The organism is Rudanella paleaurantiibacter (genome assembly GCF_009184635.1).
GTDB lineage: Bacteria > Bacteroidota > Bacteroidia > Cytophagales > Spirosomataceae > Rudanella > Rudanella paleaurantiibacter.
Window position 1 is genome coordinate 57,672 of record NZ_WELI01000009.1, and the last position, 57,671, is coordinate 115,342.

Consider the following 57,671-nt stretch of genomic DNA (forward strand, 5'->3'; position numbering starts at 1 on the left):
GCCTGCAACAGTTGTTCGCGGCTCAGTTGTTCGCCAATGCGGGTGAGCGAGGGCCCCACTTCGCCCCCTTGCCCGTTGATGGCGTGGCAGCGCACACACTGACCGGTCGAGTTGGTCATGAAATACCGACGACCAAGCAACGCATTGCCACCAAACAGGGCATCCTGATAATCGGCCGTGGTCGTACCCACCGTACGGAACGGGGCCAATTTGGCAATCAGCGGGGCCGACCGGCTTGAGTCGACCGCTTCGCCCAGTTCAAGAGCCAGACTTGGGGGTAGCGATTTCGACACCAGTTTGTCGATAAGCCCGGCCAGAATCGACTCTGTTTTGGCCGAGGGCATGGTACCTAACACCTGAAGCAACTGTTGCTGCTCTTTCACGGTGCCTTTCTCGAAAATAGTGCGGGATACCTCAGCCAATGTAGCCGCCGACAAATCCTGCCCACGCATGAGGCCGAGGGCCACCGTACGCACGTCAGCGTCGGCATCAGTCATACCCTGTTTGATAGCCGACTCCATACCCGCGTACCGAAGGTTGCCCAGAGCCGTGAGGGCGCCCGACCGTACTTCGGCCGATGGACTCTGGCTCAGCAATGTAGCCAACTGTGCCGTGGCATTGGTCAGTCCGAGGCCACTGATCATCTGGGCAGTAGCCACCACAATGCTCGGCTCAGCATCCTGCAACAGCGTGTTCAGGCTTGCCTGCAAAGCCGCCCGCACCGGAGCCGCATCGCGGTTGAGCGCCCCCCGGTACCGGCCATCCACCCGATCCATCACCGATGGATTCGACCAGCTTCCCAGCGTGGCCAGGGCTTCGGTACGTAGGGGCTTGGCCACATCCTTGCGGTTCGCAAACGAGACCAATTGGTCAATCTGCGCGTTACCGCCCACCCGCAGGCAAGCGTTAATAGCCCGCCGGAGCAAAGGCTCCGAGGTAAAGCGAGTATTACCCAGCGTAGCCGCCAGAGCAGGCAAAGCACCCGGAATCGACTCATCGTCGTTGATAGCGCGGGCCGCTTCGGTGACAATGTACTCGTCGCGGTCGTTTAGGAAAAGGGCCACTTTGTCACTTTTCAACCGGCGCAGCACCAGCACCGCAGCAAGCCGTAGCGATTTATCAGGGCTGTTCGCTAAAGCGACCATAGGCTCTACCTGCCCAATCCGCGACAGAGCCATTACGGCTGCGTGGCGCAGATACACGTCTTCGTCGTTGTTGGCTTTGAGCATATCGAGCAACGGCCCGATAGCACTCTGATCGCGAATGCGGCCAAGGGCCTGTGCGCTGTAAAACTGCACCCGTGGGGTGTTACTCTTCAACAACCCGATCAGTTGCGCGGTAGCCTCACTCATGTCGGCATCGCCAATCACTTTGGCCGCCTGTGCCACAATTTCAGGGTCAGAATCACGCAGCAGGGCCAGCAAAGGCTTGCCATCGGCTTTGTTTTTACGAGCCAGTTGACCAATTCCCCAAACCCCGTGAACCCGCGCCAGTTGATTGGCCGTTTGGGCCGTGGCTTTCTGCAACTGAGCCGCCCCGGTTGCGCCCCGGTTTACCAGTTCAAACTGGGCTTTTTGCCGAATTCGCATGTCGGGGTACATCAGCAAATCGTACAGCGCTTCGGGTGTTTGGGTTGCGTAAGCCATCTGCATGAGCCGCTTCGTTTCGGCGCGTTGTGCTTTCAGGTCGTTCCGCTCCTCGGTTACGTCGAGTTTCCAGACCCGGCCGTAGTTTTTGGTATCCCAGCCGTTGATCCAGTCGGCCACGTACAGGGCACCGTCGGGTCCGAACCGAATACCGGTAGGCAGCAGGCCGGTCAGCACTTTCTCTTCACCAGCGAGTTCAAACGAAGCGCCTTTCGGCTTCAGGCCAAAGGCCCAGATCGGCGACCGGGCCGGGTTGCCCACAAATTCAACCAGGAAGAACTTATTTTTCCAGGCCGACCCCAGAGCTGTACCGGGGTTGTACACCATACCCGTAGGCCCGTTATGGAAGTTCATGATGGGCGGGATAATGTAAGCCGCCTGCCCGTCCCAACGAGGCTTGAACAGCTTCTCGTCCATCCAGACTTTATAGCTGTTGTTTTTGGGATCGGTGTACTTACCGTATTGCCAATTGGAACGCCAGCCAGCATCTGACCCGTCGACCACGTGCACCAGCCGCTCGCTTTCACCGGGGTGATCGCCATCGTTGTCGGAGCTGATAAGGTTGCCGTATTCATCGAACACAAACTCGTGTGTGTTGCGCAAACCACCCGCAAACACTTCAAAATCGGTACCATCCGGGTTCGAGCGGGCAATGATCCCCTCATTAGAACGCTTATGGTTGACACCTTCGGCCGTGGTGATGTTGGCCCCGATATCACCCATGTTCCAATAGATTTTCCCGTCCGGGCCCTCAATCGGGTTCGACATATTATGTCCGCTGAAACCGATGTGCACGCCGTAGCCGGTGCTGATGGAGGTTTTCTGGTCGAGAACGCCATCGCCGTTAGTATCGCGAAGCCGCCACATATCGGGGGCCATAGCAACAAACACGTCTTCGGCCCGTACGAGCAAACCGCCCGCAATGTCAGACACCTCATCGAAAAAGTCGTTCAGAATCCGCATCGACTTATCGGCAATGCCGTCGTTGTCGGTGTCTTCCAATCGCCAGATTTCCTCTTTCTCTACTTTTAGGTCCCGCCAATCGTGGCTACCATCGCCATTGAGGTCTTTTAGCCACTCGTTCTCTTTGCTTTTCTCGGGTGCGAATGTGCTCCGCAGAAACTGCCGCCGGTCTTCCACGGTCTGTAAGCCAATAGAGGGTGTCATCCAGTTGCGGTGCCCCCGAATATCAAATTCGGAGTTTTTCTGCCGGTTAGTTCGGGTCAGATACACCCGTCCCTGATCATCAATCGACATAGCCACCGGGTCGGGCGCGAGGGAGTCCGACGCCCACAGCGAAACCTGAAGCCCATCGGCCACAGTCAGGGCCGTTTTTTCGCGGATGTCTTTGGCTTTCTGACGGCCTTCGGCGGGGTCTTCCCGCACAATCAGGGCGGTATCGTTGGCGGCCCTGCCAGGCATCATTTTAACGCAGGACACCACCACCAGAGCCAGCGTAGCCAGCCCGAGTATAGGAGTTTGGAGAGAACGTTTGGTAGCCATTGGGCAAAAAAATTGGACATTGAATACCGGGCGTCGGGGGCAAAAGCATACCGGGTATGCTATTACCTTTCCAACACCCACTATCCAATGTCCGATAGGGGTAAGTTCTACTATAAACGTACCGTTGCGGGCAGGTATTTAGCAATCAAATCTTCATAATAGGGCTTCAGCTCGCTTACAACCGGCGGCTTGGGGCTCTTCGAGTACAGATCGTACGGATTAAAGGCCCGCACCCACTTGAACATCTCATGGTCGTGGTCGTCGAGCAGGTGATTGTACGCATTCTCGCGGTGCTGCGCGTAAAACGAGTGGTACCGAATCATGTACAGGGCTGGCTCGGGCAGGTAGTCCTTCGTCATGTGGTACAGATACTCATCGTGACCCCACGACATGTGCACGTTCCGAAGGCCACAGTTGGGCTCGTACACACCATACTTGGTGTTGTACTGCTCATTTTGGCTATCGGGATTTTCGGCAAAAAACTCAGAGTACACAATCTTATCAGAATGTGCGCATCCAACCGGGAACGTATCGCCCACCACAGCCCACTGCGGCTCGCCAAACAGACACAGCACCTTGCCCATGTCGTGCAGGAAACCCGTCAGTACAAACCAATCGGGGTGCCCATCGGCGCGGATAGCCTCCGAGGTTTGCAGCAGGTGCTGAAGCTGATCGAGGTCGGTATCGGGATCGGAGTCGTCAACGAGTGTGTTCAGGAACTCAGCAACGCCCCAAACGGTCATTTCTTTTTTGTTAAATGCCAAAAACTCTTCCCGCTTCTCACGCACGAAATCGAACGTCTGATAGCGGTGATTGAGTCGGTAAAATTCCCGAACGGTATCACGGGCAGGAGCCTCGTAGTTCCGGTATTCTTCTTTGGTCTTGTGCTCTGGATTCACTGAGGCCGGTGTTTCGGGGTACCGGGCCAACAGGTCGTCTTCCCACTCTTCGAGGGAAGCCAGCGGATTCCGTTCCTGCTCAGTTAATACGGGTTGCTGATTCATGGGGGCAACGTTTTTAAAATTTTGGCCCAATGTAGGAAATTATTGGATTCTTACCTTGCCCCTGTTTCCACGTCGGCGGCTTTATGCGGAGCAAATTTGCCTATTACCCACTCCCAACCGGTTTCGTCGTTACCGGTCGTAACGATTTTATTCGCTACTTCGCCTGTTCAATTGCCGGGGCCAGCGGGTGCCGGCTTCCTTACGTTTCACAACATGGCGCGAATTGCCCTTTTTCCCGGCTCCTTTGATCCATTCACCAAAGGCCACGAAGACATTGTTCTGCGCGGCCTTAACCTGTTCGACCAGATTATTATCGGTATCGGCCGGAATGCCAATAAACAACGGTATTTCCCACTCGACGATATGGTCCGCTTTATCGAGCAAACGTTTCGCGATTATCCCTCGGTGTCAGTTTTGCCCTACGACGGGCTGACGGCCAACGTAGCCCGCGAGGCCGGGGCCAAATTTCTGCTCCGGGGATTACGCAACACCACCGACTTTGAGTACGAAAACAGCATTTCGCAGGTGAACCGGTATGTGTACGAAGACGTCGAAACGGTATTTCTGATTACATCACCCCACCTCGCCCCCATCAGTTCGAGCATAATTCGAGACCTGCACCGCTACGGCAAAAATGTAGACGCCTTTGTGCCGTACAAACTCGATCAGTAATAGAGAGGGAATTGAATGAAAAATGGACAATGAAAAATGAACAATGGACAATGGACAATGCATAATGAGTAATAATATTTAACGTGAATTATGCATAATGGCTGACGCAAGGGCCTTCGACAGGCTCAGGCTGACTATAAACTTGAGAGCCCCCAGTCAGCCTGAGCCTGTCGAAGGCCCTTGCGTCAGCAATCATTTGTTAAACAGCTGGTTGTAATACAAATTACCCCACAATTCACGTTATTTACAACTGACAATTAAGCAGTTACACATTCTCCCTTTAGGACTCTGTTGTACAAAAAGGTGGCTCTATAGATAGGTCACTCCTGCTGACGCAAAGGCCTTCAGCAATATTTTTCATAAGAATGCCCGGCTTTTCCATTTTACCCTATCCATTATCACAAACACAGAAGCCGGGCGGAGTCAACTCCGCCCGGCTTCTGTGTTTGTAAGCACACCCGACTTTACCGGGTGTTTACCGTAGCCTGATACACCTGATCGATCACGTAACGAATTGAGCTGAACGAATTGGTCAGGGCTACCAAAGCCTGCTTCCGGTCGAGCCAGGCCAGTTTTTCGATGTCTTCGTCTTCCTGCGGGGCCATTCGGCTGTCGTCTACCAGCCGCATCCGGTACCATTTGGTCCGCTTCAGAATCCGGCTACCGTTGTAGGTGTAAGTGTGGTAGGTAGTGCAGATTTTATCTTCGATAGCCACCACAACCCCGGTTTCCTCTTCCACCTCGCGGGCCGCCCCTTCGCGCGACGATTCGCCATCGTCCAGCTTACCTTTGGGCAGGTCCCATACGCCCCGGCGGAACATCAGCAGCATCTGATCGTTCTTAAAAACCACCCCTCCAGCGGCCTTTACCACCTTGAAAAGGCTCGCAAACCGTTCTTCGCAGGCTTCTTTATCCTTGCAAATGAGCGTGATCGATTGCAGATCGCTCACATCGGCGGTTTGCATCAGACTTACCACCTTTTCCACCATCGTCGGGGCTACATTGAGCACCAGCAGATGGCCTTTCAGCGCGTCGTCTTTCAGGATTTCGAGCCGGGCATCTACGATCTGATCATAGTGAGTCAGGTCGTCTAAGCGGTTGGCTTTCTTTGTGTTGATGAACCGAATCGGGCGGTCGTCGATAAATACAATCATCTCATGCAGACGTGTTCCGTGTAAAACCTTTTCTGACGGCACAGGGCGGCTTTGCACCTGTTGCCCCTTCGGTTTGATGAACAAAATTAGAAAAAAGCGCTTTTGTTTGCGTTGAGCGGACAATTGCTATTTTTGCAACAAGCCAATTAACTCCCTTTGTGGAAATACTTATAATCCTCTTATTGACGATACTTAACGGCGTTTTTTCTATGTCAGAAATTGCCCTGGTATCGTCCCGGAAAGCTAAACTCGAAACCAGTGCCAAAAACGGGGATCGACGCGCTCAGGCAGCCCTTGATCTGGCCAACTCGCCCAACCGTTTTTTATCTACCGTTCAGATCGGTATCACCCTCATTGGCATCTTACTCGGTATTTTCAGTGGTGACCAACTCACTACCGACGTTCAGAACTTTGTTGCCCAGTTTCCGTACGTAGGCGATTACTCGCGGCCCATCGCGGTTGCGTTGGTCCTGTTGGGGCTTACGTACCTCTCACTCGTTCTGGGCGAACTAGTGCCCAAACGAATCGGCCTCTCAAACCCCGAGGGCATTGCCAAAACCATGGTCGGGCCAATGAACGTGCTGTCGCGCGTTACCTCGCCATTTATCGGGTTGCTGAGCGTTTCGAGCGACGGCCTGATCAAACTGATGGGCATTAAACCAAACGAAAGTGCCGTTACAGAAGAAGAAATCAAAAGTCTGATTCAGGAAGGCACCACGGGCGGGGTCATCGAAGAAATCGAGCAGGAAATTGTGCAAAACGTATTCCAGCTCGGCGACCGACGCATTACGTCGCTGATGACCAACCGGCAGGAAATCGTATACCTCGACCTTGAGGCCGACCCGGAGGAAAACATCGAAAAAGTCATTAGCTACAAACACTCTACCTACCCCCTCTGCAACGGTTCTGTCGATGAGGTGGTTGGACTGGTTGCATCGAAAGACCTGCTCGGTAAAGACCTCAACACTGAAATAAACAACCTCGAAGCCATCAGCCGCGAGGTGCTCTTTATTCCCGAAAACAACCGGGCCTACCAGGTGCTCGAACGCTTTCGCGAACGGCGGCAGTATGTCGGCATTATTGTGGATGAGTACGGCGGGGTACTGGGCATGGTGACCCTCAACGACATTATCGACGCGCTGGTGGGTGATATTTCGGAAACGAGCGAGTTTAATTACGAGATCAGCGAGCGAGCCGACGGCAGTTTCCTGATCGATGCCCAACTGCCGTTCGACGATTTCCTGAATCACTTCGACATAAACGTGTCGGAACAGAAACGGCGCGACCTGACTGGCTTCGACACCCTCGGCGGCTTTGCCCTGCATATTCTGAAAGACATTCCGAAAACCGGCGAAACCTTCAGCTGGCAGGATTACCGCTTCGAAATTATCGATATGGATAAGAGCCGGATCGATAAGATCCTGGTCACCCGCGTCGACGACGAATAAACCGGCTGCCGGGCCACACGAACCGCTCAGGAGCGGTTTACCGGCGGTTACCAACTCTCCGATTCCCTATGATTAATTCCCAAATTGCCCGGCATCTGCTGGAAGTAAGAGCCGTGAAACTACGGCCCGAAGAACCGTTTACCTGGAGTTCGGGATGGCTATCGCCTATTTACTGCGACAACCGGGTAACGCTTTCGTACCCCGAGGTCCGTACCTTTATCAAAAACGCTTTAGCCGATGCGATCCGGCAGCATTTCCCAACAGCTGACATCATCGCGGGCGTGGCTACAGCGGGCATTGCTCAGGGGGCTCTCGTGGCCGATGTACTTAATCTGCCGTACTGTTATGTGCGGCCCGAGCCGAAGAAACACGGCATGGGTAACCAGATTGAGGGTCGGTTTGAAGCCGGGCAACGGGTAGTTGTGATTGAGGACCTGATTTCGACGGGCGGCAGCTCGCTTAAGGTGGTAGAAGCCCTCCGACAGGCTGGTGCCGACGTGCTGGGAATGGCCGCCATTTTTACGTATGGCTTTCCGCTGGCCGACGAAAACTTCCGCAACGCCAACGTTCCGCTGGTGTGCCTGAGCGATTACTCGGCCCTGATCGAAGAGGCCCAACGCATGAATTACGTACAGGCCGAGCAATTAAGCTCGCTCGGTGCCTGGCGTGAAGACCCCGGCAGCTGGGGTCGTTAACCCAACCGATCCCTACTTTGAAGCCCCCCCGGAGCCACTGTCCTTTAGCCGATTTTAATAGACAGCCGCTTCGGGGGAGTTCTTTTATTACCAGCACGTTAGCGGGCAACGTACGATAAAGTCTCCTTTTTTATCGGCCGGGGGAGTTGCCTTTGACCCCAAACATTGCGTAACATTGTGTTAATCATGGAAAACGCACGACCCAATCAGCACTTACGAAAAAACCCTGGCTTTGGCGGAACTCGTTCACAATCAGGCAATGGGTGGTTAGACCGGCTTGACACCGGGTTGGGCAAGCTCCCCCCGCAGGCTACCGACCTCGAAATGGCTGTTCTGGGGGCCCTCATGATTGAGAAGGATGCCCTCTCGGCAGTTATTGACATTCTGAAGCCGGAGAGTTTCTACAAAGAAGCCCACCAGCGTATCTACAGCGCCATTCTGAGTCTGTTTCAGAACTCGGAACCCATCGACTTGCTCACCGTGACCCAGCAGCTTCGCAAAACGGGCGAGCTGGAGTTTGTGGGGGGCGCCGGTTATGTTTCTGAGCTGACTATCAAAGTCAACTCAGCGGCCAATATTGAGTACCACTCGCGGGTTATTTCGGAGCATTCGCTCAAGCGGGCCATGATTACTATGGCCTCGACCATCCTGCGCGACGCTTATGAGGATACCACCGACGTTTTTCAGTTGCTCGACCAAACCGAACAGTCGCTGTTTCGGATTTCGGAGTCGAACATCAAGAAAAACTACGCCGACATGGGCACCATTGTCCGGCAGGCCCTGAACGAGCTGGAAATTAAGAAAAACAATAAGGATGGTTTGACCGGTATTCCGTCGGGTTTCAGTGCGCTCGATCGGCTTACATCGGGCTGGCAACCGACCGAATTGGTTATCCTGGCCGCCCGCCCGGCTATGGGGAAAACTGCGTTTGTTGTGTCGGCACTGCGAAATGCCGCTGTCGATTTTGGGCAGCCGGTTGCTATTTTCTCGTTGGAGATGTCGGCCGTGCAGCTGGTCAATCGTTTGATCTCAGCCGAAGCGGAGATTGACAGTGAAAAAATTAAGAAAGGAAACCTGGCTCCGCATGAGTGGACCCAGCTTCACCATAAAATTCAGCGACTAACGGAGGCCCCAATTTTTATTGATGATACCCCCGCCCTGTCGATTCTGGAACTACGCGCTAAGTGCCGCCGACTAAAAGCCCAGCACGACATTCAGATGGTTGTGATTGACTACCTCCAGCTGATGCAGGGCGATAACAGCAAAGGCAGCAACCGTGAACAGGAAATTGCATCGATTTCGCGGGCGTTGAAAAACCTGGCCAAAGAGCTAAACGTACCCGTAATTGCCCTTTCGCAGCTAAGCCGGGCCGTTGAAACCCGTGGGGGCGATAAAAAACCACAGCTGTCTGACCTTCGGGAATCCGGTTCCATCGAGCAGGACGCCGACATGGTTATGTTCCTCTACCGACCTGAATACTACAATATTACGCAGGACGAAGCCGGTAACTCTACGGCAGGTATTGGTGAGGTGATTGTAGCCAAAAACCGTTCGGGCTCGCTCGACACGATTCAGCTTCGGTTTGTGAACCGATTCACTAAGTTCTGCGACCTCGATACTTATTTCGACCCGGTGCCACAGGGGCAGGGTTTCCCAAGCAACGTGACCGGCCTGAGCAGTTTCGACAGCGGCCCAGTGGGTGGGTTCCCGCCCGTAGGCCCGTCAGGACCCGGTGGTATGCCCCCAATACCGCCAACGGGTGGCACTTTACGCAGCCGCGCCAACGATTTGTCGAACTTCGGCAACGCCGACCCCAATCAGCAAACGCCGTTTTAATTGGGAGAACACAATAGGTAAAAAGAGAAGGGGGGCTAACGTATGTTTATCACATGCATTAGCCCCCCTTCTCTTTTTTTCTTTTCACCCCTTCCCTACAAACTATAATACACCACCAGCCGAGGTCGGTTGGCGGGAGTCGGGTGTTCGCTTGTGCAGAACTGTAACGCCCGGTACGGGGGCGCTGGGGCCTCATCCTGCAAGCGCAGTAGCCACCCAAAATTTGTAGCCGGGTTGGCCACCATAGCTGCTACCTGACTTTTCACATCAAGTTTCTGATACACGCCCGGTTGCGACTCAGCCGACGGAACGGCTATCTGCCCCACGGTGGTACTGGTAGGCCGTGACGCGTAATTCAGTGTTGTCTGATCCCAGGCCGAGGTCACGCGCTGGAGATACACCGGATTATTACCCACGTTGGGCGAAGGCGCAAACCAGGCGATGTCGTAATAAGTCAGTCGGAGAAAGGCACTGTCGATGCGTGCCGTTGCCGGAATGGCCGACAGGTTAAATCGTAGATAACTTTGGTACGTAAGCGGGGTTCCGTCTGTTGTCCAGGCCCCTACCGCCATACCGTAACCAGCGCCGGTGATGGCCGTAGTGCTGTAGGTCGACGTAAAGGCGTCCTGTCCCTCGCCCGGGCCGGGCTGAAGCGCCAGCATTTCCGAGGTCAGTGCCGGTTCGCCGGGGCAGGCAATCCGGGTTCGGACAAAGTTGCCTGTGTTATCGATCGTTACACGCCAGCAGTACCCGTTCGGCGACCGCATAATGACCCCCGAGCCAATATTGTCAATGTACACATCCCCTGCGCTCACGTGCAGGCTCGACCGGGGGTCGGAGTTATTGATGCCTATCCGACCGTTGAGCCGCAGCCACCCCGAAGCGGTAGAACTGCCGGGCACAGTTGTACCAGCCGGTGCCGTTGAGCCCCCCGGCGAGGTCGGTTCGGGAATACCGGCCTGCCCGAAACTAAAACCAACCGACTGCCCCCAGAGAAGCAATACGAGCCCAAACCACCACGGTGTACGTACACGTTCTTCCATATTGCCTCAAGGGGTTACATGATGTGGTTAAAATTATACCCGGCGCGTCAGTAAAACTACATTTTCGATATGGTGCGTGTGCGGAAACATATCAACCGGCTGCACATTGCTCACCTGATAGGCTTCGTCCAGAATAGCCAGATCGCGGGCTTGCGTAGCGGTATTGCAACTCACGTACACAATACGTTTGGGAGCAGCCTTAAGCAACTGACGGGTAACGGCCTCGTCCATGCCCGCCCGGGGCGGATCTGTAATGACTACATCGGGGTGGCCGTGTTCGTCCATAAAGGCGTCGGTCAGCAAATCCTTCATATCTCCTGCGTGGAAACTCACGTTCGTAATGCCGTTAACCTCCGCATTCACACGCGCATCTTTCACGGCATCCTCTACGTACTCAACACCCACCACTTGCCGAGCCTGCCGGGCTACAAAAAGGGCGATGGTTCCGGTACCGGTGTAAAGGTCATACACCAGCTCCTGCCCGGTTAAGCCAGCCCACTCGCGGGCAACTTTATAGAGATTGAAAGCCTGACCCGCATTGGTCTGATAGAACGATTTGGGTGCTACCCGGAACGTGAGCGGGCTTCCGTCGGCACTATGGCCATCGTTCATCTGCTCCTCAATGTAGGGCGTACCGGCATAATTCACCACCTCCAGATCGCCGTAGGTGTCGTTCTTTTTGGTATTGATGATGTAATTGAGCGAGGTAATCTGCGGAAACTGTTCGAGCAGATAATCGAGCAAGTGAGCCAGCCGGTCGGGGTTATCCTGCGCCACCTGCATGGTTACCATCACCTGCCCCGTCGATTCGGCCGTGCGGATAATGAGCGTACGGAGGTAACCCACGTGGGTTTTAAGGTTGTATGCCGCCAGATTGTGCGCGTGCATATATTCCGAAACCGCCAACCGAATGGCGTTGGAAGGGTCGGGTTGCAGGTAGCAATGCCGAATGGGTAGCACCTTGTCGAACCGGCGGGGAATATGAAAGCCCACCACCCGCTGATCAATGCGCTCATCGGAGGTTACCTCGGCCTGCGTCATCCAGCGCCCTTCGGCAATGGTAAATTCAAGCTTGTTCCGGTAGTACTGGCGTACGTCGGCCGGCATAATTGGGCGAATAGATGGCAACGCTACCTTACCGATCCGCGTAAGGTGATCAACAACCTGTTGCTGTTTAAATGCCAGTTGCTCTTCGTACCGGATATGTTGCCACTTACAGCCCCCACAGGTGCCAAAGTGTTCGCAGAACGGCTCGGCCCGCACAGCCGAAAACGAGTGAATCCGCTCGGCAACAGCCTCACGATACTGTTTCTTCACATTAACAATGCGCAGATCGACCACATCGCCCGGAGCTACCGCCGGATTACCCGGCCCAGCTTCCACAAAAATAACCCCCTCAGGGGTACGCACCAGGCACTTCCCTTCGGCGGCCACTGCGTCAATCTGAACGCCTTCCAACCGTTGGGGTGCTTTATGACTCCTTCTTCGCATAATACCTGAATAAAATGCTAAATTAACCCACATTTTGGACCTGTGCAGATTGGAAAACGTTTACGTATGCCCACTTTTTACCAACAGACTCGTTTTAAGCTACTTATTGCCGTTCTGTTCCTGCTAAGCTGGACTACCGTACGGGCTACTCACATTGTGGGCGGAGAACTGGAACTCCAGTATTTGGGGGCCTCCAGCACGTTCTCACACCGCATCAACATGAACCTCTATTTCGACGATATCAACGGGAACCGAGGAGCCGTCGATCAGACTGTGTTTGTGTATGTTTTTAGGAAACGCGATAACGGATACGAAGGACGGGTAGCCCTACCGCTTGTGGGCGATACGTTTGTCAACTACTCCAACGCAGCCTGCGCTATCGGCAACCTGCGTACCCGTTTACTCCGGTACAGTATCGACGTGACGTTCTCCAATAATTTTAGCGACCCCGAAGGCTATTACATGGTTTGGGAACGGTGCTGCCGCAACAATTCCATCGCCAATATTATCAATCCGGGGGGAGCGGGCTCTACCTTCTGGCTCGAGTTTGCCGCACCCTGGCAAAACAGCCGACCGTTTGTCAACTCAACGCCTTCGTTCGGTATCGCCAAGGGCGACTATATATGCACCAACCGGCCCTTTAGTTTTGATTTCAGCGCCCGCGATGCCGACGGCGATAGCCTGGTGTATTCGATGGCTACTCCGCTCAACGGATACAGTACGGCCACTGTACCCGACCCCAGCCAGAGCAATAGTGTGCGCGGGGGCCCCTACCCGCTTGTCAGCTGGGCACCGGGCCTATCGGCTACCAACGCCATTCCGGGAACGCAACCCCTCCGTGTCGACCCTCGCACGGGACTACTTACCGTTGTGGCCAATACGCCGGGTTTGTACGTTTTCTCGGTATTGGTAGAGGAATACCGCCGAACAGCCGGGCGGCCCCCGGTTCGGATTGGGCAAGTCCGGCGCGACTTCCAGCTCCAGGTGGTCGATTGCCCGCCCAACGACCCACCCCGGATTCTGATGAAACCGCAGGGCGCGAAAGAATACTACAAACGCGGCACGGTACTGACCATCAACGAAGCCGACCAGAACTGCCTCACGCTATTCCTGACCGACCCCAATCCGAACCAGCGCATCACCATTACCAACGCCAGCGGCACCCTGCCGGGCCTTTCGCTTACTCCCAACATCGTAACTACCCGCACCGGTACCGATACCGTCAGGGCCGAGTTCTGCTTTGGCCGCTGCCTCACCAACGGGGTAAGCGGACGGGTAACGCTCGCGATTCGGGCTACCGACGAAAGCTGCCCGCAAGGATTGACCGATACCCTGCTAGTTCAGCTAAACGTGATTGCTGCCCCAATTAACCGGCCTCGGGTGGTCACCACGCTCCCGCAAGACAAAGCCCAGGTGACAGTGGGTGGTTCGCTCTCGTTTAACGTAGTTGGCACCGATCAGGATAATGATATTGTCTCGGTACAGGCTATTGGGCGAGGGTTTACGCTCGCATCGGCCAATATGAGTTTTGCTACGGGCTCGGGCTCGGGCCGCATTACCCAACCGTTCGTCTGGCGTCCGAGCTGTACGCAGGCCACACGCGGAAAATACCTCGTCGATTTTGTGGTGACCAAAACCCGCTGCAACCGTACTCTCCGTGACACCGTTACCGTCGACCTGACGGCCGTGGGGCTACCCAGCCAACCGCCCACCATCCGCACCAGCCTTCCTAATCCGGTTATCGAACTAACGCTTAATCCGGCCGATGAAACCCGCTCAACGATCCAGTTCGATGTGTTGGGCAACGATCCCGACCGTGACTCCATCCGGCTCACGGGTACCGTTCGTGGAGGTAGTATGGCCGATTTGGGCGTCAGCTGGCGTGATCTGTTCGGTCGGCCCTCGCTCCAGTCGGGCTTCCTGTGGCAACCGTCCTGCGAACTCCTCCAGGGTAAAGAAGAAGCTACGTTTGTGTTCGACTTTGTGGCCGACGACCGGAGCTGTCAGCCCAAACACGCCGATACAACCTCCGTAACGGTTCGCCTGAAAAACCCAACCGTGGATTACACCCTGAATATCCCGAACGTATTTACCCCCAACAACGACGGTATCAATGATTTCTGGTCGGTAGCCGACCTACCCGCCGACAATTGTTCGGAGCAGTTTCAGTCGGTCGAGATTGTCAATCGGTGGGGTCAGGTGGTATATCGAACCAAAGACCGCAACTTCCGCTGGACGGGAGCCAACACAACACCGGGAGTCTACTATTATCTCATTAAGTACACCCGGCAACAGTGGAAAGGTACCGTAACCTTATACAGGTAAGGGGTAAAGCCGGTATCACGCGGCCTGGTGCCTATCTTTGCGGTTTAACGTCACCCACTCTATGCAACAAAAAGTTGTCCTGATTACCGGCGCTTCGTCTGGAATCGGGCGGGCGCTGGCCTTCGCATTTGGTAAGGAAGGAGCCTCTATCGTGATTTGCGCCCGTAAGCCTGATGCGCTCACTACTGTCAGCCAGGAATTAACCGAGGCAGGCATTAACAATCTCGCTCTCACGGCCGATGTCAGTGTACAGGCCGACGTTGTCAAACTGATTGATGAAGCCGTGGCCCACTACGGCCGGTTGGATATTCTGATCAACAATGCCGGCATTACTATGCGCTCGATGGTTGTTGACGCCGACCCTGAAGTGTTCCGCAAAGTGATGGACATCAATTATATGGGCACCGTGTACGCGACGCGCTACGCCTTACCGCATATCCTGAAAACAAAAGGCTCGATTGTCGGAATTTCGTCAATTGCGGGGTATCGGGGTTTACCGGTTCGGGCGGGCTATTCGGCGTCTAAATTTGCTATGAATGGCTTTTTGGAAGCTCTCCGCACCGAGTTGCTGCATTCGGGCGTGCATGTGCTGACGGCTTGCCCAGGCTTTACCAGCTCAAACATCCGCACGGCGGCCCTCGACGCATCGGGGCACGAAGCAGGCGAAACCGTGCGCGACGAAGAAAAAATGATGAGTGCCGAAGAGTGTGCCGACCATATTCTGCGCGCAGTGAAACACCGGAAGCGCGAGCTTGTTCTGACAGCACAGGGCAAACTGACTGTTTTCCTGAACAAGCTTTTCCCCAAACTCACCGACACCCTCGTGTACAACACGCTGGCTAAAGAAAAGAACTCGCCCCTGAAACGGTAAGGTTACAGAGCCGACGCATCACAACGCGCCCCTTTAAATAAGCCAAACCTGATCTTTACGGACGTAGTACAGCCGATCGTTCCAGAAGATACGGAGCCAAATATCTTCACTACCGAGAATATTCACCTTGTGGCCGCGCCCGATCACCTCCGATACGGGTGCGGCTGCCGAAGGTTGTTGCCGTAGATACACCCGATCGCGGCTCGTAATGCCTGACCGGTAACCCTCGGGCAAATTGACAAACAAAAGCAATGTAATCAGGTATAGTAGCACGACCCACTTGTGCCGGGCAGGTGAAAACTCCTTGCGGGCCATCTTCAGCACGAGTATCACAAAAACGTATATACCCAAGCCAAGCAGAAACAGCAATAAGTAAATACCGTACTGCTTATAGAATAAATAAAAATAATTGAGGTCATCGGTTTCATAACCAATCAACCCATTCGACCGAGCCACCTCATTCATCTTCCGCAGTACTGATTCGTTCGGGTGACGATCAAAAAAAATTTGCAGGTAGAAAAGGACCCGGGCCGGATCGTTGTTCCGTTCGGCGGCATACGCCAGCTTAAGCAGTACCGGATCGGTAGCCATCTGACCCTCAGCCAATGCCGCTTCGTAAAGCAGAACAGCATCGTCTAAACGACCCAGCGCGAAGAGCGAATCAGCCGTTCGTAACGACACCGCGCCCCAGCTTGTAAACACGAGTTGACAAAGAAAAAAAACGAGAAATAGGCTTTTTTTGAGAGTAGGGGCTTGCATTGAATAAATAAAGGGCATACTTTTGCACCACGATTTCAGAAAGCAGTCACGATTGCCAACTGAAATACAAAAGTAATCGATCTGGTAGCTCAGCTGGTAGAGCAATACACTTTTAATGTATGGGTCCTGGGTTCGAATCCCAGCCGGATCACCAAAGTAACAGTAACCAGTAGCAACGCTCAGTTTATTCTCTGACTGACCTTGCAAACTAACCGATCTGGTAGCTCAGCTGGTAGAGCAATACACTTTTAATGTATGGGTCCTGGGTTCGAATCCCAGCCGGATCACGAAGAAGCCCCGACCTCGGGGCTTTCGTGTTTTTAGCCGATTTGACAATCCTGAGCATAGGACAAGTTTCTTTTTCTGACCGGTCGGCGGCCCGGAGGATTACAGGATAAACAGGATTTTCTCCGGCCTGAGTAAATCCTGTTTATCCTGTAATCCTGTCAGAAATTTTTTTTGGCAAACCTGCTGTAATGAACTTCTCCTACAACCGGCAGAACAATACACGTTTACTGTTGGCACCAGGCAGTCGCTCACATACATATATCTGTGCGCACCAACACGCAACAGGGCCGACAGACTGAGAACGGTGCGTTCTCTATCTATCGGCCCTGTGTGTAAACTATCGGTTCTGCTTAGAACGGCAAATCGTTCGTCTCTTCATCAAACGAAGTGCTGCTGAACGGCATCGGCGACGAAGCTGCCCGCGCCTGCGGAGCCGACGCCCCCGACGACTGACGCGGTGCGCCCGCTGCTGCCGGAGCCGCACTACCATTGTCGAGTTCGACGCGCCACGCCCGAGCTTCGGTGTACCAACGCTCGTTGTATTCGCGCGACTCCACGTTAAAGGTCACTTTGAGGGTATCGCCCAGCGCGAACTGTTTCAGATCGTCCGTTTTGTCGCCCCAAATAGACAGACACACCATCTTAGGGAATTGTGAATCGGCTGTTTCGATAACAAACTCCTGCTTTTTCCAGGCTCCGTTCCGTCCCTGACCCGTTACTTCCGGCAACAACTTGTGCAGCTTACCGACTAATTCTAATGCCATAATGATTGATCCAAAAATCGGGTTTGTGAGAGGCTGAGCTAACTGACCAGCCCCGCCCGTATGCGCTTAAATGAAGGTCTAAATTACAAAATTTTGGTCATTTTTCGGCTTTTTTTGACAATTTTTATGGGCTGTTTTACCCCCAAAATAAGCACTTCATCCCGTGATTACGAATTAGTTATAGGGCCCGAAGCGACTAACTGGTAATAGGGTCATTGGGGTGAATTATCTATCTACGGGTTGACAAAGCTATTCTACTGCCCTATATTTGCACCCAGTTCAAGGAAATGGCCACGTGGTGAAACTGGTAGACACGCCATCTTGAGGGGGTGGTGCTTCACGGCATGGGAGTTCGAGTCTCCCCGTGGTCACTCAAGAAACAGATTATGAGCCGCTTACACATTGATGTAAGCGGCTCTTTTCGTTTCCGGTTGATGCGATGGTTGAGGTATTCCTTTTTGTTTAATCTGATTATCCAGCGACGAAGGAAAAACACCTACCTCCGGTAAAATAGGACATGAAAAAACCGCCAACCTGATGGGGTGGCGGTCAAGAGTATTCGTAGAGAGCTGTCAACTTTGTACAGTACAACCAATCAAAAACAGGCTAATTTATACTTTCCGAAGGTGAGCTATATAGCTCACCTTATGTTATTAAATTATTCTAATATTGACTACCTGACTCTTTAATCTTGTGTTAGAAAAGTTTTAATCCTACAGAAATGTCAAAACTGAAAGTAATCTTGATTACAGTAATGCTGTTTGTAATTGATTTATTTGTGTATTTTGCTTTAGGGATTGCTCTAATGGATTACGATGATAACTATGATGAATCAAAAGGTGAATATTGGAGCTGGAATAGTTTGACGCTATTTGACAAAACTATTATAGTTACTTTAAATATTTGGAGTATCCTTAATGTGATAGCAGTTGTCTTTTTACTCTATAAAGGGTACAAAAAAATGAGGTATAAATCTGTTGTATAAGTGAGTATTATGTTATCAACCCATTCAAGTACGACCATCAAGATACAACGCTGATGCTTCTATCGCAAGCCTACCTCCCCTCCAGCCACTCCTTCATACCCTGTAACATATTCTATAGCAGGGCCTCCATCAATTTAGAGATCGCTCCGTAGATCAGTTTGCCCCCACGGGCTTTTAAAACGAGCCTTTCCGTATTTCACCTATCGTGATAGGCTTGGTGAGTATTTAGTAAACCATCAGACAAAGTCCCCCGCTAAATGCGTCAAAGTAGGTATTTATGGATCATGTGTTACGGCTAATGATACCTGGTCAGGAACGTATCGGCTATCAATGAGACGAGATGATGATGGTCGCTATATGACGTGTAGACATCCATTGCCCATTGTCGTACCAGTCTGACACAATCCTGAGTCGAAGTAAGACCCACTAAATCTGACGTTGTCAGATTGCCCCTGTGTTGCAAAGGAGGAGGTGTCAGAAACTCTTTTTTGTTTTTCTTATACTGGTTTATAACTACGCTCAACAAAGGGGTTTTTAGGTAGGTCCATTGGACTTCCTTCTCAAATATCAGAAACAACCTTGTCAAATGAATATGATTGTTCCAGGGGCCATGAATCTCGCTATGCTGTAAAGCCATGGCATCCACACTTAAAAAGCGGGTTTGGTAGAAGAGCGGATTATTGAAGTCAAGGAGTTCAACTAGGTGGTGAGCATTGGCGTGACATTCAAAAACGCCCCCAGCAACATTGGCCCCACAAAACTGACAATCTCCCTGGCTCTGTAAGGTAATACCATTTTTGAGCGCGTAATCGATCAAATCTTGCATAGGTCAGGTAAATGTACGTTGTGACACAAGTTCTGTTACAGCCCAAACTTTATAATTGACCTCAACCCTGCGTTTACTTAACCAATTGGGTTTTAGTCGAACCAAAACTTGCGTTTACTCGCCAATAAAACAAGGGCAACTATCAGGCCGACTACTGAAGCACTGGAAAAGCCAACCATACCAAAGTAGGCACTAACCATCAATAGCGTGACTATTAGATTCGTGGGTTTCATTTGGATTTGTGGAGGTGGTATAACCTGAGTAGCTAAATCACACTCGTAATATACAACGCAAGTAGTAACACCCCTAACTCTCCCCTATCAAACAGTCATTCATCTGTAGCTTCGCCCCTCTAACAGCCGACCCCAGTCAACTCCGTTTGTGAATCTTCCCAAACGCATTCCGTCGGCTAAACTTTGCCGCCTATTGAGCCTACGGCCAATCCGGTTTCGATAACACACCTTACTTTTGGACAATTTACGATACAGTTTCTCACTAATTACTACGTAGAATGTCTCTCCACGGCCCGATTATTTCTATTGAAGACGATGACGACGATCAACTAATTATCAGCGATATAATCGGTCGGCTGGGCCTACCTAACCCGGTGCGGTTTTTCCGTACCGGGTTCGATGCGCTCCAGTATCTGGCTGCAACACCCGAAACACCTTTTCTGATTCTGTGCGATATCCGAATGCCACTCATGGATGGCATCGACCTACGCCAGCGCATCAACGAAGATGAGTATCTACGCCAAAAGGCGATTCCGTTTGTGTATTATACCTCTACCAGCCGGGCAGAAGACCTTCAGGAGCAAGTCAATTTTGCGTATCAGCTGAGCGTACAGGGCTTTTTCAGGAAGGCTACTGGTCTGGATGCTGTGGAGGGACAACTCCGGCTCATTATTGAGTACTGGCAGAACTGCCTTCACCCCAACTCAACCTCGGCGGGCTGATTCACGAGCTTAGGCGCACACCGCACCCTAAGAAAGAAGACATTGCACCCGACGTAACTCGTATTTTGGTGCTACTTTTGACGGTCCGAAGTCGGACACGAACCCATTTTTTCACGTTTTTCCGGCCCATTGTCGGAAAAGCAGGCTTCAACCGGAGCGTCTGTTTTGCCCAACTGGTACAATGCTAATTTGGCAAACATTGGCCAACTGCTTATTGCAACCTACTTATTCTGTGAAGATTACGCATTTTATCACTTGTCTGACCCCCTCCCGCCATGGCAAGTGAACTCTTTAACCGCCGGGATGTCATCGCTTATTTTATTGTCGCAGCCATTGGCGCTTCCATGCAATTGGTCGTGTGCAGCCTGCTACAGGAGTGGTTCCCTATTTCGTACGTACAGGCCTTATTTATCGGCTATGTTGTCGCGTTTGCGGCCGGTTTTTTTCTGACCAAGCTTTTCGCCTTTAATGCCCGCAACTCGGCGCAAACCAAGCGTGAAATGGTCAAATTCACGATGGTATCCGTCATTTCCTGCATCATTACGGTGTACGGATCGGCGTGGATCTATGATTTTACGGCTACCCAGTTCGACCAGTATATTTTTACGATTCCGTACTCGGTAAAGGAGGTCAATTTTAACAAACTGGGTGCTCAGGTAATCGGTATGGGGCTCAGCTTTCTGAACAACTACGTGCTGCACAAGCGGTTTACGTTTGCCAATACCGGTTTTTACGATAAACTGAAAGCGTTACTCAACCTGTGATTAACGTGAATTATGGATAATGGCTGATTGATACGCATTTTGCCCTTAACTCACGTTAATTAAATAGCCATCGCGAGGCCAACGTTCGATGTTGTGACCCCGCGATGGCTATTTAGTGATACTGCCAGCTTCTTAGGAATTAACGCCCAGACGTTCGTCAATTCGCCCGATGACGTGCTGTAAATCCTGAGGGCGGTTGGCGTAATCCAGCTCATTCACGTCGATAATCAGCAGCTCACCGGCGGTGTATTCACGGGCAAACTCCTCGTATAATACATTCAGACTGTCCAGATAGTCTTCACCAATTGACTGCTCAAACGAGCGGCCCCGTTTCCGAATCTGCCCCATGAGTTTGGGCAAATCGGCCCGGAGATAGATCATCAGGTCTGGGGCCTGCACCGTGCTTACCATATTGTCGAACAGGCAGCGGTAGGTCTCGTAATCGCGCTCACTCATATTGCCACTCCGGTGCAGGTTACTGGCAAAGATGTAGGCATCTTCGTAAATGGTACGGTCCTGAATAACGCTCCGACCGCTTTCGCGAATGGTTTTTACCTGCTCAAACCGACTGTTGAGAAAATAAATCTGAAGATTGAACGACCAGCGTTCCATGTCGCCGTAGAAATCGGCCAGATAAGGGTTTCCTTCGACGGCTTCGTACAGGACATCCCAGCCGTAATGGGTAGCAAGAAGTTGGGCCAGCGTGGTTTTACCCGCGCCAATGTTTCCGGTAATGGCAATATGCATACGTTTGGCAGGCAATAGTACGTAAAGTTGTTGGGGTCGCACAAGACGATTGTGGGTGTTGGAGCCTCCCATTTGGGCACTCCAACACCCACAACCACTAAGCTAAAAACAGAACACTGTAAACCAAAGCACAACGCCTGGTTTTTGATGTGAAACTCTTTGTCGAAGCGACCATTAGAGCAATAGGTCAGCTACCTCCTGCCAGTTGTTAACGCGCTTATACTCGGTTTCGTCGCGGTTGTGCGGGGCCGAAAACAACAACCCCTGCCCAGCGAATGTCTTGATGTTACGCGGCAAATCGTCGATCAGGTACTCGGCTCCCAGAATACTCTTGTCGCCCATGAAAATGATATTGCGCCAGTGGATATACGGAAAATGCCGCGCCAGCCAGTCGTACTTTTCGCGTAGGCTGTTCGGAAACTCCATAGCGGCCGTGGCCACAAATACATCGTAGCGTTCCATTAGGCGGGCAATTGTGTCCTGAGCGCCTTCCATCACTGGAATATCAGCGAAAAAACCCGGCTCATGGACGTTCTGAAACAGAGTCTTAAACTCTCCTTCGTCCAGAAGCTCGTGAAATGATTTCTCCCGCAATTCTTCGAGCGTGTAACGGGGAGCCTCACCCCGCAGGTACAGCTGGGCAAACTTGCCGTAAGTATCAGCCATGACATCGTCCATGTCGATGGCAATGCGTTGTTTCATAACAATCCGTTGAAATAATCAATAAGGGCTTAGATCTTCTGGTCGGTGTCGAAGCCTTCGAGGTAATCGGCAACCCGCTTCACAAACTGCCCGCCCAGCGACCCATCAACCACACGGTGATCGTACGAATGCGACAGGAACATGAGCTGCCGAATACCGATCAGGTCGCCCTGAGGAGTTTCGATCACAGCGGGCTTTTTCACAATAGCTCCGAACGCCATAATTGCTACCTGTGGCTGCACAATAATGGGCGTGCCCATGATGTTGCCAAACGTTCCAATGTTCGACATGGTGTAGGTACCGTTGGCCAGATCGTCGGCGGTGAGCTTGTTTTCGCGGGCCCGCTTCGAGAGGTCGTTTACTTTTTTAGTCAGCCCCACCAGGTTATAACTGTCGGCATCGTGAATCACGGGAACAATCAGGTTACCCGAGGGCAAGGCTACCGCCATACCGATGTTAATCGCTTTTTTGACGATGATATTGTCGCCGTCGACCGAAACGTTGATCATCGGGAAGTCCTTAATAGCCTTCACTAGTGCCTCAATCAGAATAGGCGTAAAGGTCAGGTTCTCCCCTGTTTTGCGCTTGAACTCGTCTTTCAGGCGGGCGCGCCACTGCACAATGGGCGTCATATCCACCTCCACAAACGAGCTGACGTGCGGAGAAATCTGCTTCGACTCCACCATCCGCTGCGCAATCATCTTACGCATCCGGTCCATCTGGATAATATCCGCCTGGCCATTAAGCGATACCGTAGCGGGTGATTTAGCTACCGGTGCCGGCGTTGCCGGGGCCGGTGATACCGGCGTGGGGGCAGCCGAGGGGGCAGGTACCGGAGCCGCTGACGCTACTTCGGCCGACCGGTTTTCCAGATACCCAAGAATATCTTTTTTGGTCAGTCGGTTTTCGGCTCCGGTGCCCGGAATCCGGTCCAGTTCCTCACGGCCGATGCCTTCTTCTTTGGCAATACTCAGCACCAAAGGCGAGTAGAACCGACCCGCAAACGAGGGACCATCGGCCAGGTCAGGCCGCGAACGCATCGATGCAATGCTCGATTCCAGCCCCTGAGCCACCTCAAGTACGGCCGGCTCGTGCTCCTCTTCCAGATTCGGTGCAACCGGGGCCGGGGCCGAGTCGGCCGGGGCAACGGGAGCCGCGGATTCGGTCGAAACAGACGCTTCGGTTTCGATCCGGGCAATCGGAGCGCCCACGGGCACCACATCGCCCTCCTGCACCAGACACTCTTTCAGAATACCCGCATGGGTGGCAGGCACTTCGGTATCGACTTTATCGGTCGCTACTTCCAGAATGGAATCGTCGGCTTCAATTCGTTCGCCCGGCTGTTTGAGCCAGTGAATAACCGTGCATTCCATGATACTCTCGCCCATTTTGGGCATCACCATGTCGACTAAGGCCATGATTAAATCGTTGTGGTTTTATGAAGTGTATGTTGATGAAGCAAGCAGTTGTTCACGCACCATGTTTAGCCCGTAGGCCGTGGTGAGCTGAATATTCTGATCGCGGTACTGCCCCAGCCGAAGCAACCGAGTCACGGTTCGGTCGGGGGTAGCGCATGCAATCCAGATGGTACCCACGGGCTTGTCGGGCGTACCGCCATCGGGCCCGGCAATACCGCTGGTAGCCAGGGTAATATCGGCACCCAATGCCCGGCGCGCCCCTTCGGCCATTTGCCGTACGGTTTGTTCGCTCACGGCACCATGCTCGGCAAGCGTAGCCGGGTCGACACCCAGTTGCCCCACTTTGACAGCGTTGGCATAACTCACGATACTTCCCTGAAAATACGCCGACGAACCGGGCGTTTTGGTGATTTGGGCGGCAATGTACCCACCCGTACAGCTTTCGGCCGTACCAAACATCAGCCCGCGTTCTACCAGCAACCGCCCTACCACGGTTTCGAGTTCGTCGGTATCAAACCCAAACACATACTCCCCAATCAGGGGCATTACCTTATCTACCTGCTCCGCCAGCTCGCGGTCGAGCCGGGCGGTATCCGTTGCTGAGCCCGTCGCGGTGAGCCGCAATCGTACCTGCCCGAAATGCGGCAGGTATGCCAGCCGAATGTGCGGAGGGAGTGCATCTTCCCAAGCCTCAATGCGTTCGGCCAGAAACGACTCACCAATCCCCACCGTCCGAATCATCTTGTGCTTGATAATGGGCGTCTCGAACCGTTCCTGCAACTTCGGCAGAATCCGGTTCTTCATGAGGCTCTTCATTTCAAAGGGCACCCCCGGCAACGACACATACACTACGCTGCGGCCGTTGTTGCCTACCTGATGTTCAAACCACATACCGGGGGCCGTGCCCCAGTCATTCTGAATATATTCGGCATTGGCGGGCAAATCGGCCTGAGTCCGGTTGAGGTCGGTCATTTCGCGGCCGCGCTTCACGAAGAAACTCGTTACCAGTTCGAGGGCCACCTCGTTCCGTACCATGCCAACCCCAAAATAGGTGCACAGCGTTTTCTTGGTGATATCGTCTTTGGTTGGTCCCAGCCCGCCGGTTATAATGATCAGATCGGCCCGATTGTGAGCTTCTTGCAGTGCTTCCAGAATAGCCGGGGCTCCATCGCCAACCGACGTTTTGCGCACCGTGCGAATCCCCAGATTGGTGAGTTCAGTGCTGATCCACTGCGTATTTGTATCGGTTATCTGACCGAATAAAATTTCGTCGCCGATGGTGATGACCTCGGCGCGGACCATTTCTGTCATGGTTGAGGTCTAAATTTTCGCCCAAAGGCTAAACCTTTAGGGTATTTTATGCGTCAAAAGTACAAAACGCTTTATCGAATGAGAAAGAAAATTTGGTTGATGGCCCTGCCTCTGCTGTGCCTTCACGCTACATCATACGCTCAGGACACCACGACTCCGCAAAAGCCCCGTTCGGTATTCGGGCAGATTCTGGACGCTGTTACAAAACCGGCGTCAGGTGGTGCTCTCTCCAACGCCGATATTGCCAGCGGCCTCCGCGAAGCCTTGCGGGTTGGTATCAATAAAGGGGCCGATCAGGCATCGGCTACCGACGGGTATTACAAAAACCCGCTCATTAAAATCCTGTTTCCGCCCGAGTTGCAACGGGTTGAAACCCGGCTCCGGCAAATTGGCCTCGGCCCGCAGGTCGATCGGTTTGTGATGTCGCTGAATCGGGCCGCTGAAGATGCAGCACAGAAATCGAAACCCATTTTTGTGAAGGCCATCACGTCGATGACCATCCAGGATGCCATCGGGATTTTGCGCGGGCCACAGGATGCCGCCACGCAATACCTGCGCCGGACATCGGGGCAGGAGCTGGTGAAAGCCTTCACGCCCGATATCGATGCCGCTCTGAAGAAAAACAACACAACCAGATACTACAGCGATCTGGTCAATGCCTACAACCGGATTCCGCTGGTGCAAAAGGTAAACCCCAACCTGACCGAGTATGCCACCAATAAGGCCGTCGATGGGCTGTTTATGCTGGTAGCGCAGGAGGAGAAAAACATTCGCGAAAACCCAGCCGCCCGGGTTACCGATATTCTCCGTCGGGTGTTTGGGAGCTAATACCTATTGCGCCATAAAACAACCAGAGGAGCCCGGTAATGCCCAGAATTTGTGGTTCTGGGCATTACCGGGCCTTTTGATTCGTACTGGTAGCTAACTCCACAAAACGCTTTAGGCCGGATATACCCCCAATGAACGTTAGCCCCGACAAATCTCTCCGTATCTTTGCGCCATGAAGAAGTCAGATATTCACTTTACCGTTGAGCTGGATACCCAGAACGTACCCGATAAAATTTACTGGGATGCCACCGATAACCCAAATGAAGGCCTGAGCGACACCCGCGCTATTGCCATTTCGATCTGGGACCATTACCATCAGGGTACGCTCAAAATGGACCTCTGGACCAAAGACATGGAGGTTCTTGACATGAAGCGCTTCGTGATTGAGATCATGGATGGCCTGGCCAGTACCGTTGAGTCGGCTACGGGCGATGAGCACATGGCCCGCGATATCATGAGCCTTTGCCAGGTGTTGAGCCGCCGGGTGAAAGAAGAAATGAAGCAGCAACAACAGCCATAACGCATTTGTCGTTTTTAGTGTGTCGTTTTGGGTATGGATCGGCCCGTTTTTTGCTAACACTCTTACCACAAACGATACACTAAACGCTTGCAGTTCTCCGACTTTGGGTAGTGATATTCATCCTGAACCCGGAGCCGGACCGTCGAGATTTTCTCCTGACACTTGTACCATGAAACAATTCGCAACCTGCCTGTTGCTGCTGATTAGCCTGACCAACGCGTTGGCCCAAAAGGGCGGCATCACGTTCCGAACGGAGCCAATTGATGGGATATTTGCCACGGCCCGTAGCGCGGGCAAACCCGTATTTGTGGAGATTTACTCCCCAACCTGCCATGTATGCCAGAGCTTTATTCCAACCCTGGCCGACAGCCGGGTGGGTAAGTTTTACAACGGTAAGTATGTGAGCACCAAGCTCGACATCATGAACAAGGCTACGCAGGCCTGGCTCACCAAAAAGAAGCTTTACGTACCCTCACTGCCCCTGTTTTTGTATTTCGACAACAAGGGCAACCTGATGCACCTGGCCATGAGCAATAACTCAGCCGATGAGGTGATCCGGCACGGGACACAAGCCCTCGACCCGGCCGCCCGTGGCACCAATTTCCGGCAGCGGTTTGCCAACGGCGACCGAAACGGCAATTTCCTCATCGACTACGGCATGTTTGCTAAGGTGACCACGGATACCGTCACGAACATTCGGGTGATGGAAGAGTACGCCCGTCAGCAACCCGCCAACCAACTGGCGAGCCAAACCAACTGGCTCGTTACCCAGAAACTGGTGATGGATATGGACAACCCTCTGGCTCAGAACCTGATCAACAACATTGGTCAGTACAAAGCCTATGGGGCCCAGGAGCCGCGCAACGTAGCTGAAAACATTCTGATGTCGACCCTGTACAGCGGTCGTGGGGCCCAGTTCCCAATCAATAAAATCATGCAGGTACGCGACGGTCTGGTACGCATCGGAATCGACCCGAAGGTCGCTGCCAACCGCACCCTGCTCCCCGAAGTGAACGCTCATTTCAGAGCCCGTCAGACCGCCAAGGCCGTTGCCCGGATGGACAGTCAGGCCACCAATTTTCCGCTTTCAGTAGCTGAATACCTGTACATCTCGCGGTTGTTTAACAAACAAAGCCCCGACCCGAGCGATGTGCCGACGGTGACCAAATGGATCAACAAAGCCCTGAGCACCAACAAAGCCACAATTCAGGAGCAGGCCGACCTGTACTATGAGCTGGCACAGGCTCAACACCGTGCCAACAAAGACGCCGAAGCCCGCAAAGCGGCCCAGAAAGCCCTTGAACTCGCCAAAGCGGCCCGTATCGACACCAAACGCAACGTGCAGCAACTGGCCGATTTAAAGTAGGCACTTTCTTTTGAGTTTATAGTGAATGTAATGTAGCGAGCCCTTCAAACCTACTGGCTGCCTACAGCATCAAAAAAGGGGGACCGAAGCAATTCGGTCCCCCTTTTTTGATGTGTGGAAATGGTTGACATACCTCAACCATCATTCACATTAAACAACCTTTGTTAGCCTCACGGCTGCACACGGGCTTTATCCAAAAATCCCTGCCAGTCGTCGATGAGGGCTTTTTTGAGTACCCGAGGAAACTTATGCTGCCCGCCCATTTTACCTTTTGAGTCCATCCACTCGTAGAAAAGCCGGGCCGGCACTACCGTCAATTCCAGCCGCTTCAGGGCATGACGGCGCTCTACCGCATAATCATCGTTTAGTTCGCAAAGCTTGTTATCAATTCGCTGCCGGAGATCATCGGCATCCACCGGATCGTCGGTGCCAATGTACCAATGGTGGCCAAACTCGCGGTCGAACGTCTGCCCAGCCACGGTAAACTCGCGAACAGCAATGCCGAGGTCGTCGGACACCAGCTCAACGGCCTTGTTCATGTTATCAACCGACAGGTGCTCGCCACACAAACTCAGGAAGTGTTTGGTACGACCTGTAATCACGATTTCGGCCCGGCGCTTGTTTGTAAACCGGATGGTGTCGCCAATCAGATAACGCCACGCACCCGAACAGGTCGAGATCAAGAGCGCATACTCCTGCCCTTCCTCCACATCGTCGATCATGAGCGTTTCGGGGTTTTCGACCATCTCCCCGTCCGACGTAAAATTGCGCTCGTTGAACGGGATAAACTCGAAGAAAATCCCGTTGTTCAGCACCAGTTGCATCCCCTCGGCGTTGGGGCGGGTCTGGTAGGCCAGAAAACCCTCCGAGGCCAGGTAGGTTTCGATGTAGGCAATGGGTTTACCCAGCAGTTTCTCAAAACCCTTCCGGTACGGCTCAAACGATACCCCACCGTGGCAGAATACGGCCAGGTTAGGCCATATTTCGTGGATATTTTTGACGTTATAGCGGGCAATGATCTTCTCCATGAGCAACTGAAGCCAGGCCGGAACACCCACAATAAACCCAATGTCCCAGTGAATGGCCTGCTCCGTAATTTCATCGAGCTTCAGGGCCCAATCGCGCTCACGGGCAATGTCTTTCCCCGGCTTGTAGAACCGTTCAAACCAGAATGGAATCTGGCTGGCGGTAATGCCGCTCAGGTCGCCCACCAGCTGCCGCCCCCGGCTATTAAGGTTGGTGCTACCACCGAGCATGAGGCATCCTTTTTCGAAGGTAGCCGCGGGCAAGTCGTGGTACCCCGACAAGGTCAGGATCTGCCGAACACCCGTTTTCTGGATGGCTTTTACCATCGCTTTGGTCACGGGAATGTACTTGGAAGCCGCTTCGGAGGTACCCGAGCTAAGGGCAAAATATTTCACCCGACCGGGCCAGGTTACGTTTTTTTCCCCGTCGAGCGACCGGTGCCACCAATTGGCAAACATCCGGTTGTAATCATGAATCGGTACCAGTTTTTTGTATCGCTCGTAGAAGTCCCGCTCCGAACCAAACTCTACTGATCGCAGCAGTTCGTCGAAGTGATAGCTTTCACCAAAAGCCGTGTATCGCGCTTTACCAACCAGCTTGCTGAAGGTTTTACGCTGCATTTTCAGCGCGTTGATCCGGCGACGACGAACCACTTCCGTCAACCGAATGCCGCGCTTTAAAACGTTTCCCAGAAGGGCCATAGTTTTGTCAATGAAAATGTTGAATGATTACCAGTGGTGATGCCCTCCCCGCCTGTCTGCTCCGCCATCTGTTGCTTCACCGGGGCATCATCACCCCTTTTTACAACCCCCACTGCTGTATCTGTTCGACCGTCGAGTACGCTGTCAGGTCGTACTGGCACGGCACCACTGATACATAATTGTTAGCCACCGCGTACTCGTCGGTGTCCTCAGCGTGGGCGTCGTAATTTACGAATTCCCCATCGAGCCAGAAGTACCGTCGACCGTGGGGATCGCGCCGTTCGTGGAAACTTTCCTCCCATTTAGCGTTGGCCTGTCGGCAAACCCGAACACCACGCAGCGGTTCAGGGCCGCGCGCCGGGAAATTCACGTTTAAAGCCACGCCCTTGGTCAGGCCGTTTTGCAATACGTTCTGAGCAATGTTAAACACATGCTCACGGACGTGTGAGAAATCAGGCTGGCGACTAAAATCGCCCAACGAAAAACCAATGGCCGGGATTCCTTCAATAGCCGCTTCAATTGCGGCCGACATCGTCCCCGAATACAGTACACTGATTGATGTATTGTAGCCGTGATTAATGCCACTCACGACCAAATCGGGCGAGCGGTCTTTCAGAATATGATGCTTGGCCAGCTTCACGCAGTCGGCGGGTGTGCCGGAGCATTCGTAGGCAATGACCTCCCCAAAAATATCGGCCGGGTAAAGCCGCAGCGGATTGGCAATGGTGATGGCGTGTCCCATACCCGACTGAGGGCTGTTGGGGGCCACGACAATGACAGTGCCAAGTTCCTGCATCACCTCAACGAGCGTCCGAATACCGTGGGCCGTAATGCCGTCGTCGTTAGTTACTAAAATCAAAGGCTTTTGGTGAGCCATACGAATAGGTTATGGGGTACCGTTTGGGAGTAAACGCCCATGCTTGCCCGAAAGCAAACAACGACGATACCCCAATACGACAACCGGGTTAGTGTGTTGTTGCCTGACTACCGGCAAAACTTTTGTACCCCTGCCAGGGGGTGTAGCCTTCCGACTTTTTGCTGTAATACCCCGTGCCGTCGTACGCCCGCAACTGAGGGTCGCTTAGGCAGGCATCGGTGCAGGTGCCCTGATGCTCCCAGCCGCATTCTTCGCACATGGCTACGTGGTTGTTGCAGGCCGGGCTGGCGCAGTTGACCATGCGGTCTGAGGCCTTTCCGCACCGGTAGCAGGTCGAGACTACTGTCGGGTTTACCTGGTTAACCTCAACAGCCACCCGGTTATCGAAGACGTAACATTTACCGTCGAAGTCTTCGCCACCCGCTTCAAGGCCGTATTTGATAATACCACCGTGCAGTTGGTAGACATTCTGGAAACCCTGCGAAATTAGGTAGGCACTGGCTTTTTCGCACTTGATCCCACCGGTGCAGTAGGTGATCACCTTCTTGTCTTTGAGATGGGCAATCTCGTCGACATGCTCGGGCAGTTCGCGCAGGTTTTCCATGTCGAAGGTAATGGCCCCTTTGAACTTACCCACCGAATGTTCGTAGTTCGACCGCATGTCGACCAGCACCACATCGGGATCATTTTTAAGCTTTCGGAACGATTCGGGGTCGAGGTGCACGCCCGTTTGTTCGAGTGGGTTTACGGGCAGGTCAGAATGCACAATTTCCGGTTTCACCCGGACGTGCAGTTTCTGAAAAGCGTGCTGTTCGTGCTCTTCGACTTTAAACTCAAGTGCTTCAAACCGGGGGTCGGCTTTCACGGCGGCCATGTAGGCCTCGCAGTCGGCGGTCAGGCCCGAAACGGTCCCGTTGAGCCCTTCGGGTGCCACAATAATGCGCCCGAGCAGATTAAGCCCTAAACAGAGTAAGTGATGCTCTTCCCGGAAGGCTTCTGGGTCGGCAATTGGCGTATAGCAATAATATAGTAAAACGCGATATGGTTTCATTAGTATGGGTGCTATTTCAGACCGCAAAGATACGGCTTTCGGCGTACAGATGTTACCAATTTGGTCGGAAGCCCCTTTGTTAGGCAAGCTTCATTACCCCCACCTCCCTACCGAAGGCGTTTGCACCTGTTTCCCCTATACGTTTTACCGGTAATCTGCCCTAACCTCTATACCCGAATAAAAAGAAAGCCGCTGGGGCATCGATCGATGCCCCAGCGGCCAGAACAGGTACTTAAGTTGGCTATTTACAGACTAACCAACAGACTAGTTACCCACCTAAGTTGCTATTTTTTCCGAAGGTCCAGGTTCACAATTGTATTGACAATCAAACCATTGTTATACTGGAACACATTCCGGTTTTGTATCTCACGGGGCAACTGCACAATTTGCTGAAAGAAACCACCTTCCAGTCTGAATACCGGGTTGAAACGGTAGCCCACCAGCAGGCCAAGGCGGTTCTGATCGAAGACATTCTCACCTACGTTACGGCCAAAACTGGCAAAAAGCTCATCGTAAGCTGCCACGTATGGGGTACGGTCTTCGAGTTTGGGTTTGCCCAGCGGCAACTGCGCCCGAAACATATACCGAATGCGGTTGGAGTACACCGTTTCATCCGGCCGGGGACTATCGGCACTCAGATAACGGCCAATCCAGCGTTGTTCGAGCATGAACCGATGTGCAATGTCGACTCGGCCAACCGGATTACTCAGGGTCATCATCTGAAATAGTCGGTGCTCAGGAAACTGCCGCCCCGCACCCTGAATAGGGAAATCACCGTACGGAAACGTTTCGATCCAGGCATACCCCGCCCGCAGGGTTAACCGGTCATTCACGCGGTAGTTAACCCCAGTCCGTAGCAGACTTTGCTGCCATTTCGTCACAAACTCATCGCGCCGAAACTGATACTCCAGATGCCCACTCCAACGCGCTGAAAATGTTAAAGTTGATACGTTGGTGAACCAACCAATGGTGTTGTTATCGCGCAAACGGGTATTCTGCGCCTGTACCGCCCCGAAAATCAACCAACCCAATAATACCAGTATCGAGCAAACTACCCGGCTTCGTCGCTCAGAATTAATACCGATCATCGTCCCGATGTAGTATAGCCGACCATGCTGGGCAGGGTTTCGGGCAGGAATTCCACCTTGCCTGTACCCAGATTATACACAGCACCCACAATCAGGATTTCGCCGTTCTGGTATTTGCGTGAGAGTACCGGGTCCAGATCGCGCAGGCTGTTTACCTGTTCGATCACATTCTGACGGATAGCGTTTTCGAGCAGATTACCTCCCATCGCTTTTGCTTTCTGGGCAGCCGGTTTGATACTATTGACCAGCGCGATAATGTGTCCGGGCAAATTTTCGGGTCGTTTCACGGCTGCATCCACGGCTCCGCAACTCTGATGCCCCAAAACAACAATCAGTTTAGATCCCAGGACTACACTGGCGTACTCAATACTGCCGTATGAAGCCTCGGCCATCACCTGACCGGCCGTGCGAATAATGAACAAGTCGCCCACTCCCTGATCAAAGATAATCTCGTTTGGTACCCGACTGTCTGCACAACTGACGACAATGGCAAATGGCTTTTGTCCTTTTTCTGTACTGGTAAGGGCCGCCTGATCCTGACGAGGTCGTATACTTTTGTGCTCGACAAACCGACGATTGCCGCCCATGAGCTTGCGCAAAGCGATACGAGGATCAGCATAAGCCGAGTCTCGATTGACCACATAATGATCTTTGCGCCACTGAACTGAGTCGATTGTGGCCGGTGTGGGTTGGGGTGTGGACGCCCGTCGCCGGGACTGCGCTTCGGAGATCGTCGCTAAACAGGTTGACACTAAAAAGGTGGCAATAAGTGAGTGGATTTTCATGGAATAATTATGTTAAACAGTATCCATAAAACTCACTAATCAACCAATGGTTACCTAAATCCCTTAGAGGATGTTTAGAAATATATTAGAAAATTATTAGAACAAATAAGTTTACAAAAACCTATTTTACATATCTCTAATACTTAAATCATACGATAAGGTATGTTATCTAACCTTCTGTTATACTTAAAAGAGTCGATCAAGTTAAGAGAGCGTAGAAAAGGATATACTTCGCAAATTAAGCACAGTCAAGAAGTGCCCAATTATCAAAAAAATCCTATTTATGGATTAAAACTAATGAGGCTTTATAATTAGCTCGGCATACCAATTTAAGACTCGGATCGGCTCATTGGGCACGGCTTTAAGGCTAGCTCGAAACGAACTCTTGTTTAAGTTTTGCTTAACTTTTTTGCTTAATAGTTGAACAATTATCCACGGATATCGTTAAAAACTATAGATACGTCAGCACGGCGTGACGCTTATATACCCCTCGGCGGGTTTTTATAGGATGTAGAATAGTGTCGAATATACAACTTCATCGACAAGCCCCCGCCTTCCAGCGGGGGCTTTTGTTTTATCTGCTTTTACCCATTTACGAGGCTCAGCTCCGCACAAACGGCATCCCATAACCGAATGCGCGCCTGTAACGCCCGGATAGTCCAGTCGGTGGCCTCGGTCCATTTCGCTTCGTCGGTACCACACAGTTCCTCAACCATCTGCATTGCCAGGTGGCTGTGGTGGTCACCGTCGAGTTCAATATGCCGCTCCAGATAGTATCGGAACGTGTCGAGTTGTCCATTGCCGGCATCAAGCTGCCGCACAATCTCGATAAACATATTTGGAATCAGATCTTCACGGCCAAACGTAAACACCGACGCAACCAGGTGAGGCTTGCCGGTATCGATCACATCGAACGTAAACTCGACAAACTTCCGTACGCCCTCGGGCAGGTTGAGATAGGCCAAACTCTCCCGTACCGGTTTCCCGGCGGCTACCTCGCTCACCAATTGGCGCACCGGAGCCGTATCGGCCCCCATTTGCTCCATTGCTTCGAGATACAGCTCGTAATGGCTCAAGCGCCGACCATCGGGCGTTTCGTCAGACTCCTCGCCCGTCACAATTTCGTTGATCAGGTACCGCACAGAGCCATTGCCCACCGGCACCCAGGGCACCGACGTACAGGTAAGCTGAATCTGTAATCCCTTCAACAAGGACATGAAATCCCAAACCGCAAAAGCGTGGTAACGGGCAAAATCGCGCAGACCGCTCAAATCCTGCACAGATTCGTAAATTTCATGCTGGAGAAGTTCGGAACGGACCGGCTCAATGGCAGCCTTTAAGTTATCAATTGACATATACCAGATTTATTAATTCTTCAAATGTATGCAGTGGGTACTCCCTTTCCAGAAAGTTTGTCAAACAAAATTGTTGGCCTCATTGCTGTTGTTTTAGCCTGTTCGAGTAGGAAATTGACACCCAATACCCTTTGAGACATCGTAAGCTTGCTCCAACGTTTCGGTTGATCCATTTCGGTTACCCAATTTCTGTTGAACCGTTTGCCTCATTTGCGTATGCGCTACCTCGTGTGGTTCGTTTTACTGACCTCGTGCCGTCTCGATCCAAGCCCGACCGCCTTACCCGACTCGCTCTATTTCCCACTCCAAACGGGTAATTTTCGGGTGTACTCGGTGACGGAGCACGTGTACAGACCGGGTCAGACTCTGCTTACCCGACAATACCAATGGCGACACACAACAGGCACTCCGTTTTTGGGCCTTTCGGGCGACAGTACCTACCCCATTACGTACGCACACCGGCTCAATTCGGATTCGGAATGGCACACCGATTCAATAAGCGCTGCCCGGCTAACCTCGGCCGAAGCCCTGCTCACGCACGGCGGCCAGACCACCGTCATGTTGGCCTTTCCGGTAGCTAATGGCACACGCTGGAACAGCAATCGTTACCGAAATGAACCGCCCGACGAGTTTGTGATGCAACAGTGCCACACCCCTTTTCGTACGGGTGCGAAAGACTTTGTCCGCACCCTAACCGTTATTCAACAAAACGACTCTACCTTAGTCTCTCAGGATAAGCGGGTAGAGGTGTACGCTCAGGGCGTGGGACTGGTGTACGCTGAACGGCAACAAGTTCGCTTTTGCGCGGCCGAAGCTGGCTGCGGAACCCCCACAGCGATCAAGTCTGGAATTAGACAATTTATCCGTCTGACGGAATATGGAAACAAATAAGCTACTGGTTCTTTGGTTTAGTTTGATGATCGGGCTGGTGAGTGCGGGGGCTCAGGCTCAAACAGATACCGGGCGGTACCTGGTTCTGTTTCGCGACAAGGCCAACTCCCCTTTTCGGACCACCCAACCCGAACAGTTTTTGTCGGCACGGGCTATTGCCCGGCGGGCCCGACAAGCCATTACGGTTACCGAGCGCGACCTGCCCGTTAACCCGGCCTACGTAGCCCAAATCCGACAGGCAGGGGCAGAGGTGCTCTACACGTCGCGATGGCTCAATGCGGCCCTGATTCGTACGTCGGCGTCCACCCTGCAGCGGGTGTTGGCTCTGCCGTTTGTGAAAGGGCTTGAGTACGGGCAAACCATTGGCCGGGCCCGCGTTGGGGCTTCTGGACAAACCAATACCGCCGGGAAATTCGGGCAAGTGGCGGCCGAGCCTCTCCCCTACGGCTTCTCGTCGGCGCAACTGAACCAACTGGGGCTCAACCAACTGCACGAACGCGGGTTCCGGGGAGAAGGTCAACTGGTGGCGATTATGGACTCTGGGTTTCCCAACGCCAACACGGTATCGTACCTGCGCCCCCTCGTCAGCGAAAACCGGATTGTAGCTACGTATGATTTTGTGGCCAACAACCGAAACGTGTACGACGACGACAGCCACGGGCTCAACGTACTCTCGATTATGGCTGCCACGGCCGACAATCAGTTGTATGGCGGGGCTTTCAAAGCAAGTTACCTACTGCTGCGTACCGAAAATGCCGCAACGGAATCACCCATTGAAGAAGCCTACTGGCTATTGGGTGCCGAAATGGCCGACAGCACCGGGGCCGATGTCATCAACTCCTCGCTCGGCTACACCGAGTTCGACCCCGATTTTAGTGCCGTTGATCATACGTACAGTCAGATGGATGGCCGCACCACCCTCGTCAGCCGGGCCGCGCAGTGGGCTGCCGAATCAGGTATGGTGGTTGTGGTATCGGCAGGCAACGAAGGGGCAAGCCCGTGGCGCTACATCTCGGCCCCGTCAGATGCGGTTGATGTGCTGGCCGTAGCAGCCACCACCACGGGCGATGTGCGAGCCGCGTTCAGTAGTTTCGGTCCCGCGCCCGACGGCCGGGTGAAGCCCGACGTAGCCGCCATTGGACAAGGTACCATTTTGGGTAACAGCAGCGGCCGGATTGTGAGCGGATCGGGCACTTCGTTTTCAAGCCCGCTCATGGCCAGTTTTGTAACGACTCTCTGGCAGGCTTACCCCAAACTCACTGCCCGCGAGATTGTAGGCGTTGTTCGACGGGCGGGGCATCAGGCTCTGAATCCTGATAGCCAGCTTGGGTACGGCATTCCAAACTTCGAACGGGCATCAGCCCTGGCCGAGCGGCTTTCGTACACGCTAGCCTCACCCAATCCATTTTCTGATGCCGACTTTGTGACTGTTCCCTGGAGCGATACCCCGACCACCGAGCCTATTGAGGCCCGCCTGACCGACCTAACGGGGCGCGTACTCTGGCAACAAACCCTCCCGGCCGAGCGCGCTCTGACGGTTTCGTTCCGGCAACTGGGCCTTTCGCCCGGCCTTTACCTGCTCACTCTGAATAGCAACGGCACGCGTAAGACCGTCCGGCTGATGAAGCGGTAAGGGTTAGTCTGCTCTCCTGCTTTATTCCTTGGCCATAGGATCGGGCTGTCCATCGGGGTCACCCGAAACAGTGCCTTTCAGGGGCAGTTTGTTGCCGCGTATGTACAACAAACCAGCTACGTGCGGAGCCGCCATAGAGGTGCCTGACAAGGTTGCATAGCGGCCATTTCGGTATGTCGATTGAATCCGAACTCCGTAAGCTGCTACATCGACCGAAGGGCCGTAATTGGAAAACGACGCAAACCGATCTTGTGCATCCATCGCCGATACCGTAAACACGTTGGAATGGTTGACGCGGGCGGGCGACTGCCCCTCAACCGATTCGCTCTCGTTACCGGCCGCAATGGCGAATAAAATGCCCCGGTCCGCTGCCAGCCGAATTACCCGGTCAAGCGTGGGCGATTGCCCCTCTCCGCCTAAACTCAGGTTGACTACGTCGCCCGGTTTCCCGGTGCGGTACACATGGTCGACAGCGGCAATGACACCCGACAGCCGCCCTTCGCCTAACTGATCGAGCACTTTCAACGCCACCAATTGCGCCCCCGATGCTACGCCCGTAACGCCGATGTTATTGTTAAGCGCCCCAATAATACCCGCGACGTGTGTACCATGCCCGTTATTATCTTCGGCTTCGGCGGAAGCTGAGGTAGCTCCACTCAAAAACGACCGACTCCGGCCGGTGTCGACGTTCAGATCGGGATGATCGAGGTCAATACCGGTATCAATTACCCAGGCTGTGCGGCCTGTTTGGCGGTCGCCCCGCCCATAGCCCGTTTGCCGGATATTCCAGCCGACCGTACTGGGGCTGGCCACCTCAATACAGGCACACAATGAAACGGTCCGGTCGGGTTCGAGCAACTGCACCGACGTATCGCGCCAGAGGGCCTCGGCCTCAAACGGGTTGAGCGTAGCCACAAACGTGATTTCCCCGTCGGTTGCGGTCAAAACATGCGCCTGGGTCTGACTTATCCGGTGATTTTGCAGGAAAACTTCCACCAGCCGATCGGTCGCCGGGCTGGCTTGCCGGGCATTGGGAGCGGCTGGAACCTCTGAAAATTTGGAGGTTACGATATACTGACCACTTATGGCCAATCCATTGGAAGCCGAAGCTTTTACGAGGCAATCGGTAGCGGGAGCGAGTGTACTGTTCAGACGGTCAGATGACTGGCAGGCCATTGTAGCCGCACTCAACAGAGCGCAGCGAAGCAGAGAAAATGAAGTCAATCGCATGGGGTTTTATAAGCACGGTGACGTGTAACGTAGCGATTGCTTCATGCAGAAAGTGCGTGTACAGATTGAGAAGTTACCGACTATGTAACGCCCGGTTTACTGTAAAATTGCTACCTTACCACGGCTGGCAAACAGTACTTATGGCATCACGCTAAAACTAACTCAGACACACCACATGACAGATCCATACAACCTGCACAGGTTCATCGACGCTCAGGAGGGCGTTTATGAACGAGCCCTTGCCGAAATACAAAATGGCCGGAAACGATCCCATTGGATGTGGTTTATCTTCCCGCAGTTGAAGGACATAGGCTACAGCGAAACGTCCAAATTCTACGGTATCGCCAACCTCGACGAAGCCACCCTTTATCTGGAAAATGAGATACTGAAACACAGACTGATCGAAATTTCAACCGCGGTACTCTCCGTACACGGGAAAACGGCCAACGAAATTTTTGGAAGTCCCGATGATGCCAAGCTACGGTCGTGCATGACGCTATTCAGCCTGACTGCCAACACCGACGATGTCTTTGAAGCCGTTCTGACTGCCTATTTCAACGGACAAAAAGACCCGAAAACCCTCCGAATTCTGAACGTCTGAACGGACTTTCTCATTGAAACAGGCGTTTAAGGCACCTCACTCGCTTTAAACGCCTGTTTTTCCCTTTCAGAAAAACCCAACTCCCGGCACCCAACCAGTCACCAAAGTGGTATCGGTACACTTCCAAAAACTAACGCATCCGAAACAGTACCGGGTCGGCGGCTGCGGTAGCAAACCAAATTGCAGTTCCGTAAACTACTTACAAAAAATAACTAACTAAATTAGTTATAAATCTGAATATCAATACACAAAGTACATTTTCATATATTGGCATAAAATTACATACAATTCACCCTTGGCTATGAAAAAACTATACACATGTTTCGTTCTGGGTGTGGTCTTCCTGATGCCGATGTGGCTATTTGCCCAAACAGGCAGATACCACCGGATTCGGGTTGCCATCCATCCGCAACAATTGGAATATTTATTTAATCACGGGTTGGATGTTGACCATTTCAGCTACGAAAACAAGCGGGATTTCACGGCCGAAGTCTCCGACGCCGACGTGGCCCTGTTTCGGCGGGCAGGTGTCAAGGTCACCTATCTGGTTCGGGATCTCGAAAAAAACTACCAGGCTATCAACGCCCGTATCGACCGTGAGGCCGCCCGAGCGGGCAAAGCACGGGTAGCAGCGGTGAGCACACCGGTCAATTTTAGCCTCGGATCATACGCCGGTTATTACACCTACGCCGAGCTCCCGGCTATTCTGGATCGGATGCGGGCCCTCTACCCCAACCTGATTTCGGTACGGTCGAGTATTGGTAATTCGGTACAGGGCCGGCCGCTCTACATGGTCAAAATCAGCGACAACCCTGATGCAGACGAAAATGAACCCGAACTGTTGCTCAACGCCCTTCACCATGCCCGTGAACCCATGAGCCTGAGCCAGCTGATTTTTTTCATGTGGCATGTGCTCGAAAACTACAACAGCGATAAAGAGATCAGAACGCTGCTTAACAGCTCGGAGATTTACATTTTGCCCTGCATAAATCCTGATGGGTATGTGCATAACCAAACCACCAACCCCAACGGAGGGGGCCTCTGGCGCAAAAACCGACGAACCAATACAGACGGTACGTTTGGTGTCGACCTCAACCGGAATTACTCGTACAACTACGCCCTCGACAACACCGGCTCATCGGCCACGCCTTCGTCAGATACATACCGGGGCACGGGGGCTTTTTCGGAGCCCGAAACGGCCGCCTTACGGACGTTTGCCGCCAGCCGCCAGTTTGTGACGGCATTTAATTATCACTCATACAGCAACGTCTGCATTTATCCGTTTGAAAGCCTCAACCCCAACAACAACGCCGAATTGAGCACATTCCGGGGCGCGGCCACCTACCTCACCGCCGACAATGGTTTCAAAATTGGCAATGCCTACGAAACGGTAGGCTATAAGGCCAACGGTACCGCCCCCGACTGGGAGTTTGGCGAGCAGGTTGCCAAAAGCAAAATCTACGGATTCACCCCCGAAATTGGCTCGTCGACCGACGGGTTCTGGCCCGCTTCGTCGCGGATCATCCCGCTCAGCAATACCATGATCGAAATGAACCGCCGAATGCTGCGCATATCTACGTACTACGGCCGGGCTACCGTCAGCAGCCCCCTTTCGGTCACGCAGCCGGGCGGCACGGTTGCCACGCTGGCCTATCAGTTCCAAAACTTCAGTATCAAGCCTGCCAGTTACACGGTAGCCACTACCAGTTTAAGCCCGGCACTCGCCATCAGCAGCCCAAGCCGTACCTTCAGCGGGCAGGCCATGCTCCAGACCAGCCCCGGCTCGCTGAGCGTTACGGTAGCCGCCAACACACCAGCTGGCACCCTGTTGCCTTTCGAGATTGCTGTCGACAATGGGCTATCAGTCATTCGAGACACAGTGACGCTAACGTTTAGCCCGTCGTGTGGTACACCTTCCTCCCTGACGGCTTCGCCCATTACGGAAACGAGCGCTACGCTGGGCTGGCTACCTGTATCCGGGGCAACCAGTTACGCCGTGTCTATCAAACCTAAGAGCACCACGGCCTGGCCCGCCGATGTGCTCGTTTCGACAAATTCATATGCCGTAACAACCCTCACCAACGGCACCGATTACGATTGGCGGGTGAAGCCAACGTGCGGCAACTACGCAAGTTCATCGTTTAAAACCCTCCTCCAAACCTGCTTCCGTGAGACGGGTGGGCAAGTAGTCTTTGAAGCCGAAAACTACCGAACCTCTACGACAGGCACCGGAGCTGCAGCCGGCCGAATCTGGTCGCCCCTGAGTGTGAGCACAGCATCGGGTGGGCAGGCCATGTCGGCATCGGGAACGGGCCTTAATTTGCAGAACAACCTGGTTGGCCCCCGGCTCGATTATGCCATCAATTTCACCACCGCAGGTACGTATTATGTGTGGGTGCGCATGGCAGCCGGGCCCAGCACCACCAGCGACGATTCGTTCCACCTCGGCCTGAACGGAACAGCCGTTACCCTAAACCCGAGCACAAGCAACTACAACAATGGCAATACCGCCTGGACCTGGCTCAAAGCGGCTGGTTCGACCGCATTCCGAGTTGTAATCTCTACGCCCGGTTCGTACACGTTTAACCTGTGGATGCGCGAAGATGGTGTACGAATCGACAAGTTTGTGCTTACCACCAGCGCCACGTACACGCCAACCAGCACCGGCCCGGCTATGAGCAGTTCCTGTAACAGTCCATTGCCCGCAGCGAGTCGCTTGAGTGCTTCGGTCGATGAGACCGAGCTGGACGTAGTGGCCTTTCCGAACCCGTTTGATGATAACATCACGGTAAGAATAAGCCCAAATGACCAGGAAAGTAGGGGCCGAATGATTGGGGCCGACGGGCGAAGCTACCTTCAGTTCAGTATTCCGGGTAATGAATCGGAGCGGGTGATTGGAACCCGCAACCTACCGGCCGGGGCTTATTTCATCGAGATCATCCAGCAAAACCGGCGTCGGGTAGTACCCGTACGAAAATTGTAAGCTAGTATTTCTCAACCCAAAAGGGGGCGGATGCTTATCTAGGCATCTGCCCCCTTTTGGGTTCTCCTACCTCCGCCTTACCGCCCCATACCCGCCGGGCGTTGCCAGGGGACAGCTCCACCCCGCCGGATATGCTCCATCAGCTGTCGGGTTAGCTGCTCACGCATGCCCCGGTCGGTGTCGGCCAGATTGTTCCTCTCGTACGGATCATTGCGTAGGTTGTACAGCTCATACGGGGCAAATGGCGTGGGTTGTAACAACTTGAAATCGCCCTGCCGCACGGCATGAATCTGCAACCCTTTGTAGGTATCGTGTCCCTCGCGACGAACAAAATAAAGCGGTCTTTGCCGATCACCCAGCGTATCTTTTCCGGTAATGAGCCCCGCAAACGACTGCCCTTGGATGCCTGCGGGTACCGGCGTTCCTGCCAACTGAAGTAGAGTCGGCATCCAGTCCATCAGCAACAAAGGCCGGTCAGACTCCGTGCGGGGGCGAATACCAGCCGGCCAGCGTACACCGGCCGCAATGCGCAGACCGCCCTCGTACATGGTGCCTTTAACCCCCCGGTAGCCACCAACATTCGCTTTACCCGGCCCCCAACCGCCATTGTCGCTGGTAAACACAACCAACGTATTTCGGTCTTGCCCATTGGCACGCAGCGCAGCCAAGACCCGCCCAACGTTGGCATCCAGATGCTCGATCAAAGCCACCAGTTTTGCCCGGGTGGGGTCAATACCGGGGCGCGTACGGGTCACGCGGTCCAGATCGGCTGCCAGAGGTTGCAGAGGGTCGTGTGGGGCGGTGTAGGACAGATACAGAAAAAAAGGAGGGTCATTGGCCCGCTGACGCTGCCGGACCTGTCCGTTCAGATAGGAAATAGCCGCATTGGTAAACACGTCGGTAGCATGACCGGGTGGGTTAATTACCTCTTTATTGTGGCGCATAAAGTTTTGGCCGTTCCGCTTTTTCTCGACGTAATTATCCATCATATCGCCCAGAAACCCGTAAAACTCGCGGAACCCACGCCGGTTGGGGTGGTTCTCAGGTTCAAGCCCCAGGTGCCATTTGCCAACCAGAGCCGTGTGGTAACCTTGTTCGGCCAGATAATCGGGTAGCAGTCGGCCGGGGGCCAGATACCCCCAACTATTGGTCGTATCGTCGCGGATAACACCCGGCACCCCCATTCGCTCAGGATACCGGCCCGACAGCAAAGCCGCCCGCGACGGCGAACAAACCGGGCTGTTGGCATAAAAGCTCGTGAACCGCATTCCTCCGCGAATGAGGCTATCGATATGTGGTGTCTGTACATCTTTGGCCCCGTAACACGACAGGTCACCGAAGCCCAAGTCATCAACCAGAATAAACAGGATGTTTGGGCGGGGCGACCGGGGTTTGGGCCTCGACGGGGTATGCAAAGCTGTCAAACCTAAACAGCCGCTACAAAACAGAATGAGAAGAAGGTATCGGGTACGCATGGAGAGTAGTCAGTTACCCCAAAACTAAAAAGGGACAGCGCAATGATACGCTGTCCCTTTGGCAAATCTATGAACAGTTCAGGCGTTTACGTCCTAAACGGGTTATGCTCACCCGGTTTAATTACCGGTTGGCACCTCTTCGGCTGGCACAATCGCGATTGGCTTAGCCGGTTTCCGCGACTCTTTGGTAGCTACCTGAGGGCGCGGATTCTTGTAATTGTAGCCCGCTACAATCTCCGGATTGGTGTTCCGGTTCCGGCGGGGGGTAAAGGTAAGCCGGGTTGCGCCCTGCTCAGTATTAGCCGACCGCTTGTAGTCGCCCATTCGCACCTGACGCCGTTCCTGACGACCCAGGGTAATTTCCGACTCCCACGCCTTAGCTGCGGCCGCTTTGTTCGGGTGTTTATAGTTTCGAGTGGAGTACGTCGGATCATTTTGCAGTTTGTTCTCCTGCTGAGCAAAAGCTGTAGAGAGAAGAACTGCGCCGAGGAAAAACGATCCCACCGCACGCCAAACGAAGGTCCGGAGGGTTGCCCCTTTCGTTTGACTATTCATGTTTCTATGGTTTGATTGAACATACTCTTTCGAGCTGCTACACAATTATAACCATCAAAAACATAACTATTCTTTTAGTTAGTAGGTATTTTTTAAATTTTTTCTGATAAATAGGTCAAATTCCTCGTCTTTTTAACCATTCTCTCTATTGACTCTTCGGTCGTATAACGAATGATATCTTGTAAATCTACCCAACATATAGCTTTTGTTTCGCCCGAGTGCACGAAGGGTTCCAACGGATTTGCCTTGAACAAATACCGAATATCATAGTGAAAATGAGCTGGTTCTGCACCACGGGCGGGTATCAAATGCACATCAACGTCGAATATTTCCGGTATCTGGTTGGCCGAACCGAGAGTCGTAAGCTGGGTTAGGCCGGTTTCTTCGTGAGCCTCCTGCCGGGCCACGGCCAAAATATCGGGGTTACCGTCGGCATGTCCGCCCGGTTGAAACCAACGATCGAGTTTCCGGTGATGAATCAAGACCACCTGCAACTGGCCGGGCTGAGTCGGGTTAGGGGCTACAATCCAGGCCGAACCCGTAACGTGCCCCACTGAAAGTGATCGCTCAAAACAGTCGGGGTACTTCTCGACGAAAGCAATGGTATCGAGCCACATGGTCCGTTCATGGGGGTCGGTAGGCTGGTACCGCTGGAGCTGGGTAAGCAATGGTTGACGGTGCATTGTCACAGTTATAGAAAAAAAATGCAATTTCGCGCCGTAATTGGCTTATCCAAAACGTGTTTAACATCATGCGTAAATTACTTCTTTCAGCAACCACGCTTTGTCTGGTGGCCCAACTGGCCACCGCTCAAATTCGTCTACCTCAGCCGAGCCCCGGTGCTTCGGTGATGCAAACTATTGGTACTACCGATGTTACGGTAAAGTATTCGCGCCCCAGCCTCAAAGGACGGGAGCCGTTTACGAGCGCCTTTGTTCCCTACGGTAAAGTATGGCGTACCGGTGCCAACGCGGCAACCAGCTTTAACACCACAACCGACCTGATGGTGGGTGGCCAGAAATTACCAGCCGGCACGTATGCGTTGCTTTCTATTCCGAGCCAGAATGAGTGGACACTTATTTTCAGCAAAAACGGATCGGTAACGGAGCAAAACTACAAGCAGGAAGAAGACGCCCTGCGTGTGCAGATTGCCGCAGCTCCGGCTGCTGAAAAAACGGAAACGTTTACCATCAACTTCAGCGACGTAACCGACAGCACGGCCAACATGAACATTGTGTTTGGTAACGCGAAAGCAACTGCCAAGCTGGGCGTTGACGTAACCGCTAATGCTTCGGCCAACGTAGACAAAGCCGTTGCCGACAAACCCGAAGATCCGGCCGTATTGCAGGCCGCTGCGGGCTACAATCTCTCAAAAGGTCGTAATCTGGAGCAGGCTCTGTCGTGGGCCGATAAGTCGATTGGTATGAAAGAGACCTTCCGCAATGTATGGCTGAAGGCCCAGATTCTGGCCAAGATGGGCAAGTTTGCCGAAGCGGTGCCACTGGCACAAAAAGCCCTGAACCTGGGTGAGACTTCAGGCGATGCCGCGTTCCCATTCTTCAAAGATGCCATTGCTAAAGGCGTAACCGAGTACACCTCGAAACTGCCCGTAGCTTTGCCAGCTGCTAAAGGCAAGAAGAAGAAAAGCTAAAAAAGCTTGTCCGTACGAAAAAAGGATAGCCCGTAACTGGGCTATCCTTTTTTCGTTTATCTGTATCAACAGGAAGCTAACCTAGGCCTCAGGGGCTTCTTTTTTAAACTGCTCGATGAGCCAGGCGATACCCACCACCAGCACGCAACCCACCACATTGAGCCATAGGAAGGCCATCAGATTCAACTGCCAGCACACCACAACCAGTATTTCGCCAAGGACTGCGGCCAGAAACGTGGCCCGGCCGCCAATATTCTTGAAATAAAAGGCGACAACAAAAATCCCCAGGATGACCCCGTAAAACAGGGAGCCCAGAATATTGACAGCCTCAATCATATTGCCCATTCGGTTGGCAAACTGAGCAACCACAATACAGAATACCCCCCACCCTACTGTGGCCCAGCGCGACGCAGCTACGTAATGCGCATCGCTGGCACCCGGACGCAAACTTCGCTTGTAAATATCGACGACCGTGGTCGAAGCCAGTGAGTTGTACGCAGCCGCAATAGACCCCATTGACGCACTGAAAATGACGGCGATAAGTAAACCAATGAGCCCGTGCGGCAGGTAATCGAGCACAAACCGGAGAAACACATAGTTCGTATCGTTGGTGTCGGCCGTAGGATTGTTCTTTTTAATCAGCTTAACTACATCATCCCGATTGGTTTTAATGGCCGCATCGGCATCAAGCAGAGCTTTACGGGCCGATTCGACGCCCGCTTCACTGTCTGCCTGTAGGGCCTCCTGCAGGTTTAACACCTCTTTTTGCCGGGCCGTGGTCAACAACTGATGCTTAATTTCGAGCAGGTTGTATGCCTGTGCATGCGGGCTGTTGCGTAGTTTGTCGGTCTCCTGAGTATTGAAGAAAACAGGTGACTCGCGGTATTGATAAAACACAAATACCAACACACCCACGAGCAGAATCAGAAACTGCATGGGTACTTTGAGCATACCATTCATGAGCAAACCCAACCGGCTTTGCCCAACCGACTGCCCCGTGAGGTAGCGCCCCACCTGCGACTGATCGGTACCAAAATAAGAGAGTTGCAGAAAGAACCCGCCAATCAGCCCCGACCAGATATTATACCGGCTTTCGGGATTAAACTCCAGATCAACCAGGTTCATACGACCCGCCTTTCCCGCTACCTGTAGGGCATCGGTGAAGCCCACGCCGTCGGGCAACATATGCACCGTGATATACCCGGCTACAGCCATAGCCCCCGTTACAATAAGCATTTGTTGCAGGTGTGTGTGCGAGATGGCCTTAGTACCACCCGTAACAGTGTACACCAGCACAATGCCGCCCATAATCAGGTTGGTGAGGTATATATTCCACCCCAGAATAGTGGACAGGATAATGGCCGGTGCGTAGATCGAGATCCCTGTTGAAAGGCCCCGCGAAATGAGAAACAGGATGGCCGTGAAACTACGCACTCGCCGATCAAAACGGCCTTCCAGAAACTCGTAGGCGGTGTAGACCTTGAGCCGGTGGAAAATCGGGACGAAGGTGATCGAGAGCACCACCATAGCCAGTGGCAAACCAAAATAAAACTGCACGAAGCGCATTCCGTCGGAAAAGCCCTGACCCGGTGCCGACAAAAACGTGACGGCACTAGCCTGTGTCGCCATCACTGACAAACAGACGTGATACCACGGGAGTGAGTTTCCGGCCAGTAGGTAATCGTCCATATTCCGGTTACCCCGGCTCCGGTAAATGCCGTAAACAATAATAACCGTAAGGGTAAGCCCCAAAACGCCCCAGTCAAGTGTACTCATGAAAGCCAGGTCATTAGGGCGTAACAAATAATAATTTCGGCAACCAGAGCACTCAATACAATAGTGTATAACTGGCGCCAGCTGTTGACAAAGGGAGGAAGATCAGGATCTCGAGGGCTCATACGGTAGGCTGTAGGGAATGAGGGGCGAAAATAGACAAAAAGGAACAGGCAGGAAAGGAGAAACGGATGAGTAACTCCCCGAATACATAAACGACCAAATGGATTGAATGCACAAAAAATAATTTGTAAAACGCAATTTTTAGGTTGTTACGCAAAAACCATTCCATCAACGGTCGTTTTTAGCCCCTTTATTCACCCACTTCTCTATCTCCCACCCAACCCTATAGATTAAAATTTATACACTCAACTTTTCAAAACAGAGTTCATAAACGCGCTGAAACGCGCAATTGGGCAATTGTACCCAAAAGAGAGATTAAATTACCAAACACGCTCTTCAAAGCAGTTATATAAACAAATAAAATGTACTTAATTGCTATAATTATTATACTTAAAATCATCTAACAAACTCATTTGTGGCCAGTTTGCACCACTGAATTTGCATGTTAGTTTCCATTATTCTGGCGACCTTTACTACGGTATTTGTCGGGCTATTTCTGGCTGGATCAGGTATAGCGGCCAGGCAACTCAAGTCGCCACTACCTGTTCCGCGCTGGGCGCTTGTGATCCCCGGTTTGCTTTTACTGTTTGGGCGGATACCCAGCATCACGTACTCAGCCCAGCTCAACACCGACGAGAGTCAGCTACTCGCGCAGGGGTTGACGCTGGCCAAAAATCCACGCTTCTGGCAGTCTGTCGATGGTACAACCACCGGCCCATTAGCCAGTTTTGTACTGACCTGGCCGTCTTTATTCGGGTTCGAGACAGGCTACATGCAGGCCCGAATTACCGGTTTGGTCCTGATCCTGATCAGCCTGTATTTGTTTTACAAAGCGCTGTCGGTGCGGTTCCGGGCGGGCGTGGCCTATGTAGGATTGCTCATTAGCACAGCTTTTTTCGCCTTCGCCACGCACTTCGATCTTGTGCATTACAGCAGTGAACTGGTAGCATTGCCGCTCATTGCGGTCTTGTGGTGGCAGTGGATGCGCTTACTCAACAATTCATCCCCCCTGTCGGCTTCATCCTGGCTATGGACCGGATTGCTCGCCGGACTCACCCCGTTTGCTAAACTACAGGCGGTTCCGGTGGTTGGCTTACTGGCACTTGGCCTGGTTGTGTCCCTTTTGTGGTCTGGAAAACCGCTACCCAACGCCAACCGCCGGGCTGCCTCAGTGTTTGTCGTTGGCGGACTTCTGCCCAGTTTTCTGGTAGTTGGCTACTGTCTCATGTTTGGAGTCTGGGATAATTTCTGGACGTTTTACATCCGGGCTAACCTGAGCAACTACCACGAGCTGCAACAGCATCTGGGGCTGCCCATGCACCGGTCCATGCTGACCAAACTGAGTAAACTCCCTCACTTTCTGTGGGTCGAGCCAACGGTTCGGTACCTGTTCTGTCTGGGGCTTTCGAGCGCCGTAGTGTTAATAATTGCCTGGCGTCGCTGGTTGAACAAGGGCGCTAGGGCACACACCTTCGCCCTGATTGCCTGGCTTTTAGGTTCGTTCTACGTAGCTATTGCACCGGGTACCGAATTTCATCACCATCTGCTTTTTATTGTTTTGCCGGTAACCTGGCTGGTAAGTACGGCCTTTGCAGTTACCCTTTCGCGCAATCAGGCAAACTACATCATGGGGCTTTATGGGATTGGGCAGCTGGCCACGCTACTACCAATGTGGACGTACGGAGTAGCTCCATTTCTGTATAATCCTTATCTGGCTACCACCCTGCACAATCGTACGGCACCACCCTCGGCTGTGGGTACTTACCTACGTGAACACGCGCAGGAAGGCGACCAACTGGCCGTTTGGGGCTGGAATACAACATATTACGTGGAGGCCCAGCTCGAACAGGGCGTCAGCGAAAACCACTCCTTTCGCTCGGCGGTCGACCATTCGTTACAGTCGGCGTATCTGGCTAAATACATGCGGGACCTGAAGCGAAACCAGCCCGTATGGATCGTGGATGCCACGGGGCCCGCCAGCTTTGTCCTGTCCGACTCTACCCGGTTTCGAATGGCGCGCTACCCTTGCCTAAAACAGTATCTGCGCAACCAATACCGGCTACAGGCTATAGTTGAGGGGCAGGCAATCTTTGTGCGGGCCGACCGTTTCCCCCAGGACCGACCCGTAACAGCAATGCGGTGAAGAGGCTGGTGCTGGCTGGGTATGTTCTGTTTGTCTTTTGGGCTTATCTTTCGGGCAAACAAACATAAACCAGCATCATGAATTCGGAGACCACGCAAGCCGCCGAAAAAGCATTATTTGACCTGAGCGGCAAAGTAGCCATTATCACCGGAGCCAGTAAAGGCATTGGCGAAGACATTGCCCGTGTTTTTGCCCGGTTTGGGGCTAAAGTAATTGTCAGTAGCCGCAAACAGGAAGCCTGCGACGCCCTCGCGGCCGATATTGTCGCGCAGGGAGGTGAGGCTACCGGTGTGGCCGCGCACGTTGGCGACATGGATCAGCTAAAAAACCTCGTTGAACAAGCCATAGCCACCTACGGCGGCATCGATATTCTGGTTAACAACGCAGCTTCGAACCCAGTGTTTGGCCCATCGCTCGATTGCGATGGCCTTGCCTTCGATAAAATCATGCAGGCCAACGTAAAAGCGCCGTTTGAGCTGAGTAAGCTCTGCTACCCCAGCATGAAAGCACGCGGAGGAGGCAGTATTATCATGATGAGTAGTATTGCCGGCCACACGCCCGACCCCGGTTTGGGAATCTACAGCGTTAGCAAAGCAAGCCTCAACATGCTCACCAAAGTGCTGGCCAAAGAATGGGGCCCCGACGGGATTCGGGTCAACGCAATCTGCCCCGGCCTGATCAAAACCAAGTTTAGTCAGGCGCTCTGGCAAGACGAAAAAATCTTGAACCATTTCACCAAACGGCTTCCCATTGCCCGGATGGGTACCACGGACGAGATCAGCCCAATGTCTCTCTTTCTGGCCTCAGCAGCTTCATCGTACACAACGGGTAGCCTTTTCTACGCCGACGGCGGAACGGTGATCTAACACAGATAGACCGCAAAAACGGAACAGGGAGGAAGTAGCTGACGCAAGCATGAACGCTGCACGTCGGCTACTTCCTCCCTGTTCCGTTTACGTTGTTTCTCGTCCTACTTCACCGCCAGAATCTTAAACTCGGTGCGTCGGTTCTGTTGGTGGTCCGCGTCAGTACAATCGGTACCGTCGATACAACCGTTCAGAATTTCGCTTTCGCCATAACCACGGGCAACGAGTCGGTTGGGTTTGATTCCACGCGACACAATGTAGTCCATGGCGGCACGGGCCCGGTTTTCCGACAGTTTCAGGTTATAGGCATCGCTGGCCCGCGCATCGGTATGCGAGCGGAGTTCAATTTTCATGGCTGGGTACTCCTTCAGAATCTTAACCACGTGTTCGAGTTCGCGGGCGGCATCGGGCCGGATAAAGAACTTGTTCAGATCGTAGTAAATATTCTTGAGCTGGAATACGTCGCCCTCGCCGTACAACCCCAGCGAATCGGTAACCACTTTGGGTGTCTTCGTCTTGGGCAGTTGTACTTTCTTGGTGGCATACTTGTTTTTCGAGGCAGTGATGGTGTAAGGCGCACCGGGCTTCATATCGAACTCGTAACCCCCATCGGGGCCGGTTTCAATGGTCCGCTCCGACTTGTCGCGCTCGTTGCGGAGGGTCACTTTCACGCCCTGCTCCGGCACCTGATCGACCTCCCGTTTCACCACGCCCCGCACAATGCTGTTCTCGCTCTTGTCGAGGTAAATGGTTACGCTCATCACCGGCTTGGGCGACTGAGTCAGGGTCGAGAACCGAACCGTGTTCAGTGCGTAGCCTTCTTTCACCGCTTTAAACTCGTACTCGGTATTGGCGTCCAGGCAGAGTTTGGTTTCACCTTTCGGATCAGTCAGCAACAGGTCGAGGTTGGTTCCGTTACGCACAATTCGCACGTCGGCCTGATCGATGGGCGCGTTGGTCTTCGCGTCGAACACCAGAATTTTCAGCTCGCGGCAGTTCCGGCGGAAACTATAAATATCATCGTCGCTGATGCCTTTTTTCCGGTTGCTGCTAAAATAGCCCGAAGTCCGGTACTTATCGGTAATGATACCAAAGTCATCTTTCTCCGAGTTGATGGGCGAGCCTACGTTTTCAACCCCTTTGTACGCAACACCGTCTTTCAGTTCAGCAAAGAAAACATCGAGCCCACCCAGACCTTCGTGTCCGTCCGACGAAAAGTAGAGGTTACCGTTCTCGTCGGCGTAGGGGAACATCTCGTTACCTTCGGTATTGATGTCTTTACCCATGTTAACGGGCGTACCCCACTCGCCGTTGCGGTATTCGACCACGTATAGGTCGGTTCCGCCAAAGCCACCGGGCATATCCGACACAAAGTACATCTTGCTATTATCGGGCGAGAAAGCCGGGTGACCAACTGAATATTCCTTGTTGTTGAAAGGCAACTCCCGCACGTTCGACCATTTATTTCCCTTCTCGTTGATGGCTGAATACAACTTCAGCTTCCGAACACCGTCGTTGCTTTTGCCAGTTTTGCCTTTGCTGCCGTTGTTTCGGGTGAATACAATCATTTTCTGGTCCCGCGTAAATGTCATCGGGCCTTCATGATATTTCGTATTCAGCGTCCGGCTAAACTCCTGGGTTTTAGACAGCTTTTGCTCTACCGGAGCCGCAATTTCGGGCGCTTTGGTAGCCGATGGCGAGCCGCCACCCAGCACAGCCGTGTTAGGCTGCCGGAGCATATCGACATTCGGAGCCCGAATCTCGGTAGTATCGGCATGGTAATACAGGTCGAGAAATGGGGTCTGATTCCAGGTAAACACTCGTTTCAGCGGACCACCCTCATCGCGGGCCGATACAAACACGATACCGCCCTTATAGTACATGGGGCTAAAATCAGCCTGCCGGGTGTTGATGGGTAAGCTGTAGGTTTTGTACGACGATGAGTCCTGGAAGAAACGACCCACGTCCATATAAGAGACTGTAAACCGCCGGCCGCGTAAATCCTGAGTCTGCTGCTCGCCGTACTTGCTGTACATCTTCTGCGATTCCCGGTACTTGCCGTTAGCAGCCAGAGCCTGGGCATAGTACATGTAAATTTCGCTGTTGAGGTCGGTGTACTTGTTCACCAGCTCGCCATACACCCGTTCGGCGTTACGGGTATCCTGCAATTTCCGGTAGCTAAAACCCAGGTTGGTCAGTGCCTCACGGGTTTCGGCAGCGTTCTTTTGCTTATCCGTACGTAAAAAATCTTCGTACAAGCGGACGGCGTTGATGTAGCTGAAGCTTTCAAGCTGCTTGTTGGCAGCCCGGAGTTTCACGCTTTGCGCCCGGAGAGAATGTGCTCCGGTCAGAAAACCAGCCAGCAACAGCACAATGAGTAATGATCGGTTCATGGCTTAACTTAAATTACCGTTTAGGAGTATGGGCCACCCGTCACCAAACAAATACAGTGCCAGACTTAGGGCAAATAGTTTATAAACTCCCGAAAATACCCCAAAATCACCCCCCACAGCCTTTAAACGGTAGTTTACTGGTTAAAACACTGAGCTTATGGCCTAAATTCAGCCGATTTAAAGTTACACAAATTAGTGTTTAGATTCGCTATTCTGCAACCGGACGACCAGAACACGCCGGGTAGAGTCTGTAATGCGGACGGTGTGCGACAGCCGATGACCTACCACCCAAACCACCTTCTCGCCCGCCGTAAGCACAGCCGTTCGGGCTCGCTCGGGCAACGACACCTTCCGGTCGTTGAGCAGGTCACTCACCAGTTTGGTACCGCGCATATTCAGGGGTTGGAATCGGTCGCCCTGCCGCCAGGTTCGAATATGCAAAGGCTGATCCAACCGATCCGCGTCGAGATACCCCACTGATGTGTCGGGCACGTTTCGCGGAACAAAACCGGCCGGGACCTCTTGGTAAAACCAATTCAATTGCCGACCATCGGGGAGCAACAACCGGCCGGTTTCGTCCGGAGGCAACGGATAATCAAACGGCACCTCAACGGATAATGGAGCCAGTATCAGGCCCGCCCGGTCATGCCACAGCCCGTGCGTTGCCGACCGAAACACCTGCCCTTTCTGACCTGCTTCAACCACCCGAACCACCTCCTGAACCTGCCCGTACGTAAATCCAAACGGTTTGAGCCATTCGCTCAGCCGAAACGCCCACTCCGATTTTGACCGTAGCTGTTCCAGATCCATTATCCAGAATCCATCGGCTTCGCGGGCGCAGGCTTGCCACGATGTCGCGAGCGTCTCATTCAGCACCGACTCAGCCGCCCGTAGTCGCTCTATTGTGCGGCCAAACGTGGTAATCAAATCGGGATTCAGGGCTTCCAGCACCGGCACTACCTGATGCCGCAGGCGGTTGCGGGCGTACTTATCGCTCGCGTTGGAGACATCTTCGCGCCAGTGCAGGCCGCGGTCGTGGGCATACCGCCGAACCTCATCCCGACTCGCAAACCAAAGCGGCCGAATGATGCGCCCCTGCCGGATTGGGATACTCCGCAAACCGGCCAGTCCGGTACCGCGCACCAGATTGAGCAACAAGGTTTCGAGTACGTCGTTTTGATGATGAGCCGTGGCAATCCAAGTATAGCCCTGTCCGCGGGCCACTGCCTCAAACCAGTCGTACCGGAGTTGACGGGCCGCCACCTGCACCGAGAGCCCCTGCTCGCGGGCCACCGTCAACGTATTGAACCGAGTGGTGTGGCACGGCCTGTTGTACCCGGCCGCCAGTTGCGTTACAAAGGCTTCGTCGGCATCTGAGTCAGCCCCGCGCAAGCCGAAATTAACGTGTGCTATACCAACCGCATACCCTGCCCGAATCATCAGATCGGTCATAACAACGGAGTCGAGCCCTCCGCTCACAGCCAGCAATACCCGGTCGGTAGGTTGAAGGAGGTGCTGATCGTTAATAAACTCTAAAAACGAATCATACATGGCCGATACGCGTTTATTGACATAGCTTTGCATCGGTAAAGGTACGAGCAGACACGCCTACCGGACGTACTTACCGCCCCATTTAATCGTTCGGTGGGCCCTTTCCTGATTACTAGTTTTATGAGTCGTTGCAACCCTTTCGCTTTTTTGCGAATCTCTATACTGACCACCCTGTTACTCACAGCCTGCTGGCTGCCCGGTTGGGCGCAGGTAGGCCGTCCGCCCATGAGCGGGGGCAACAGCGGCCCGGTCGAAAAAGTGGAACTGTTACCGCCCGGTGCCGACAGCCTTGTGGTATTAAATGATCCGGGACAGGTAATCCGAAAACTGTATAATAACGTAAGATTCCGGCATAAGGGCGTGCTGATGTACTGCGATCAGGCCATTCAGAACGTAACTACCAACGTGATTGAAGCCTACGGAAACGTACGTATTCTGCAAGGCGATACCATCAGCGTGCGGGCCGACACCATGTACTACTACGGCAACGTGCGGCAGGCTAACCTGCGCGGACGGGTGACCATGAAAGATCGTAAAATGACACTGACTACCGGACAACTTGACTACGATATGGCTATGGGGGTAGCGCACTACCCCAACAAGGGCCGGATTGTGGACCGGGAGAATATTCTGACCAGTCAGGAAGGCTTTTACGATACCCGTACCAAGCAATTTACGTTCCGTCAGAACGTGCGGCTGGTGAACCCCAAGTACACTCTTACCGCCGACAATCTGCTGTACAACTCCCTTACCAAAATTGCCGACTTTCAGGGGCCAACCAAAATCGTAAATAAAGACGGTACGCTGTTGGCTTCACAAGGGCAATACAATACTGTCACGAGGGTATCGAATTTTCAGCAGCGGGCCACCGTCGAAACACCCAAGTACACCCTCACCGGCGACACCCTTTTCTACGACAACAACACCGATCTCGGTATTGCCCGGGGCAACGTAGTGATGGTGGCTAAGGAAGATAAAACGATCATTACCGGCGAGCACACCCGCTACAATGGCCGGATTGGCATATCGCGGGTAACGGGCAATGCCGTTGTGAAAAGCGTGGTAAGCAACCAGGACACCCTGTTTATGCGGGCCGACACCCTGTTTTCGTACGATACCCCGCGCGATACGGCCCGTACCAAACCCAAACCGGGCACAAAGCCGGTACGTAAACTGATTGGCCAACGGAATGTGGTCGTGTTCAAATCGGACTTGCAAAGCCGGTGCGACTCGCTCGTGTACGATGTAGCTGATTCGACAATCTATTTCTTCAAAAAGCCTATCATCTGGAGCCAACAGTATCAGCTCGAGGCCGACTCCGTGACGGCCAAGATGAAGAATAACCGAATAGACCGTATGTTTTTGCGAACACGCTCCTTCGTGGTCGCCCGCGATACGTTGCAGAACTTTAATCAGATCAAGGGCCGAGCCATTACCGCCTACTTCCAGACCAAAAATGACACGATTCGGGCCATCACAAGCACCATGCCAACGTCAACAACTGGGGCAAAAGGTAAACTTCCAGCGCGTCCGGCGGTAGCGACAAATGCCCCATCCAACACGGTTGCGGCTCCGTTTACCGTTCGGCAGAACACCGTGCTCGACCGGGTGATTGTGGAAGGAAATGGACAAAGTATATACTTTGCTGTGGACGATAAGAACAAGTTGGTGGGGATGAATCGCGTCGAATGTAGCCGGATGAATATTGACTTTGAACGCCAGAAAGTCAATGAGATACGGTTTTATGGGCAGCCTGATTCACAGTTCATACCCCCGCAGGAGATTACGGGGCCGAAGAAAGAACTGGAGGGATTTCGTTGGCGCACAGCCGATAAGCCCGGCAAAAGCGACGTGATCAACTACAAACCACTTGTTAAGAAAACCGAAAAAACAACGGCTTCGGTTAAACCTTCGGCCGCAGAACCGGTTCTAAATACCAAAAAATAGCATGATTTTTGCCGTTTAACAATTTTTAGGAGGTAGATTCGTTCGCATTCACTACTTTTCATCATAGGTTTGCAACGGATTATCTAATTAACTCGTAATCTGTAGTATCGAAGAGAAATTTACATGAAGCAACATATACTTTTTTGGGCGTGTCTCACCGGCCTCGTGCTTTCGGCAGGTGCTCCGCTCCGGGCTCAGTCAGATGCCCGGACCCGGAGCCGGCTTGAAACCGGCCGAACGGGAACAAGTCCCAAGCTTACCCCCCGAACGGAAGGCTCGGCATTTGCCCGGAAGTTTCCGTTTTTGGCCCAGCCCAACCCAACCGGGCTGGATCGGGTGGTGCCTTCGAGCAAGACATCCGTTATCAACTCGTATTATCGTTCGTTGCTGATTGCTCCGGCCTCAACGTCGGTAACTAAACCAGCTACACGCCCAGCACAGGCCGAAAGCACGGCGGCTGCTTCAACTGAAGCCAAAGCCCCGACCGAAGAAAGCCTACGCGTGGAACGCACTTCCGACGAACGGCTGTTTGCCAACGACCGGATTTCCGTCTCGAACGTATATCCGAACCCGGCTTCGGATTATGCCGATATAGATTACCAGATTACCGCGCCCGTTGGCGAAGCGAAAATTACGGTTCTTGACCTTCTGGGTTCGCCTATCTCAGAGTACACCCTCGACGCTGGCGACCGGAAGGTACGTATAGCTACCCGCGAAATGCCGACCGGGATGTACTTTTATCGATTGTCGCTGGATGGTAAAAAGGTAGCAACTAAAAAACTATTGGTACAGCATCGCTAACATTCTGGTTTGAACGCTGGTGTGGCAGGCCGCCAATCAGCGTTCAACTTGGGTTACAGTTAAGCTTTTTTAACGGCCTTGACGGCTTGTCTGCCCCATCAGCAGACACTTTTCAAACCACTCTATCGTTACTGAGGAGTGGTTTTATTATCTTTGCGTCCCTATGCAACAACGTCAGATAGTTAGAGTGTTTTGGAGTGTGCTGTTCGTGGCGCTGCTCGGTTCGTGCAGCCCTTTCTCGAAGTTGCAGA

At 53.0% G+C, this 57,671-nt stretch carries 47 protein-coding genes and 3 tRNA genes (2 of these 50 cut by a window edge); 25 read left to right on the plus strand and 25 right to left on the minus strand.

The window, feature by feature from the left end:
* Both F5984_RS19245 and F5984_RS19250 read right to left on the minus strand, forming a co-directional pair.
* On the minus strand, positions 1-3,149 hold the 5' portion of the coding sequence (locus tag F5984_RS19245; protein ID WP_185155575.1) for a PVC-type heme-binding CxxCH protein. The gene continues 277 nt to the left of window position 1, outside the view; 3,149 of the gene's 3,426 nt are visible here — the first part of the coding sequence; it begins with the start codon at positions 3,147-3,149; the stop codon falls past the left edge of the window.
* Between the two features lie 110 nt (positions 3,150-3,259).
* Positions 3,260-4,153: an inositol oxygenase family protein gene (locus F5984_RS19250; RefSeq protein ID WP_044129839.1), complete on the minus strand. Its 894-nt coding sequence runs from the start codon at positions 4,151-4,153 to the stop codon at positions 3,260-3,262.
* A gap of 213 nt (positions 4,154-4,366) precedes the next feature.
* On the opposite strand from F5984_RS19250, the gene coaD reads away from it, so the two are divergent.
* Positions 4,367-4,825, plus strand: coding sequence for a pantetheine-phosphate adenylyltransferase (coaD, locus tag F5984_RS19255; protein ID WP_027302725.1), 459 nt, complete (start codon positions 4,367-4,369; stop codon positions 4,823-4,825).
* A 464-nt stretch (positions 4,826-5,289) separates the two neighbouring features.
* On the opposite strand, the gene F5984_RS19260 is transcribed toward coaD, so the two are convergent.
* Positions 5,290-5,979 carry an NUDIX hydrolase gene (locus F5984_RS19260; RefSeq protein ID WP_185155576.1) on the minus strand — a complete coding sequence of 230 codons (690 nt, stop codon included), beginning with the start codon at positions 5,977-5,979 and terminating at the stop codon, positions 5,290-5,292.
* 158 nt (positions 5,980-6,137) lie between these two features.
* Between F5984_RS19260 and F5984_RS19265 the strand changes: the two genes are divergently transcribed.
* The 3 genes from F5984_RS19265 (at position 6,138) to dnaB (ending at position 9,958) form a co-directional block, all read left to right on the plus strand.
* Positions 6,138-7,427, plus strand: coding sequence for a hemolysin family protein (locus tag F5984_RS19265; RefSeq protein ID WP_152125859.1), 1,290 nt, complete (start codon positions 6,138-6,140; stop codon positions 7,425-7,427).
* 68 nt (positions 7,428-7,495) lie between these two features.
* The gene (pyrE, locus tag F5984_RS19270) at positions 7,496-8,122 is read left to right on the plus strand and encodes an orotate phosphoribosyltransferase (RefSeq protein ID WP_152125860.1); all 627 of its coding nucleotides are present in this window, start codon (positions 7,496-7,498) and stop codon (positions 8,120-8,122) included.
* Between the two features lie 186 nt (positions 8,123-8,308).
* A complete protein-coding gene (dnaB, locus tag F5984_RS19275; protein ID WP_152125861.1) occupies positions 8,309-9,958 on the plus strand; it encodes a replicative DNA helicase in 1,650 nt (549 codons plus the stop codon).
* Positions 9,959-10,053: 95 nt separating this feature from the next.
* Here dnaB and F5984_RS19280 read toward each other — a convergent pair whose 3' ends face one another.
* A complete protein-coding gene (locus F5984_RS19280) occupies positions 10,054-11,001 on the minus strand; it encodes a DNRLRE domain-containing protein (protein ID WP_152125862.1) in 948 nt (315 codons plus the stop codon).
* 33 nt (positions 11,002-11,034) lie between these two features.
* Positions 11,035-12,492 (minus strand): 23S rRNA (uracil(1939)-C(5))-methyltransferase RlmD, encoded by a 1,458-nt coding sequence (rlmD, locus tag F5984_RS19285; RefSeq protein ID WP_152125863.1) that lies wholly within the window; start codon positions 12,490-12,492, stop codon positions 11,035-11,037.
* Between the two features lie 66 nt (positions 12,493-12,558).
* Between rlmD and F5984_RS19290 the strand changes: the two genes are divergently transcribed.
* Together F5984_RS19290 and F5984_RS19295 are read left to right on the plus strand one after the other, a co-directional pair.
* On the plus strand, positions 12,559-14,817 hold the full coding sequence (locus tag F5984_RS19290) for a gliding motility-associated C-terminal domain-containing protein (protein WP_152125864.1): 2,259 nt from the start codon (positions 12,559-12,561) through the stop codon (positions 14,815-14,817).
* A gap of 61 nt (positions 14,818-14,878) precedes the next feature.
* Positions 14,879-15,688 (plus strand): SDR family oxidoreductase, encoded by an 810-nt coding sequence (locus F5984_RS19295; RefSeq protein ID WP_152125865.1) that lies wholly within the window; start codon positions 14,879-14,881, stop codon positions 15,686-15,688.
* Positions 15,689-15,721: 33 nt separating this feature from the next.
* Here F5984_RS19295 and F5984_RS19300 read toward each other — a convergent pair whose 3' ends face one another.
* Positions 15,722-16,390 carry an SH3 domain-containing protein gene (locus F5984_RS19300; protein WP_152125866.1) on the minus strand — a complete coding sequence of 223 codons (669 nt, stop codon included), beginning with the start codon at positions 16,388-16,390 and terminating at the stop codon, positions 15,722-15,724.
* A gap of 135 nt (positions 16,391-16,525) precedes the next feature.
* On the opposite strand from F5984_RS19300, the gene F5984_RS19305 reads away from it, so the two are divergent.
* Together F5984_RS19305 and F5984_RS19310 are read left to right on the plus strand one after the other, a co-directional pair.
* Positions 16,526-16,601, plus strand: a tRNA-Lys gene (locus F5984_RS19305).
* Between the two features lie 60 nt (positions 16,602-16,661).
* Positions 16,662-16,734 (plus strand) — tRNA-Lys (locus F5984_RS19310).
* Positions 16,735-17,085: 351 nt separating this feature from the next.
* On the opposite strand, the gene F5984_RS19315 is transcribed toward F5984_RS19310, so the two are convergent.
* Positions 17,086-17,499 carry a DUF3127 domain-containing protein gene (locus tag F5984_RS19315; protein ID WP_152125867.1) on the minus strand — a complete coding sequence of 138 codons (414 nt, stop codon included), beginning with the start codon at positions 17,497-17,499 and terminating at the stop codon, positions 17,086-17,088.
* Positions 17,500-17,788: 289 nt separating this feature from the next.
* On the opposite strand from F5984_RS19315, the gene F5984_RS19320 reads away from it, so the two are divergent.
* Positions 17,789-17,870: transfer RNA gene (locus tag F5984_RS19320), tRNA-Leu, on the plus strand.
* A 350-nt stretch (positions 17,871-18,220) separates the two neighbouring features.
* A complete protein-coding gene (locus F5984_RS19325; protein WP_152125868.1) occupies positions 18,221-18,484 on the plus strand; it encodes a hypothetical protein in 264 nt (87 codons plus the stop codon).
* A gap of 295 nt (positions 18,485-18,779) precedes the next feature.
* Here F5984_RS19325 and F5984_RS19330 read toward each other — a convergent pair whose 3' ends face one another.
* Positions 18,780-19,310: a DUF5946 family protein gene (locus F5984_RS19330; RefSeq protein ID WP_152125869.1), complete on the minus strand. Its 531-nt coding sequence runs from the start codon at positions 19,308-19,310 to the stop codon at positions 18,780-18,782.
* A 511-nt stretch (positions 19,311-19,821) separates the two neighbouring features.
* Here F5984_RS19330 and F5984_RS19335 point away from each other — a divergent pair.
* Both F5984_RS19335 and F5984_RS19340 read left to right on the plus strand, forming a co-directional pair.
* On the plus strand, positions 19,822-20,265 hold the full coding sequence (locus F5984_RS19335; protein ID WP_152125870.1) for a response regulator: 444 nt from the start codon (positions 19,822-19,824) through the stop codon (positions 20,263-20,265).
* 275 nt (positions 20,266-20,540) lie between these two features.
* Positions 20,541-21,029 carry a GtrA family protein gene (locus tag F5984_RS19340; RefSeq protein WP_152125871.1) on the plus strand — a complete coding sequence of 163 codons (489 nt, stop codon included), beginning with the start codon at positions 20,541-20,543 and terminating at the stop codon, positions 21,027-21,029.
* Positions 21,030-21,161: 132 nt separating this feature from the next.
* Here the strand turns inward: F5984_RS19340 and F5984_RS19345 are convergent, their stop codons facing one another.
* The 4 genes from F5984_RS19345 to F5984_RS19360 form a co-directional block, all read right to left on the minus strand.
* On the minus strand, positions 21,162-21,776 hold the full coding sequence (locus F5984_RS19345) for a deoxynucleoside kinase (protein ID WP_152125872.1): 615 nt from the start codon (positions 21,774-21,776) through the stop codon (positions 21,162-21,164).
* A 174-nt stretch (positions 21,777-21,950) separates the two neighbouring features.
* Positions 21,951-22,478, minus strand: a complete 528-nt coding sequence (locus F5984_RS19350; RefSeq protein ID WP_152125873.1) for a 5' nucleotidase, NT5C type — start codon at positions 22,476-22,478, stop codon at positions 21,951-21,953.
* Between the two features lie 29 nt (positions 22,479-22,507).
* Positions 22,508-23,896 (minus strand): dihydrolipoamide acetyltransferase family protein, encoded by a 1,389-nt coding sequence (locus tag F5984_RS19355; protein ID WP_152125874.1) that lies wholly within the window; start codon positions 23,894-23,896, stop codon positions 22,508-22,510.
* Positions 23,897-23,914: 18 nt separating this feature from the next.
* Entirely contained in the window at positions 23,915-25,207 is a 1,293-nt protein-coding gene (locus F5984_RS19360; RefSeq protein ID WP_152125875.1) for a competence/damage-inducible protein A, read from the minus strand.
* 78 nt (positions 25,208-25,285) lie between these two features.
* Between F5984_RS19360 and F5984_RS19365 the strand changes: the two genes are divergently transcribed.
* The 3 genes from F5984_RS19365 (at position 25,286) to F5984_RS19375 (ending at position 27,921) form a co-directional block, all read left to right on the plus strand.
* Positions 25,286-26,035: a DUF4197 domain-containing protein gene (locus F5984_RS19365; protein WP_152125876.1), complete on the plus strand. Its 750-nt coding sequence runs from the start codon at positions 25,286-25,288 to the stop codon at positions 26,033-26,035.
* A gap of 172 nt (positions 26,036-26,207) precedes the next feature.
* Entirely contained in the window at positions 26,208-26,555 is a 348-nt protein-coding gene (gene gldC, locus F5984_RS19370) for a gliding motility protein GldC (protein ID WP_152125877.1), read from the plus strand.
* Positions 26,556-26,724: 169 nt separating this feature from the next.
* The gene (locus F5984_RS19375) at positions 26,725-27,921 is read left to right on the plus strand and encodes a TlpA family protein disulfide reductase (protein ID WP_152125878.1); all 1,197 of its coding nucleotides are present in this window, start codon (positions 26,725-26,727) and stop codon (positions 27,919-27,921) included.
* Between the two features lie 170 nt (positions 27,922-28,091).
* Here F5984_RS19375 and F5984_RS19380 read toward each other — a convergent pair whose 3' ends face one another.
* The 6 genes from F5984_RS19380 to F5984_RS19405 form a co-directional block, all read right to left on the minus strand.
* Complete coding sequence (locus tag F5984_RS19380; RefSeq protein ID WP_152125879.1) at positions 28,092-29,648, minus strand: GH3 family domain-containing protein; 1,557 nt, start codon at positions 29,646-29,648, stop codon at positions 28,092-28,094.
* A gap of 100 nt (positions 29,649-29,748) precedes the next feature.
* Positions 29,749-30,525 (minus strand): 5'/3'-nucleotidase SurE, encoded by a 777-nt coding sequence (surE, locus tag F5984_RS19385; RefSeq protein ID WP_152125880.1) that lies wholly within the window; start codon positions 30,523-30,525, stop codon positions 29,749-29,751.
* A gap of 88 nt (positions 30,526-30,613) precedes the next feature.
* A complete protein-coding gene (trhO, locus tag F5984_RS19390) occupies positions 30,614-31,576 on the minus strand; it encodes an oxygen-dependent tRNA uridine(34) hydroxylase TrhO (RefSeq protein ID WP_152125881.1) in 963 nt (320 codons plus the stop codon).
* Between the two features lie 284 nt (positions 31,577-31,860).
* Complete coding sequence (locus F5984_RS19395) at positions 31,861-32,664, minus strand: DUF2490 domain-containing protein (protein WP_152125882.1); 804 nt, start codon at positions 32,662-32,664, stop codon at positions 31,861-31,863.
* Positions 32,661-33,449: a carbonic anhydrase gene (locus tag F5984_RS19400; protein WP_246169161.1), complete on the minus strand. Its 789-nt coding sequence runs from the start codon at positions 33,447-33,449 to the stop codon at positions 32,661-32,663. Before F5984_RS19400 ends, F5984_RS19395 begins: the two co-directional genes overlap by 4 nt.
* Positions 33,450-34,033: 584 nt before the next feature.
* Positions 34,034-34,804 carry a DUF3050 domain-containing protein gene (locus F5984_RS19405; protein WP_152125883.1) on the minus strand — a complete coding sequence of 257 codons (771 nt, stop codon included), beginning with the start codon at positions 34,802-34,804 and terminating at the stop codon, positions 34,034-34,036.
* Between the two features lie 216 nt (positions 34,805-35,020).
* Here F5984_RS19405 and F5984_RS19410 point away from each other — a divergent pair, with 216 nt between their 5' ends.
* Entirely contained in the window at positions 35,021-35,695 is a 675-nt protein-coding gene (locus tag F5984_RS19410) for a hypothetical protein (protein WP_152125884.1), read from the plus strand.
* Positions 35,682-37,328: a S8 family peptidase gene (locus F5984_RS19415; RefSeq protein WP_246169162.1), complete on the plus strand. Its 1,647-nt coding sequence runs from the start codon at positions 35,682-35,684 to the stop codon at positions 37,326-37,328. Before F5984_RS19410 ends, F5984_RS19415 begins: the two co-directional genes overlap by 14 nt.
* Positions 37,329-37,349: 21 nt before the next feature.
* Here the strand turns inward: F5984_RS19415 and F5984_RS19420 are convergent, their stop codons facing one another.
* Positions 37,350-38,558, minus strand: coding sequence for a S8 family serine peptidase (locus F5984_RS19420; RefSeq protein ID WP_394367441.1), 1,209 nt, complete (start codon positions 38,556-38,558; stop codon positions 37,350-37,352).
* 175 nt (positions 38,559-38,733) lie between these two features.
* Here F5984_RS19420 and F5984_RS19425 point away from each other — a divergent pair, with 175 nt between their 5' ends.
* Both F5984_RS19425 and F5984_RS19430 read left to right on the plus strand, forming a co-directional pair.
* Positions 38,734-39,159, plus strand: a complete 426-nt coding sequence (locus tag F5984_RS19425; protein WP_152125885.1) for a DUF1810 domain-containing protein — start codon at positions 38,734-38,736, stop codon at positions 39,157-39,159.
* 301 nt (positions 39,160-39,460) lie between these two features.
* Complete coding sequence (locus F5984_RS19430; protein ID WP_152125886.1) at positions 39,461-42,142, plus strand: M14 family zinc carboxypeptidase; 2,682 nt, start codon at positions 39,461-39,463, stop codon at positions 42,140-42,142.
* Positions 42,143-42,219: 77 nt separating this feature from the next.
* On the opposite strand, the gene F5984_RS19435 is transcribed toward F5984_RS19430, so the two are convergent.
* The 3 genes from F5984_RS19435 to F5984_RS19445 form a co-directional block, all read right to left on the minus strand.
* Positions 42,220-43,617 carry a sulfatase family protein gene (locus F5984_RS19435; RefSeq protein ID WP_152125887.1) on the minus strand — a complete coding sequence of 466 codons (1,398 nt, stop codon included), beginning with the start codon at positions 43,615-43,617 and terminating at the stop codon, positions 42,220-42,222.
* A 117-nt stretch (positions 43,618-43,734) separates the two neighbouring features.
* Positions 43,735-44,172 (minus strand): hypothetical protein, encoded by a 438-nt coding sequence (locus F5984_RS19440; protein WP_152125888.1) that lies wholly within the window; start codon positions 44,170-44,172, stop codon positions 43,735-43,737.
* Positions 44,173-44,264: 92 nt separating this feature from the next.
* Positions 44,265-44,855: an NUDIX hydrolase gene (locus F5984_RS19445; RefSeq protein ID WP_185155577.1), complete on the minus strand. Its 591-nt coding sequence runs from the start codon at positions 44,853-44,855 to the stop codon at positions 44,265-44,267.
* A gap of 68 nt (positions 44,856-44,923) precedes the next feature.
* On the opposite strand from F5984_RS19445, the gene F5984_RS19450 reads away from it, so the two are divergent.
* Complete coding sequence (locus F5984_RS19450) at positions 44,924-45,823, plus strand: DUF2911 domain-containing protein (protein WP_152125889.1); 900 nt, start codon at positions 44,924-44,926, stop codon at positions 45,821-45,823.
* A gap of 81 nt (positions 45,824-45,904) precedes the next feature.
* Here F5984_RS19450 and F5984_RS19455 read toward each other — a convergent pair whose 3' ends face one another.
* Positions 45,905-47,599: a sodium:solute symporter gene (locus F5984_RS19455; RefSeq protein WP_152125890.1), complete on the minus strand. Its 1,695-nt coding sequence runs from the start codon at positions 47,597-47,599 to the stop codon at positions 45,905-45,907.
* Between the two features lie 562 nt (positions 47,600-48,161).
* Between F5984_RS19455 and F5984_RS19460 the strand changes: the two genes are divergently transcribed.
* Positions 48,162-49,862 carry a hypothetical protein gene (locus F5984_RS19460; RefSeq protein ID WP_152125891.1) on the plus strand — a complete coding sequence of 567 codons (1,701 nt, stop codon included), beginning with the start codon at positions 48,162-48,164 and terminating at the stop codon, positions 49,860-49,862.
* A 77-nt stretch (positions 49,863-49,939) separates the two neighbouring features.
* Positions 49,940-50,728 carry a glucose 1-dehydrogenase gene (locus F5984_RS19465; protein ID WP_152125892.1) on the plus strand — a complete coding sequence of 263 codons (789 nt, stop codon included), beginning with the start codon at positions 49,940-49,942 and terminating at the stop codon, positions 50,726-50,728.
* A 104-nt stretch (positions 50,729-50,832) separates the two neighbouring features.
* On the opposite strand, the gene F5984_RS19470 is transcribed toward F5984_RS19465, so the two are convergent.
* Positions 50,833-53,121, minus strand: a complete 2,289-nt coding sequence (locus F5984_RS19470) for an OmpA family protein (RefSeq protein WP_152125893.1) — start codon at positions 53,119-53,121, stop codon at positions 50,833-50,835.
* A gap of 192 nt (positions 53,122-53,313) precedes the next feature.
* Complete coding sequence (gene tilS / locus F5984_RS19475; RefSeq protein WP_246169163.1) at positions 53,314-54,705, minus strand: tRNA lysidine(34) synthetase TilS; 1,392 nt, start codon at positions 54,703-54,705, stop codon at positions 53,314-53,316.
* 114 nt (positions 54,706-54,819) lie between these two features.
* On the opposite strand from tilS, the gene F5984_RS19480 reads away from it, so the two are divergent.
* The 3 genes from F5984_RS19480 to F5984_RS19490 all read left to right on the plus strand — a co-directional run.
* Entirely contained in the window at positions 54,820-56,619 is a 1,800-nt protein-coding gene (locus tag F5984_RS19480; RefSeq protein WP_152125894.1) for an OstA-like protein, read from the plus strand.
* Positions 56,620-56,742: 123 nt separating this feature from the next.
* A complete protein-coding gene (locus tag F5984_RS19485) occupies positions 56,743-57,420 on the plus strand; it encodes a T9SS type A sorting domain-containing protein (protein WP_152125895.1) in 678 nt (225 codons plus the stop codon).
* Positions 57,421-57,583: 163 nt separating this feature from the next.
* Positions 57,584-57,671, plus strand: partial view of an outer membrane protein assembly factor BamD gene (locus tag F5984_RS19490; RefSeq protein ID WP_152125896.1) — the start only. 809 nt of this gene lie beyond the right edge of the window; the window shows 88 of its 897 coding nt (coding positions 1-88); the start codon lies at positions 57,584-57,586; its stop codon lies beyond the right edge, outside the window.

Excerpts from the sequence above, each read along its gene's own strand:
- F5984_RS19340 (WP_152125871.1), top strand. The coding sequence starts at position 20,541 with ATGGCAAGTGAACTCTTTAACCGCCGGGATGTCATCGCTTATTTTATT.
- F5984_RS19435 (WP_152125887.1), bottom strand. The coding sequence starts at position 43,617 with ATGCGTACCCGATACCTTCTTCTCATTCTGTTTTGTAGCGGCTGTTTA.
- F5984_RS19250 (WP_044129839.1), bottom strand. The coding sequence starts at position 4,153 with ATGAATCAGCAACCCGTATTAACTGAGCAGGAACGGAATCCGCTGGCT.
- F5984_RS19420 (WP_394367441.1), bottom strand. The coding sequence starts at position 38,558 with ATGCGATTGACTTCATTTTCTCTGCTTCGCTGCGCTCTGTTGAGTGCG.
- F5984_RS19470 (WP_152125893.1), bottom strand. The coding sequence starts at position 53,121 with ATGAACCGATCATTACTCATTGTGCTGTTGCTGGCTGGTTTTCTGACC.
- F5984_RS19375 (WP_152125878.1), top strand. The coding sequence starts at position 26,725 with ATGAAACAATTCGCAACCTGCCTGTTGCTGCTGATTAGCCTGACCAAC.
- F5984_RS19330 (WP_152125869.1), bottom strand. The coding sequence starts at position 19,310 with ATGCAAGATTTGATCGATTACGCGCTCAAAAATGGTATTACCTTACAG.
- gldC (WP_152125877.1), top strand. The coding sequence starts at position 26,208 with ATGAAGAAGTCAGATATTCACTTTACCGTTGAGCTGGATACCCAGAAC.
- F5984_RS19360 (WP_152125875.1), bottom strand. The coding sequence starts at position 25,207 with ATGACAGAAATGGTCCGCGCCGAGGTCATCACCATCGGCGACGAAATT.
- trhO (WP_152125881.1), bottom strand. The coding sequence starts at position 31,576 with ATGAAACCATATCGCGTTTTACTATATTATTGCTATACGCCAATTGCC.
- F5984_RS19350 (WP_152125873.1), bottom strand. The coding sequence starts at position 22,478 with ATGAAACAACGCATTGCCATCGACATGGACGATGTCATGGCTGATACT.
- F5984_RS19290 (WP_152125864.1), top strand. The coding sequence starts at position 12,559 with ATGCCCACTTTTTACCAACAGACTCGTTTTAAGCTACTTATTGCCGTT.
- F5984_RS19295 (WP_152125865.1), top strand. The coding sequence starts at position 14,879 with ATGCAACAAAAAGTTGTCCTGATTACCGGCGCTTCGTCTGGAATCGGG.
- F5984_RS19365 (WP_152125876.1), top strand. The coding sequence starts at position 25,286 with ATGAGAAAGAAAATTTGGTTGATGGCCCTGCCTCTGCTGTGCCTTCAC.
- coaD (WP_027302725.1), top strand. The coding sequence starts at position 4,367 with ATGGCGCGAATTGCCCTTTTTCCCGGCTCCTTTGATCCATTCACCAAA.
- F5984_RS19345 (WP_152125872.1), bottom strand. The coding sequence starts at position 21,776 with ATGCATATTGCCATTACCGGAAACATTGGCGCGGGTAAAACCACGCTG.
- pyrE (WP_152125860.1), top strand. The coding sequence starts at position 7,496 with ATGATTAATTCCCAAATTGCCCGGCATCTGCTGGAAGTAAGAGCCGTG.
- F5984_RS19485 (WP_152125895.1), top strand. The coding sequence starts at position 56,743 with ATGAAGCAACATATACTTTTTTGGGCGTGTCTCACCGGCCTCGTGCTT.
- F5984_RS19465 (WP_152125892.1), top strand. The coding sequence starts at position 49,940 with ATGAATTCGGAGACCACGCAAGCCGCCGAAAAAGCATTATTTGACCTG.
- F5984_RS19405 (WP_152125883.1), bottom strand. The coding sequence starts at position 34,804 with ATGTCAATTGATAACTTAAAGGCTGCCATTGAGCCGGTCCGTTCCGAA.
- F5984_RS19280 (WP_152125862.1), bottom strand. The coding sequence starts at position 11,001 with ATGGAAGAACGTGTACGTACACCGTGGTGGTTTGGGCTCGTATTGCTT.
- F5984_RS19355 (WP_152125874.1), bottom strand. The coding sequence starts at position 23,896 with ATGGCCTTAGTCGACATGGTGATGCCCAAAATGGGCGAGAGTATCATG.
- F5984_RS19440 (WP_152125888.1), bottom strand. The coding sequence starts at position 44,172 with ATGAATAGTCAAACGAAAGGGGCAACCCTCCGGACCTTCGTTTGGCGT.
- F5984_RS19430 (WP_152125886.1), top strand. The coding sequence starts at position 39,461 with ATGAAAAAACTATACACATGTTTCGTTCTGGGTGTGGTCTTCCTGATG.
- F5984_RS19395 (WP_152125882.1), bottom strand. The coding sequence starts at position 32,664 with ATGATCGGTATTAATTCTGAGCGACGAAGCCGGGTAGTTTGCTCGATA.
- F5984_RS19445 (WP_185155577.1), bottom strand. The coding sequence starts at position 44,855 with ATGCACCGTCAACCATTGCTTACCCAGCTCCAGCGGTACCAGCCTACC.
- F5984_RS19335 (WP_152125870.1), top strand. The coding sequence starts at position 19,822 with ATGTCTCTCCACGGCCCGATTATTTCTATTGAAGACGATGACGACGAT.
- F5984_RS19260 (WP_185155576.1), bottom strand. The coding sequence starts at position 5,979 with ATGATTGTATTTATCGACGACCGCCCGATTCGGTTCATCAACACAAAG.
- F5984_RS19410 (WP_152125884.1), top strand. The coding sequence starts at position 35,021 with ATGCGCTACCTCGTGTGGTTCGTTTTACTGACCTCGTGCCGTCTCGAT.
- F5984_RS19325 (WP_152125868.1), top strand. The coding sequence starts at position 18,221 with ATGTCAAAACTGAAAGTAATCTTGATTACAGTAATGCTGTTTGTAATT.
- F5984_RS19455 (WP_152125890.1), bottom strand. The coding sequence starts at position 47,599 with ATGAGTACACTTGACTGGGGCGTTTTGGGGCTTACCCTTACGGTTATT.
- surE (WP_152125880.1), bottom strand. The coding sequence starts at position 30,525 with ATGGCTCACCAAAAGCCTTTGATTTTAGTAACTAACGACGACGGCATT.
- tilS (WP_246169163.1), bottom strand. The coding sequence starts at position 54,705 with ATGCAAAGCTATGTCAATAAACGCGTATCGGCCATGTATGATTCGTTT.
- rlmD (WP_152125863.1), bottom strand. The coding sequence starts at position 12,492 with ATGCGAAGAAGGAGTCATAAAGCACCCCAACGGTTGGAAGGCGTTCAG.
- F5984_RS19315 (WP_152125867.1), bottom strand. The coding sequence starts at position 17,499 with ATGGCATTAGAATTAGTCGGTAAGCTGCACAAGTTGTTGCCGGAAGTA.
- F5984_RS19450 (WP_152125889.1), top strand. The coding sequence starts at position 44,924 with ATGCGTAAATTACTTCTTTCAGCAACCACGCTTTGTCTGGTGGCCCAA.
- F5984_RS19425 (WP_152125885.1), top strand. The coding sequence starts at position 38,734 with ATGACAGATCCATACAACCTGCACAGGTTCATCGACGCTCAGGAGGGC.
- F5984_RS19460 (WP_152125891.1), top strand. The coding sequence starts at position 48,162 with ATGTTAGTTTCCATTATTCTGGCGACCTTTACTACGGTATTTGTCGGG.
- F5984_RS19415 (WP_246169162.1), top strand. The coding sequence starts at position 35,682 with ATGGAAACAAATAAGCTACTGGTTCTTTGGTTTAGTTTGATGATCGGG.
- F5984_RS19380 (WP_152125879.1), bottom strand. The coding sequence starts at position 29,648 with ATGGCCCTTCTGGGAAACGTTTTAAAGCGCGGCATTCGGTTGACGGAA.
- F5984_RS19400 (WP_246169161.1), bottom strand. The coding sequence starts at position 33,449 with ATGAAAATCCACTCACTTATTGCCACCTTTTTAGTGTCAACCTGTTTA.
- dnaB (WP_152125861.1), top strand. The coding sequence starts at position 8,309 with ATGGAAAACGCACGACCCAATCAGCACTTACGAAAAAACCCTGGCTTT.